47 protein-coding genes (1 of these 47 running past the window's edge) are annotated in these 57,671 nt (G+C 70.3%); 19 read left to right on the top strand and 28 right to left on the bottom strand.

From position 1 onward, the window contains the following. Window positions 1-740 precede the first annotated feature (740 nt). Entirely contained in the window at window positions 741-872 is a 132-nt protein-coding gene (locus ACZ68L_RS33370) for a hypothetical protein (protein ID WP_469584626.1), read from the bottom strand. A 32-nt stretch (window positions 873-904) separates the two neighbouring features. Between ACZ68L_RS33370 and ACZ68L_RS33375 the strand changes: the two genes are divergently transcribed. After that, the gene (locus ACZ68L_RS33375) at window positions 905-1,045 is read left to right on the top strand and encodes a hypothetical protein (RefSeq protein ID WP_469584632.1); all 141 of its coding nucleotides are present in this window, start codon (window positions 905-907) and stop codon (window positions 1,043-1,045) included. Then, complete coding sequence (locus ACZ68L_RS33380) at window positions 1,042-1,407, top strand: transcriptional regulator (protein ID WP_469584634.1); 366 nt, start codon at window positions 1,042-1,044, stop codon at window positions 1,405-1,407. Before ACZ68L_RS33375 ends, ACZ68L_RS33380 begins: the two co-directional genes overlap by 4 nt. 9 nt (window positions 1,408-1,416) lie before the next feature. On the opposite strand, the gene ACZ68L_RS33385 is transcribed toward ACZ68L_RS33380, so the two are convergent. From ACZ68L_RS33385 to ACZ68L_RS33405, 5 genes are read right to left on the bottom strand one after another with little or no spacing between them, the layout of a single operon-like run. Then, window positions 1,417-5,511: a hypothetical protein gene (locus ACZ68L_RS33385; RefSeq protein WP_469584637.1), complete on the bottom strand. Its 4,095-nt coding sequence runs from the start codon at window positions 5,509-5,511 to the stop codon at window positions 1,417-1,419. 9 nt (window positions 5,512-5,520) lie between these two features. After that, complete coding sequence (locus tag ACZ68L_RS33390) at window positions 5,521-6,396, bottom strand: carbohydrate ABC transporter permease (RefSeq protein ID WP_469584640.1); 876 nt, start codon at window positions 6,394-6,396, stop codon at window positions 5,521-5,523. After that, the gene (locus ACZ68L_RS33395) at window positions 6,393-7,343 is read right to left on the bottom strand and encodes a carbohydrate ABC transporter permease (protein WP_469584643.1); all 951 of its coding nucleotides are present in this window, start codon (window positions 7,341-7,343) and stop codon (window positions 6,393-6,395) included. Before ACZ68L_RS33395 ends, ACZ68L_RS33390 begins: the two co-directional genes overlap by 4 nt. Continuing rightward, complete coding sequence (locus ACZ68L_RS33400; protein ID WP_469584647.1) at window positions 7,340-8,647, bottom strand: ABC transporter substrate-binding protein; 1,308 nt, start codon at window positions 8,645-8,647, stop codon at window positions 7,340-7,342. Before ACZ68L_RS33400 ends, ACZ68L_RS33395 begins: the two co-directional genes overlap by 4 nt. Beyond that, window positions 8,644-11,541 carry an alpha-L-rhamnosidase gene (locus tag ACZ68L_RS33405; protein WP_469584652.1) on the bottom strand — a complete coding sequence of 966 codons (2,898 nt, stop codon included), beginning with the start codon at window positions 11,539-11,541 and terminating at the stop codon, window positions 8,644-8,646. The genes ACZ68L_RS33400 and ACZ68L_RS33405 overlap by 4 nt, the downstream gene beginning before the upstream one ends. Window positions 11,542-11,922: 381 nt before the next feature. On the opposite strand from ACZ68L_RS33405, the gene ACZ68L_RS33410 reads away from it, so the two are divergent. Beyond that, a complete protein-coding gene (locus tag ACZ68L_RS33410) occupies window positions 11,923-13,455 on the top strand; it encodes an alkaline phosphatase D family protein (RefSeq protein ID WP_469584654.1) in 1,533 nt (510 codons plus the stop codon). A gap of 116 nt (window positions 13,456-13,571) precedes the next feature. Here the strand turns inward: ACZ68L_RS33410 and ACZ68L_RS33415 are convergent, their stop codons facing one another. The 3 genes from ACZ68L_RS33415 to ACZ68L_RS33425 all read right to left on the bottom strand — a co-directional run bounded on the left by ACZ68L_RS33415 (window position 13,572) and on the right by ACZ68L_RS33425 (window position 17,473). Beyond that, window positions 13,572-15,683, bottom strand: a complete 2,112-nt coding sequence (locus ACZ68L_RS33415; RefSeq protein WP_469584656.1) for a glycoside hydrolase family 6 protein — start codon at window positions 15,681-15,683, stop codon at window positions 13,572-13,574. Between the two features lie 766 nt (window positions 15,684-16,449). Beyond that, window positions 16,450-16,875 carry a cupredoxin domain-containing protein gene (locus tag ACZ68L_RS33420; protein ID WP_469584659.1) on the bottom strand — a complete coding sequence of 142 codons (426 nt, stop codon included), beginning with the start codon at window positions 16,873-16,875 and terminating at the stop codon, window positions 16,450-16,452. A 4-nt stretch (window positions 16,876-16,879) separates the two neighbouring features. After that, window positions 16,880-17,473, bottom strand: a complete 594-nt coding sequence (locus tag ACZ68L_RS33425) for a COG4315 family predicted lipoprotein (protein WP_469584661.1) — start codon at window positions 17,471-17,473, stop codon at window positions 16,880-16,882. Window positions 17,474-17,814: 341 nt separating this feature from the next. Here ACZ68L_RS33425 and ACZ68L_RS33430 point away from each other — a divergent pair, with 341 nt between their 5' ends. Continuing rightward, a complete protein-coding gene (locus ACZ68L_RS33430) occupies window positions 17,815-18,210 on the top strand; it encodes an SSI family serine proteinase inhibitor (RefSeq protein ID WP_469584664.1) in 396 nt (131 codons plus the stop codon). 34 nt (window positions 18,211-18,244) lie between these two features. On the opposite strand, the gene ACZ68L_RS33435 is transcribed toward ACZ68L_RS33430, so the two are convergent. The 5 genes from ACZ68L_RS33435 to ACZ68L_RS33455 form a co-directional block, all read right to left on the bottom strand. Beyond that, window positions 18,245-18,403 (bottom strand): hypothetical protein, encoded by a 159-nt coding sequence (locus ACZ68L_RS33435; protein WP_469584668.1) that lies wholly within the window; start codon window positions 18,401-18,403, stop codon window positions 18,245-18,247. A gap of 66 nt (window positions 18,404-18,469) precedes the next feature. After that, complete coding sequence (locus ACZ68L_RS33440) at window positions 18,470-19,420, bottom strand: cytochrome c oxidase assembly protein (RefSeq protein ID WP_469584672.1); 951 nt, start codon at window positions 19,418-19,420, stop codon at window positions 18,470-18,472. A 112-nt stretch (window positions 19,421-19,532) separates the two neighbouring features. Next, the gene (locus tag ACZ68L_RS33445; RefSeq protein WP_469584674.1) at window positions 19,533-20,558 is read right to left on the bottom strand and encodes a 6-phosphofructokinase; all 1,026 of its coding nucleotides are present in this window, start codon (window positions 20,556-20,558) and stop codon (window positions 19,533-19,535) included. A 143-nt stretch (window positions 20,559-20,701) separates the two neighbouring features. Continuing rightward, window positions 20,702-21,430 carry a type 1 glutamine amidotransferase gene (locus ACZ68L_RS33450; protein ID WP_361454741.1) on the bottom strand — a complete coding sequence of 243 codons (729 nt, stop codon included), beginning with the start codon at window positions 21,428-21,430 and terminating at the stop codon, window positions 20,702-20,704. Window positions 21,431-21,464: 34 nt separating this feature from the next. Next, the gene (locus ACZ68L_RS33455; protein WP_351084807.1) at window positions 21,465-22,703 is read right to left on the bottom strand and encodes a Mur ligase family protein; all 1,239 of its coding nucleotides are present in this window, start codon (window positions 22,701-22,703) and stop codon (window positions 21,465-21,467) included. A 114-nt stretch (window positions 22,704-22,817) separates the two neighbouring features. Here ACZ68L_RS33455 and def point away from each other — a divergent pair, with 114 nt between their 5' ends. Next, on the top strand, window positions 22,818-23,363 hold the full coding sequence (gene def, locus ACZ68L_RS33460; protein ID WP_469584678.1) for a peptide deformylase: 546 nt from the start codon (window positions 22,818-22,820) through the stop codon (window positions 23,361-23,363). A gap of 12 nt (window positions 23,364-23,375) precedes the next feature. On the opposite strand, the gene ACZ68L_RS33465 is transcribed toward def, so the two are convergent. Continuing rightward, the gene (locus ACZ68L_RS33465) at window positions 23,376-24,026 is read right to left on the bottom strand and encodes a TetR/AcrR family transcriptional regulator (protein WP_469584681.1); all 651 of its coding nucleotides are present in this window, start codon (window positions 24,024-24,026) and stop codon (window positions 23,376-23,378) included. A 175-nt stretch (window positions 24,027-24,201) separates the two neighbouring features. On the opposite strand from ACZ68L_RS33465, the gene ACZ68L_RS33470 reads away from it, so the two are divergent. Beyond that, on the top strand, window positions 24,202-25,428 hold the full coding sequence (locus ACZ68L_RS33470; protein WP_361454731.1) for an acyl-CoA dehydrogenase family protein: 1,227 nt from the start codon (window positions 24,202-24,204) through the stop codon (window positions 25,426-25,428). A gap of 215 nt (window positions 25,429-25,643) precedes the next feature. On the opposite strand, the gene ACZ68L_RS33475 is transcribed toward ACZ68L_RS33470, so the two are convergent. After that, window positions 25,644-26,132: a glutathione peroxidase gene (locus tag ACZ68L_RS33475; protein ID WP_469584683.1), complete on the bottom strand. Its 489-nt coding sequence runs from the start codon at window positions 26,130-26,132 to the stop codon at window positions 25,644-25,646. A 37-nt stretch (window positions 26,133-26,169) separates the two neighbouring features. Further along, window positions 26,170-27,174, bottom strand: coding sequence for an Lrp/AsnC family transcriptional regulator (locus ACZ68L_RS33480; RefSeq protein WP_469584686.1), 1,005 nt, complete (start codon window positions 27,172-27,174; stop codon window positions 26,170-26,172). Window positions 27,175-27,326: 152 nt separating this feature from the next. Here ACZ68L_RS33480 and ACZ68L_RS33485 point away from each other — a divergent pair, with 152 nt between their 5' ends. The 3 genes from ACZ68L_RS33485 to ACZ68L_RS33495 all read left to right on the top strand — a co-directional run bounded on the left by ACZ68L_RS33485 (window position 27,327) and on the right by ACZ68L_RS33495 (window position 31,767). Next, the gene (locus tag ACZ68L_RS33485; protein ID WP_469584692.1) at window positions 27,327-28,889 is read left to right on the top strand and encodes an amidase; all 1,563 of its coding nucleotides are present in this window, start codon (window positions 27,327-27,329) and stop codon (window positions 28,887-28,889) included. Window positions 28,890-29,033: 144 nt separating this feature from the next. Beyond that, window positions 29,034-30,467: an MFS transporter gene (locus tag ACZ68L_RS33490; RefSeq protein WP_469584695.1), complete on the top strand. Its 1,434-nt coding sequence runs from the start codon at window positions 29,034-29,036 to the stop codon at window positions 30,465-30,467. A 52-nt stretch (window positions 30,468-30,519) separates the two neighbouring features. Beyond that, window positions 30,520-31,767 carry a metal-dependent hydrolase family protein gene (locus ACZ68L_RS33495; protein WP_469584698.1) on the top strand — a complete coding sequence of 416 codons (1,248 nt, stop codon included), beginning with the start codon at window positions 30,520-30,522 and terminating at the stop codon, window positions 31,765-31,767. Here the strand turns inward: ACZ68L_RS33495 and ACZ68L_RS33500 are convergent. Together ACZ68L_RS33500 and ACZ68L_RS33505 are read right to left on the bottom strand one after the other, a co-directional pair. Next, the gene (locus ACZ68L_RS33500) at window positions 31,737-32,303 is read right to left on the bottom strand and encodes a GNAT family N-acetyltransferase (protein WP_469584701.1); all 567 of its coding nucleotides are present in this window, start codon (window positions 32,301-32,303) and stop codon (window positions 31,737-31,739) included. The two genes, ACZ68L_RS33495 and ACZ68L_RS33500, sit on opposite strands and share 31 nt — an antisense overlap. Window positions 32,304-32,352: 49 nt before the next feature. Next, window positions 32,353-32,934 (bottom strand): helix-turn-helix domain-containing protein, encoded by a 582-nt coding sequence (locus tag ACZ68L_RS33505; protein ID WP_469584705.1) that lies wholly within the window; start codon window positions 32,932-32,934, stop codon window positions 32,353-32,355. 160 nt (window positions 32,935-33,094) lie between these two features. On the opposite strand from ACZ68L_RS33505, the gene ACZ68L_RS33510 reads away from it, so the two are divergent. Then, complete coding sequence (locus tag ACZ68L_RS33510; protein ID WP_469584710.1) at window positions 33,095-33,529, top strand: DUF7144 family membrane protein; 435 nt, start codon at window positions 33,095-33,097, stop codon at window positions 33,527-33,529. 292 nt (window positions 33,530-33,821) lie between these two features. Continuing rightward, on the top strand, window positions 33,822-35,651 hold the full coding sequence (locus ACZ68L_RS33515) for a glycoside hydrolase family 15 protein (protein ID WP_469584714.1): 1,830 nt from the start codon (window positions 33,822-33,824) through the stop codon (window positions 35,649-35,651). 28 nt (window positions 35,652-35,679) lie between these two features. On the opposite strand, the gene ACZ68L_RS33520 is transcribed toward ACZ68L_RS33515, so the two are convergent. Further along, window positions 35,680-37,449, bottom strand: a complete 1,770-nt coding sequence (locus tag ACZ68L_RS33520; RefSeq protein WP_469584718.1) for a cation:proton antiporter — start codon at window positions 37,447-37,449, stop codon at window positions 35,680-35,682. A 599-nt stretch (window positions 37,450-38,048) separates the two neighbouring features. Here ACZ68L_RS33520 and ACZ68L_RS33525 point away from each other — a divergent pair. Both ACZ68L_RS33525 and ACZ68L_RS33530 read left to right on the top strand, forming a co-directional pair. Further along, window positions 38,049-38,426 (top strand): DUF6325 family protein, encoded by a 378-nt coding sequence (locus tag ACZ68L_RS33525; protein WP_469584807.1) that lies wholly within the window; start codon window positions 38,049-38,051, stop codon window positions 38,424-38,426. Window positions 38,427-38,513: 87 nt separating this feature from the next. Next, a complete protein-coding gene (locus ACZ68L_RS33530) occupies window positions 38,514-38,810 on the top strand; it encodes an SHOCT domain-containing protein (RefSeq protein ID WP_469584721.1) in 297 nt (98 codons plus the stop codon). Window positions 38,811-38,844: 34 nt separating this feature from the next. Here the strand turns inward: ACZ68L_RS33530 and ACZ68L_RS33535 are convergent, their stop codons facing one another. Beyond that, entirely contained in the window at window positions 38,845-39,102 is a 258-nt protein-coding gene (locus ACZ68L_RS33535; protein ID WP_469584723.1) for a hypothetical protein, read from the bottom strand. A gap of 129 nt (window positions 39,103-39,231) precedes the next feature. Here ACZ68L_RS33535 and ACZ68L_RS33540 point away from each other — a divergent pair, with 129 nt between their 5' ends. Next, window positions 39,232-39,471 carry a DUF6011 domain-containing protein gene (locus ACZ68L_RS33540; RefSeq protein WP_469584726.1) on the top strand — a complete coding sequence of 80 codons (240 nt, stop codon included), beginning with the start codon at window positions 39,232-39,234 and terminating at the stop codon, window positions 39,469-39,471. Window positions 39,472-39,571: 100 nt separating this feature from the next. On the opposite strand, the gene ACZ68L_RS33545 is transcribed toward ACZ68L_RS33540, so the two are convergent. After that, window positions 39,572-40,444 (bottom strand): acyl-CoA thioesterase, encoded by an 873-nt coding sequence (locus ACZ68L_RS33545; protein WP_469584728.1) that lies wholly within the window; start codon window positions 40,442-40,444, stop codon window positions 39,572-39,574. 49 nt (window positions 40,445-40,493) lie between these two features. Next, window positions 40,494-43,007 (bottom strand): DEAD/DEAH box helicase, encoded by a 2,514-nt coding sequence (locus ACZ68L_RS33550; RefSeq protein ID WP_469584731.1) that lies wholly within the window; start codon window positions 43,005-43,007, stop codon window positions 40,494-40,496. Between the two features lie 138 nt (window positions 43,008-43,145). Here ACZ68L_RS33550 and ACZ68L_RS33555 point away from each other — a divergent pair, with 138 nt between their 5' ends. Then, window positions 43,146-43,937: a metal-dependent hydrolase gene (locus ACZ68L_RS33555; RefSeq protein WP_361457165.1), complete on the top strand. Its 792-nt coding sequence runs from the start codon at window positions 43,146-43,148 to the stop codon at window positions 43,935-43,937. Between the two features lie 25 nt (window positions 43,938-43,962). Here the strand turns inward: ACZ68L_RS33555 and ACZ68L_RS33560 are convergent, their stop codons facing one another. Further along, window positions 43,963-45,021, bottom strand: coding sequence for a LacI family DNA-binding transcriptional regulator (locus ACZ68L_RS33560; protein WP_469584735.1), 1,059 nt, complete (start codon window positions 45,019-45,021; stop codon window positions 43,963-43,965). A 115-nt stretch (window positions 45,022-45,136) separates the two neighbouring features. On the opposite strand from ACZ68L_RS33560, the gene ACZ68L_RS33565 reads away from it, so the two are divergent. Genes ACZ68L_RS33565 through ACZ68L_RS33580 form a run of 4 tightly spaced genes read left to right on the top strand, consistent with a single transcriptional unit; the run spans window position 45,137 to window position 49,151 of the window. Further along, window positions 45,137-46,432, top strand: coding sequence for an extracellular solute-binding protein (locus ACZ68L_RS33565; protein ID WP_469584737.1), 1,296 nt, complete (start codon window positions 45,137-45,139; stop codon window positions 46,430-46,432). Beyond that, a complete protein-coding gene (locus ACZ68L_RS33570) occupies window positions 46,429-47,340 on the top strand; it encodes a carbohydrate ABC transporter permease (protein ID WP_469584740.1) in 912 nt (303 codons plus the stop codon). Before ACZ68L_RS33565 ends, ACZ68L_RS33570 begins: the two co-directional genes overlap by 4 nt. Before the next feature lie 4 nt (window positions 47,341-47,344). Continuing rightward, the gene (locus tag ACZ68L_RS33575) at window positions 47,345-48,211 is read left to right on the top strand and encodes a carbohydrate ABC transporter permease (protein ID WP_469584742.1); all 867 of its coding nucleotides are present in this window, start codon (window positions 47,345-47,347) and stop codon (window positions 48,209-48,211) included. 55 nt (window positions 48,212-48,266) lie between these two features. Continuing rightward, window positions 48,267-49,151 (top strand): nucleoside hydrolase, encoded by an 885-nt coding sequence (locus tag ACZ68L_RS33580; RefSeq protein WP_469584745.1) that lies wholly within the window; start codon window positions 48,267-48,269, stop codon window positions 49,149-49,151. Between the two features lie 509 nt (window positions 49,152-49,660). Here ACZ68L_RS33580 and ACZ68L_RS33585 read toward each other — a convergent pair. The 4 genes from ACZ68L_RS33585 to ACZ68L_RS33600 form a co-directional block, all read right to left on the bottom strand. Beyond that, a complete protein-coding gene (locus tag ACZ68L_RS33585; RefSeq protein ID WP_469584748.1) occupies window positions 49,661-51,442 on the bottom strand; it encodes an ABC transporter ATP-binding protein in 1,782 nt (593 codons plus the stop codon). Then, complete coding sequence (locus ACZ68L_RS33590; protein WP_469584750.1) at window positions 51,439-53,334, bottom strand: ABC transporter transmembrane domain-containing protein; 1,896 nt, start codon at window positions 53,332-53,334, stop codon at window positions 51,439-51,441. The genes ACZ68L_RS33585 and ACZ68L_RS33590 overlap by 4 nt, the downstream gene beginning before the upstream one ends. A 182-nt stretch (window positions 53,335-53,516) precedes the next feature. Beyond that, window positions 53,517-54,971, bottom strand: a complete 1,455-nt coding sequence (locus tag ACZ68L_RS33595; RefSeq protein ID WP_469584753.1) for a Gfo/Idh/MocA family protein — start codon at window positions 54,969-54,971, stop codon at window positions 53,517-53,519. A 303-nt stretch (window positions 54,972-55,274) separates the two neighbouring features. Then, window positions 55,275-57,671, bottom strand: the 3' portion of a protein-coding gene (locus ACZ68L_RS33600) for an FAD-binding and (Fe-S)-binding domain-containing protein (protein ID WP_469584755.1). It continues 555 nt past the right edge of the window; the window shows 2,397 of its 2,952 coding nt (coding positions 556-2,952); its start codon lies beyond the right edge, outside the window — the gene reads right to left on this strand; it ends in the stop codon at window positions 55,275-55,277.

The raw sequence follows: 57,671 nt of genomic DNA on the forward strand, positions 1-57,671 counted from the left end.
GGAGCACTCCGCACGGCCGGAGTGAAGAACACCGCGGCCGGCCTCCACCACAACGCCCGCGACCCACTCCGCCCCCTGGCACTCCTCGGCCTCGGTTGATCACGAACCGGACGTCACACGACTACGCCGAAGCCCTGCCCCCGCAGGTGGTCCGGCAATCACACAGTTGCTGACGCTTCATCATGACTGAACACGGTGCCTATGAACAGGACGAACGTTGGTTCCCTGTCCCCCGTGCGGCCGTGGGCTGCGGAGCGGCGGCTGGGAGCCCCTCCCGTGCTGAGCATGCCGGGGTGGAACAGGTAGTCCGATCCGTGCCGGATCGCGGTACGTGCTCCGAAGAGGCGGCTCACTTGTGGTTCGCTACGCCTTCCGCGACGGGGTGAACAAGGTTTCACGGAGCTCGGCTCTCCGCCCCGGGTGTCTGCGGACAAGAGAGTCGGCCATGTACTTTCCCCGGAGAAAGTACATGGCGTGATGGCAGTAGTTGCCCGGCCGAGACGCCGACGGAGATGCCTGGAGCGCATGATGGAACAGCACACCACCACCGACGGATCACACGACGCCACGCTGTCGGCGGACGCCGCGACGAGTGCACTGCGGGACATCGGCGCCGCCCAGGCCCGCGCACGGCTCCAGGCCCGGATCGCGCCTCCCTGGTACGGGCCGGCCAGTGGTGCCGTCCTCGCGATCTACCTCGTTGTGGCACAGAGGCTCATGGAGGCGGACAGGTTCCTCGTTCAGCAATGGGTCGTGTGGCCGCCGGCAGGGCTGGTCGTCTTTGCGCTCAGGCGGGCCTCGAAGCGGAGCAGGGGCGTGATCCAGTCCAGGTCCGCACAGTCCAGGGCGGAGCGCAGGAAACGGATCCTCACGATCCTGGCCCCACCATCCCGCTGCCGGCCTGGTGGTGGGAGCGTGCTGGGCGGCCGGTGGCGGAGCCCACGTCACCGTCGTCGCCATGGCGGTCACGCTGTGGCTCGGCCACTGGGCCGGCTTTGCCCGCCACAACACCGTGATCAGGCACCGACTGCAGGAACTGGTGTGAACGCCGGCCCGTCCCAGCCGCAAGGGCCCGCCCTCGACGAGACGCTGCACACCCCTTTCCGGTTGGCCGTCGCCGCGTTTCTCTCCGCCTGCGCCGAAGCCGAGTTCGCGATGGTTCGTGACCACTGCCAGGTGTCCGACTCGGTCCTGAGCAAGGCCGCATCGGCCCTGGAGGCCGTCGGATACGTCGAGATCCGTAAGGGCTATGTCGGTAAGCGGCCGCGGACCTGGCTCTCCCTCATTCCCCCCGCAGGGCAACTCTCACTGGCCCGGCACGTCACCGCGCTGCAGAACATCGTCTCCGCGGCCCAGGACGCAGGCGCAGGCGCCCGGCCGGCCGGGCTGACGGGTGCCGTCCGCTGATCACGAAGCTCACACCCGTCCCTCGCCCTCCTCGCGGCCACCGGTCCGTAGCCGGACGGGACCCAGCAATCCGCTGACGCGCTGCCCCGGGAAGACGAAGTGGGTCGGGCTCGCCGCGTCCAGGTGGGGTGCCAGCGTCCCGAACACGGTGATGTCGAGGGTGTTGGCCCCGGGTCCGACCAGACCCGTCAGATCGAAGACGTACGGGGAACACACCCGCACCCCGGCCTCCGCGTCACCGACCCGCACCTCCGCCGTCCCCCGGACCCGGCCGAGATCCAGCGACACGGGTCCCTCCGCGGCCCCGGGGGGCACGTTGACCGATCGGCGGTACCGCACACCGCCGCTGTACTCGGCCAGGCCGCGCGTCTCCCAGTCGCCGAGGCGAATCCTCCCGGGGCCGACCTCGCAGCTCACCGGGCCGGCCAGGGCGGCGCCTCCCTCGCGACCGGGGCGCGTCCGGACGCGCAGGGCCGCGGTTCGAGGGCCGGAGGGGGCACCGACCGAGAGGTCGGCCCTGAGGGTCCGCACGCCCCGGGCGTCGGGGGCGGTGATGGCGGCGTCGCACGCGGAGCCGTCCACGAAGACCGTCGCCTCGCCGTACACGCGGACTGTCAGCCCGGTGGCTCCGGGCGGCAGTTCCCACCACAGCCACTCCACCGCTTCGCGGTGCCCCGGTACGGCGAACCGGACCGGCACCACCGTGCCGTCGTCCGCTGCCGGGTCCAGCCACGCGGCGCCCGGCAGCGGATGAGGGCGGCGGCGCAGATGCAGAGCGGCCGGGTCACCCACCGGCTCGCGACGCACCGCGACCGGTACACGTCCCCGCTCGCTCTCGGTCCACCACCGGGCGTCGCTGTGCAGGGTCGCGACCCGGTCGCCGTTCCCGTCGTCGAAGGCCGCGTCCACCTGGACCGCGCGGTCGCCGCCGCCCGACGGATCGACCGTGATGTCGTTGTCACCGACGCGCAGGGCCGCCGCCACGTCATGGCGTCGCACGCGGGGCACCGCGTGTTCGGCGTACGGATCGAACCCGCCCTGTCTGCCCACGACATGTCCGTTGACGCGCAGTACGCAGGGCACCCGCGCGGCGACCTGGACGACGGCCCGGACGGGGAGGGCCGTCAGACGCAGTGCCGTGCCCATCGCTGCGGCAGCGTGAATCCACTCCGGGCGCCGGTAGCGCTCCGGATCGCGTACGAGCGCCACATGTGCCCGCAGATCAAGGTCCTGATCGGGTGTCAGTTCGAGTTCGAGCAGGTGGCGGCCCGACTCCACCCGCAGCGGGCCCATCGCGAGGTGGCCCCTGTCGTCCAGGACTACGGGCGCACCGTCGATCCGGGCCCGCTTCGCCGCCGCGGCACCGACCGCGAGATGTCCGTCGAAGTCCTCGTCGAGGAACAACACCGTGCACAGCAGCGCCACCCGTCCGGCGGCCGTGGGGCCGATGTGCGCGAACTCCTCCGGCACATGCCCCTTGGGCCCCAGAACGGCACGGTGGACGGGGTCCTTGCGCACTCCCAGGGTGTCGGACCATGCGAGGGGCGACGCACCGTCTGGTCCGGCACCGTCGCGGAGCAGCAGCGCGTGCGGGCCGAAGGTCGCGTGGACCGTGTCCCTGGCCTGTTCATCGGCTCGGTCCGGCCTGGCCCAGCCGTCCCGTACGCCGTCCTCCCCGGCCGCTTCCACGCGGTGCCGGAAGGTCCGGCACTCGGTGACGGCCGGGCCGTCGGGCGGGCCGGTGGCGGGTCGGGCGAAGTCGCCCCAGGTGTTGTCGAGGGTCGGCACGAGTGTCATGTCCCAGTCCGCTTCCAAAGGGATCTCGACGGTGGTGACGGCCGCTGCGACGCCGGGCGGCGCGGGTGTCTCGGTCGGGGCCGTCTCCTGGGTACGGTCCGGAAACACCAGCAACGCCGCGGGTCCCCGGTCGAAGGGCACGTCGACTTCGGCGTATCCGGCGTCGTCGTCGACGGGACGCGCCGGCAACGTCCGGGGAGCGCCGCCGAAGGGATCGACCAGGAGGGCCGGGCCCACCGCGTCCGGCATCCGCACCCGCACCCGTGCACGGCGCGCGTAACGGTCGGGGTCGAAGTCGTACCGGGCATCCAGCCAGCCCAGTGCGGCGCCGCGCTCGTCGGGCGCCGCGACGGCCGCCCGGGTGGCCCGCGGGGATCCCGCGGTCAGGAACACCACCGTGGCGCCCTCCACACGACGCGCGAGTGCGGGGACCGGGGCCCGGACCACCGGGTGCGGTCCCGTGAGCGCGGCGGTGAGCGAACCGGCCGGAGCGTCCGTCCCGGCGACGAAGAGGGCCCTGCCGTCCGCGAAGCACGCGCGCAGCTCGGCCGGCACCGTGTCCGGGCCGGGGCCGACGACGTGTTCGGGGAGGGCGCCGACCGCGATCAGCTTTCCACCGGCGCGGACGAATTCGACGAGTCGCCGTGCCGTCTCCTGTTCCAGGACCGTGCACGCGGGCAGCACGACCGTGGTGTACGCCTCGTCCGCGACCCTCAGCCGCACGTCGCCGTCACATGTCGCGACCCGGGCGCGTGCCAGGGACGCGTCGTCGATGACATCGGCGTCGAGGCCGAGCCGGTCCATGAGGCCCGGACGAGTGCGGAACCAGGCCATGTCGCCGACGAGTTCCAGATACGTCGACTGGGCCCGCGACGCCGCTTCCGTGATTCCGTCCGGCGCGGTACCGGCCTGGGCCGTGGTGGTCGGCAGCAGGATCGCGGTGTCGCACAGATGGCGGCCGAGGCTCAGGATCGCGCACAGCCGGGTCACGGCATCGGCGAAGACACGATGGTGGCGCCAGTACGGCTGACGCCAGTCGGTCGCGGGCGGTGCCCACTCCCACCAGCCGCCCTTGGTCGTGTAGTAGACGGCATGCGGGTTGTAGAGGGTCGCTCCGGCGCGCAGCCACGGCAGCAGCCAGTCGAACGTCTCCTCCAGCGTGCCGCCCCAGCCGGTGGAGTGGAAGGCCTCGATCCAGGTGCGGGGGCGGCCGTGGAGATGAGCGAGCGAGGAGTGGATGCGGGCGTCCCCGTGGTGGTCGGAGCCGGGGGCCGAGAACCAGCGGTGGGTGCGGGCGTAGTCGGCGTACAACTCCACGCCGGCGACGGGGTGTCCGGCACGGGCCGGGTCCTGCTGGTCGCAGCCGACGAGCAGGTCGTGCCGGTCGTGCCAGGCAGCCAGCGGCCGGAAGAACGCCTCCTCGGCCAGTTCGGCGCGGGTCACCTGGTAGTCGCGCCGGATCCGGTGGGCGTCCGGATCCGTGCTGTCGTCGTACAGGGCGTCGAGCCGTGCGGTGATGTCGTAACCGCGCAGACGCAGAAAGGCATCGGTGAAGCCGGGGGACCAGGTGGGCAGGGACGGCAGCTCGTCCTGGAACGAGCCGACGACGACGGTACCGAGCCGGTCGCCCAGCCGGCGCTCGAACTCCCCGTGCACCCGGTCCAGCAGCGCCGCACACGCCCGGGTGCCGAGGTAGTCGAAGCCGAGCGGCACATGATGATGGAGCGTCAGACGCCAGCGCCCGGCCCCCGGCGCCCGCACCACCCCGTCGTCCACCGCGACCGGGACCGCCGGGCCGACGGTCCGGCCGGCGGCGTCGACCGGTTCGGCACGGCCCGCCAGCGGGCGTCCGTCCGGGGGACACCGCAACTCTCCGGTCCGCATCGCCGCGGAGTCGACGACGGCACACAGCCGGTCGAGTCGGCGGCCCGCGTGGGCGGGCTCTTCGTCGACCAGCCGCGCCTGGAGGTCGGCGCCGGAGAAGCCGAGCTGGTCGTAGAACCACAGGCTGACGCCGAGTTCGCCGGCGTCGTCGCACACGCCGTCGAGCAGATCCCACCACGCGTCGGACAGGAAAGGCGGGTCGTCTGCGTCGGAGCCGAACAGAGGGCCCGACGGCGCCAGATTGAGGAGCACGAGGTTGTGCACCCCGCCCTCCGCGAACCGTTCCAGCTGGGCCCGCAGCCGTGCGCGGTCGAGCCGTTCCCCGCTCCACCACCAGATGGCGGTGGGCGAGAAGGCGCGCGGGGGTGCCGCGAGGATCGCCGCGATGGTCGGGGGGAGTGCCGGGTGCGCCGGGTGTGTCATGAGATGTCCTCAGCCTTTGAGGCCGCCCGCGAAGCCCTTGATCACATAACGCTGGAGAAGCACGAACACCACCAGGATCGGCAGCGCCGCCAGCACCAGTCCGGCGAAGACGAGTCCGTGGTCGGAGACGTACTGACCGACGAACGCGAACACACCGACGGGCACGGTCTCCTTGCCGGAGCCGCCCAGGTACAGCAGTGGGGTGAAGAAGTCGTTCCAGACGAACACGGCGTTCAGGATGATCACGGTGCCGGTGATCGGGCGCAGCAGGGGAAAGACGATCCGGGTGAACGCCTGCCGGTGATTGCAGCCGTCGATGAGCGCGGCCTGGGCGTAGTCCTGCGGCAGGGCGCGGATGAATCCGGTGTAGAGGAAGACGGTGAAGGGAAGTTGGATGCCCGTGTAGAAGAACACCATGCCCTGGTAGGTGCCCAGCCAGCCCAGGTCGTCGACGAGTTCGTAGAGCGGGATCATGCCTAGCTGAAAGGGCAGCACGATGCCCAGCAGGAAGAGGATGTACACCCCGTAGCCGAGGCCGCGGGCACGGCGCGCGAGGCAGTAGGCCCCCGTGGAACCCAGGACGACGAGGAGCAGCAGGCTCACGACGGTGATGATCGTGCTGTTGAGCAGAGCGGGCCCCAATGACGCGGAGGACCAGGCATGGCCGAAGTTGGCGAGGGTGGGCGGGGAGGGGAGCGAGAGGGGGGAGTCCGAGATCTGCCGGGGGTCCTTCATCGCCAGGGTGATCAGGGCGTACACCGGGAACAGGAACACCACGGCGACCGCGATCATGACCAGTTCGAGGACGTATCGCCCGTACCGCGGTCGGCGACCCCTGCGCTCGGCTTTCCGACCCACGGGTCCTCGGGGCGGTGCGGTGCTCACGCGGTGACCTCCCTCGCGCGCAGATGGTGGAGCTGGACCAGGGAGACCGCGGCGACGAACAGCGCGAGGACGAGGGCGACGGCGGTGCTGTAGCCGAACTTCCCGTACACGAACGCTTCCTTGTACAGCACGGTCGACAGCGTCTCGCTGGAGGTGCCGGGTCCGCCGTTGGTGGCGGCGTAGACCTGGTCGAAGAGCTTCAGACCGCCGATGGTCGACAGCAGGAGGTTGATTGTCAGAGCAGGGGCCAGCAGCGGCCAGGTGACATAACGGAAGCGCTGCCAGGAACCGGCGCCGTCGATTCTCGCGGCCTCGTGGAGCTCGGCGGGGACGCCCTGGAGACCAGCGAGGAAGACCACCATCGAGTAGCCGGCGTACTGCCACACGACCATCGCCGCGACGGACCACAGGGCGAGCGAGGGATCGCCGAGCCAGTCCTGGCGCAGACCGCCGAGTCCGATCGCACCGAGCACGCCGTTGAGACCCGCGCCGTTCTCGGGGTTGTAGACGTACTTCCACAGGATCGCGACCATGACGGGGCTGACGACGGCGGGCGCGAAGAAGATCAGCCGCAGCACGGCCCTGGACCTGATGTTGGTGTGGACACCGAGCGCGAGCAGCAGTCCGACGCCGTTCTGGACGACGACCACGGCGATGGTGAGCAGCAGGGTGTTGCTGACGGACTCCAGGGCCCGGCTGTCGTCCAGCAGGGTGCGGAAGTTGTCCAGCCCGGTGAAGGAGAAGCCGCCGATGCCGGACCAGTCGGTGAAGGCGTACATCACGCCGGCAAGGCTGGGGTACAGGACGACGACGCCGTACACGACGAGTGCCGGAACCATGAAGATCCACGGCGGAGTGGTGTGATCGCGGTGCCGGACGCGGCCGACGGAAGGGGCGGCTGCCTTGCCGGCCGTGCCGGGGGCGGACCTCTCGGAGGTCCTCGTCACGACTTCTTCCCGTAGGCCTCGTCCATCTGTCCCAGCGCGCCGTCGACATCCGTCCTGCCGGCGAGCAGATTCTGTACGGCGGCGAAATGGGCCGGCTGCACCTCGGCGTTGGGCCAGCTCTGGTCCATGAACGGGACGGCCCGGTTGTCGTCGATGACGGGCAGGAAGCCGTCGAGGACGGGGTCGATCCTGGTGGACGCGTCATGCTTGAACGGGATCGCGGCCACCGACTGCGCCCAGCGGTCGACGTTCTTCTGCTTCCCCAGGAATTCGATGAAGGCCTTCGCCCCGGCCGCCTTCTTGGACCGCGCGGAGACACCGAGACCGACGACGATGCCGGCCGGGATCCACAGACGAGCCGCGTCGTCACCGCCGGGGAACGGGAACATGCCGAGATCGTCCGGTGTCCCGGTGGCCTGCCGGAAGTTGGCGAGGACGGCGGAGACCTGGACGGCCATGGCCGCCTTGCCGCTCGCTACCATGGAGGTCTGCTGCTCGTACGTCGTCCCGTTGGGGTTGTCGTTGAAGAAGCCCCGGCGCTGCAACTCCTTGTACTTGCTCATTGCGTCGGCCCACCCGGAGCCGCGGAAATGCGCTTTGCCCGCGGCCATCTCGGCGTCGAAGCCGGGATTCTTCGCGTAGACCGCATTGGGGACCAGCGCGTAGGTGATCAGCTGGGTGACCCACGGAGTCTGTGCGCCGAGCGCGATCGGGATCACGCCCTTGGCCTTCAACCTGGCGCAGACGTCCAGGAGTTCGCCCCAGGTCCCGGGCGGCTGCACCCCCGCCTTGGCGAATGCCTTCTTGTTGTAGATGGCGCCGATGACGCTGCTGCCCGCCGCATACAGATACGTCCTGCCCTGGTACCGGTACGCCGGGTGGAAGTTCGCCGGGACCTCCTTGGTCCACGGCTGGTCGCTGAGGTCGGCGAGGAGCCCGGCCTTGGCCAGCTCGACCATGGACATGGCACTGCCGCTGCCCGGATAGAGCACATGCACATCGGGGGCGTTGCCCCCGGCGAGCTGGGTGCGCACCACCGTCTGTACCTGGTCGGTGGGTGCGAAGGAGGTGGAGAATCCGTCGCCGGGACGGGACTTGCGGTACAACCCGACGAGCTCCTCGATCGGCTTCTGCTGGTCGGCGACGCCGACGATGCGCAGCTTGCCGGAGGCTCCGCTCGAATCGGAGCAGGCCGTCAGCACGGGGGGAAGGGCGGCGAGCGCCACGACCCCGCCGCCGATCCGGAGGAATCCCCGGCGCCCGACCGAGCTCCGGTCCGGTTGGCTGTGAGAACCCGTCGTCATGGTGTGTCCTCCTCGTGCGAACGGCCGAACGATGGTTTCGCCGCCGGTCCTGTTGTGCGTGGGCTCGGGGTGGGCGACGGCCGAAGACGATCCGCGTGAGGTGTCCCGGCCTGGTCGTCAGCCGGCGGACAGACCGCGGTGAAGCGGTATTCGCCCGAGGACACGCGGTAGAGAACGTGGTCGGGGCGGGTCGCGATCAATGTGACGTGCGGGTCGTCGGCTCTCGGGACCGCCCCCGATTCGTGGACCGAGCGGGGGTCCGTGGTCGGCACGTGCACATCGGCGACGGCGCCGGGTGGCACCCGTACGCGCAGGAAGAGCCGGCCGCCGTTCCTCTCCCAGGCCACCTCGACGGCGCCGCGGACCGATGCGTGGCGGGCGCTCGCGTATCGCAGGGCGCCGGGGCGGGGCCGTATCAGCAGATGACGGTATCCGGTGGAGTCCGGTACCTGGTTGAGGCCGGCGACACCGCGGTAGAGCCATTCGCCGATCGAGCCGAGCGCGTAGTGGTTGAAGGAGTTCATCGACGGGGCGCGGAACCCCGCCTCGGGTGTCCACCCGTCCCAGCGTTCCCAGATCGTGGTGGCGCCGTGCCGCAGCGGGAACCGCCACGAGGGGACTTCGTCGCGGCGCAGGAGCGCATGGGCGAGATCGGCCCGGCCGTGCGCGTCAAGGACGGGCGCGGCGAGCGCGACCCCGAGAAAGCCGGTCAGCAGTGCGGGCCCGGCCGACTCGATGAGTTCGGAGAGTCGGCGCGCGGCGGCGCCGACCAGCTCCGCGGGCAGCAACTCGAAGCCCAGCGCGACGAGACAGCCGGTCTGGGTGTCCCCTGCGATACGCACGGCGGGAGGCCCGTCGGCGCCCTGGTCGACGGTGACGAAATGCTCGGTGAACGCGCGGCGGATGTCGTCGGCCAGCCGGTGGTAGCGCTCCCTGGCCTTGTTCCGCCCCAGGACATCGGCCGCCCGCGCCGTGAGGCGGGCACTGTGCGCGAAGTAGGCCGTGGCGACGACGTCGCGCGGAGTGGGGGTGCCGGGGGCGAGCCAGTCGGAGAAGTGCGGACCCACCCGCCTGCGCCAGACCAGATCCGGGTTGTGGCGGTGGATCAGATCGACCCAGGCGCACATGCCGGCCAGCGCCCGTTCGAGGAACCGCGGGTCGTCGTAGATGCGGTAGAGGTGCCACGGGATGATCACACCCGCGTCGCCCCAGCCGGGCGCTCCTTCGTCGGCGACCCCCACGAGGCGCGGGGCGACATTGGTGAAGCCGCCGTCGGGTGTGCGGGCGTCATCGACATCGCGCAGCCACTTCGTGAAGAACGCGGCGACGTCGGCGTTGAGCGCGGCCGTGGGCAGGAACACCTGCGCGTCGGCCAGCCAGCCGAGCCGCTCGTCGCGTTGCGGACAGTCCGTGGGCACACTGACGAAGTTCGAGCGCTGCCCCCACGCCGCACAGTCGTGGAGCCGTCGGAGCTCGGTGTCCGAGCAGTCGAACTCCCCCGCCCACGGGGTGTCGCTGTGCAGTGCCACGGCGACGACATCGGACTCGGTCAGCGCGGGAACCCCACTGATCTCGACATAGCGGAAGCCGTGATACGTGAAGCGCGGTTCGAACACGATGTCGCGGCGTCCGTCCCCGACGAGCACATCGGTCGCGGCGGCGGTGCGCAGATTGGCCGTGTACAGACTGTGCGAGGCGTCCAGCACCTCGGCGTGCCGGATCACCACCCGGGCCCCGGCGGCGAGTTCATCGATCCGCAGCCGCACCCGTCCGGCGAGGTTCTGACCGAAGTCGACGACATGGGTGTCCGGTGACGTACGGGTGACCGAGCACGGGCGCAACTCGGCCATCGCCCGCACGGGTTCGTCCACGGACGCCACGAGCAACCGGTGATCGGCGTCCGTGACCAGGGCCGGGGACCAGCCGGAGTCGTCGAAGCCGGGCAGCTCCCAGCCGTCGGCCGCGTGCCGCAGGTCATGGCACTCGCCCATCAGCAGATCCGCGTGACGGATGACCCCCGTGCCGGTGCGCCAGCTGTCGTCGGTGACGATCGCGGTAGCGCGGCCGTCCGGACCGGTGAGGTGGAGCTCGGCCAGGAGCTGCGGCTTCGAACCGTAGTGGGCCCCGGCCCGGCGCGGTTCGAAGCCCACGAATCCGCTCCACCAGCCGTCGGCGAGGGTCGCGGCGAGAACGTTCTCCCCCTCACGCAGCAACTCGCCCACGTCATACGTCTGGTACTGGACGCGCTGACGGTAGTCGGTCCAGCCGGGCGCGAGTTCGGCGTCACCGACCCGGACCCCGTTGAGCCGGATCTCGTACAGGCCGCGCGCACTGACATGGAGCCGGGCGTGCGTGCCCGGCGAGCCGGTGAAGGCGCGCCGCAGAACGGGGCACGGGGAGAGCCCGTGGTCGTCGAGGGCGAACTCGCCCTCGGTGGGGGCGTCCATGACGTCGACCGGACGCGGGTCGTGAGTGATCCACGACGCCCGCCATGCCCCCGCGTCGGTGCAGGCCGTCTCGAACCAGGACGTCGCCTCGGCGGGCGCGGAGGTTCCGCCCGGCCAGACGGAGACCCGCCAGTGATAGCGCGTGCGGCCCCGGAGCGCGGGTCCGGCGTACTGGACGGCGATCGCGCCGGGATCGGTCACCCGTCCCGTGTCCCAGAGGAGTTGACCGCCCTCGTCCAGTTCCTCGGGGCGTTCGGCGACACGGACCCGATGGGCCACGGGGTCGTCCCCGCGGCGCTCGGAGGCCAGCCGCCAGGAGAGCCGGGGCGCGGGTTCGTCGATCCCGAGCGGGGTGGTCCGGTGCTCGCACCGCAGGCCGAACGGCCGCAGCGCCCGGTCTCCGGCGGGGCCGGGGGCGGACACGTCCGCTGCGGAGGAACCGGACACGAGCACGTCCTTCCGTCGCACCGATTTTCCTCATGTGAAATCTAACGTTAATTCTGTGGCGTGGAGACTATGAGCCCCCCTGAGGGGTGTCAAGGGTGTTGCCGATCCCTCCCTCGGCCGCTTCGGACAAGGGGCGATGTATCCCCAACTAACCAGCTGTGAAAGGCATTGTGACCACCCGCGTGTGGTCTTGTGGCGCGTGATTCCCTGTGATATCCAGCCTGTGATTACCACAAGTGCGGACGTGAAATCGCGCGTCGATCCCACCTCGTGCCGGACGGGATCCCGCCCGGCGAAGGGACGAGTCTCATGTCGATGAACAGTGGGGCAGGCGGCGCCGGAGGGTTCGGAAGACGGGCGATGCTCGGTGGAACGGTCGGGATGGCACTCGCCGCGGCCGGCCTGTCGGCAGGCAGCGCCTGGGGCGACGCGGCGTTCCACGAGGACCCGTTCACCCTGGGAGTCGCCTCCGGCGATCCCTGGCCCGACGGATTCGTGCTGTGGACCCGCCTCGCGCCCCAGCCCCTGGCCCCCGACGGCGCCGGAGGCATGCCGCCGTACTCCGTCGACGTCCAGTGGGAGGTCGCCCGCGACGAACGCTTCCGGTCCGTGGTACGCCGGGGCCGCACCCGCGCGGTGCCCGAGCTCGCCCACTCCGTCCACGTCGAGGTCTCCGGACTCCAGCCGGGCCGGCACTACTACTACCGCTTCCGCGCCGGCGGCGTGCACAGCCCCGTCGGCCGCACTCGCACCGCACCCCCGCCGCACAGCCGTCCCAAGGAGCTCGACTTCGCCTTCGTCTCCTGCCAGGCGTGGTTCGAAGGCTTCTACACGGCCTACCGGCACCTCGCCGAGGAGGACGTCGACCTGGTCCTGCACCTGGGCGACTACATCTACGAGAACGCCATCGACGCCATGGGCGGTGTACGCAACGTCCCCGTCGCCGCCGAGCTGCGCCTCGAACCGATGGACCTCGTCCAGTACCGCAACCGTCACGCCCTGCACCGCTTCGACCCCGACCTCATCGCCGCCCACCGGGTCCACCCGTTCGCCGTCGTCTGGGACGACCACGAGGTCGAGGACAACTGGGCACGCGACAAGTCCAAGGCCGACAACGAACCCGACCAGGACCCGGCGGTCTTCCGGCAACGCGCCGCGGCGGCCTTCCAGGCGTACTACGAACACCTGCCGCTGCGACTGCCGAACAAACCGAACGGCTTCGAGGCCCGGATGTACCGCCGTCTGCGCTACGGCCGCATGGCCACGTTCCACATCCTCGACACGAGGCTGTTCCGCGACGACCAGCCCTGCGGCGACGGAACGAAGAGCGGCTGCGACGAACGGCTCGAACCCGGCCGCACCATCCTCGGCCCCGAGCAGGAGCGGTGGCTCTACAACGGCCTCGGACGTTCCGACACCACATGGAACATGATCTCCCAGCAGATTCCGGTGGCCCAGGTCGATACCGACCCCGGCCCCGGCCAGGCCTTCGTGATGGACTTCTGGGACGGCTACGTGGACGCGCGCCGACGGCTGTTCAAGGAGATCACCGACCGCGGCGTGAGCAATCCCGTCGTACTCACCGGTGACATGCACCGCCACCTCGCCGCCGATCTCAAACAGGACTTCGACGACCCCGGATCGCCCACGCTCGGCGTCGAGTTCGTCGGCTCCTCCATCTCCACCACGAAGGACGGGATGGACCTGGACCCCTCCGGCGCCAGGCTGCTCGCGGCCAATGAGCACATCAAGTTCACCAACTTCCAGCGCGGCTACGTGCGCTGCTCGCTGACCCGGGAGCGCTGCCGTGCCGACTTCCGGGTGCTTCCGTACGTCACCACCCCCGGAGCCCCCGTCTCGACCCGTACCTCGCTCGTGACCGAGGCGGGCCGGCCCGGGATCCAGCCCGCCTGAGGCACACCGGTCGCCCCCTGCCGGGGGAGCGGCAGAGGGCGGACCGTGCCGGGCCCGTCCCCGGCCCGGCACCCGGGCTCCGTCGCCGTCCGTCCGGACGGCGACGGAGGATCCGGTCAGGGGGCGGTGCCCCAGGTGAGGGTGCCGGCCGTGTAGACGGCGACCTTCGAGGCGTCGGCGTAGCTGGTGTTGGTGCCGTGGCTGTAGTCGTCGGTCTCGTCGAAGTTCGACCAGTCGCTCTTGTTGAGCCGCAGCTGGATCTCCCCGGTCGAGGCGCCCGCGGCCAGACTGCCGCTGCTGAAGCCGACCTCCAGGTAATGGCTGGCCCCCGGGGCCGCGCTGCCCGAGGAGGACACGCCGTGGGTCACATTGCCGCAGCCGAGTACCGCGTAGTCGCACGCGGTGCCGAAGGTGCTCGCACCGGCCTCGGGCGTGAACCAGTACCGCACCTTCACCGTCGACAGATCCACCGCGTTCGTTCCGGTGTTGACCAGCTGCAGACCCATCCGGATCTGGTTGTCGGTGGCTGAGGAGTCGTTGTTCTTGTACTGGACCTTGAGCGTGCCGCCGCCGGTGCCGCCGCCCTGGTCGGTCGTGGCCGAGACCGCCGCGGAGGCCGCCGAGACATTACCGGCCGCGTCCCGGGCCCTGACCGTGTAGCTGTACGCGGTCGAGGCCGTCAGACCCGTGTCCGTGTAGGAGGTCGACGCGGAGGAGCCCACCCGGACTCCCGCGCGGTACACGTCGTACGCGGTCACACCGACGTTGTCGGTCGACGCCGTCCAGGACAGCGAGACACTGCCACTCGTCCTGCCCGTCACCTTCAGCCCCGTGGGCGCGGTCGGCGCCTGGGTGTCGCCACCGCCGCCGCCGTTCAGCGGCGGGTAGGCGTTGCGCACCAGCTCCTGGAACTGCGTGGAGAACCAGTGCCCCGCGAGCGGGGAGTTCGGCAGGGCACCGGACAGGTTGTTGCCGTTGCGGCCGTTGCCGGTGTACGTGGGGTCGCACATCCGGTCGAAGCCCTTGCCCTCGTCGTTGTCGATGGGCCGGCTGTTGCCGTCCGACTCGCCAGGCGGCTTCGCCCAGACGTAGGCGTCGATACCGGGTTCGGGGGCGCTGGTCGGCCGCTCGCCGACGCCGGCGCCGCTCTGGTTGCACCAGTTGCCCGCGTGGATGCGCCGGTCGACGCGGCCTCCGTTGACATAGTCGTCCACGCTGGTCAGCGGACCCGCACCGGTGGGCCGGGCGGAACCGCCCCAGCCGTTGCGGGCGGTGTCGATCAGCATGCCGATGTCGGAGGCGAATCCCTGGCTCACCAGCTCCGTGCGCAGCGCCTGCGCGAAGGAGAGCTCATCGGTGTAGTAGTTCCAGTCCACCCATGTGGACTGGCGCACCGTGGTGCCGTTCACCGTGTCGGTGACCTTGAAGTATGGCTCCTTCAGGGCCGAGTAGTTGGCCGTGTTCACGATGAAGCCCTGGACATCGGCGACCGTGGCGCCCTCCGATGTCGCGGCCTTCTTGAACTCCTGGGCCGCCGGGACGAAATTGGAGTCCCAGCCCAGCCAGCCGTGGTGGGCGGCGTCGATGTAGTTGTAGACGTTCGGAATGGCGCCGAGGGTGTGCAGGGCGTAGCCGACGCCCTTCTCGTAGTTGCCGTTCGCCTTCATCGTCGCGCACGCGTCGGTCGACCCGGCCGTGCCGCCCGCGTTGGTGACCAGGTTGGGCAGCGAGTCCGGCTCGATGACGGTGACGATGCGCAGACTCGCGTAGGCCGGGTCGGCGAGGATGGCGGCGATGGGGTCGATGTACTCGGTCTTGTACCGGCCGAGCTCGGTGGGGCCGAGCTCACCGTTGGACGCCAGCGCGGCGCAGTCCCGCCCCGGCAGGTCGTAGATGACCACCTGGAAGAGGTTCGCGCCCTGGTCCAGGGCCGTGTCGAGGTGCTCGCGCAGGCTCATCGCGTCGCCCGCGCCCTCGATGGCCGCGATGCGGTCCATCCAGACGAAGGAGGGCTTATCGGCGATCACACTGCCGCCCGGTTCGGCCGCCGCTTTGGCGGACCAGTCGGGGTTCACGTACGCGGTGGCGCCCACGTACGGGTTGTCGACGCGGGCTGCGGCCGACGCCGGCGAGGGTATGGCCACCGCCAGCGCCGCGCCCATCGCCAGGGCGGAGAGCGCGGCCAGTTTTCGGCGTACTCCGTGCAGGGTGGTGCCTCTGTTTCTCATTGCGGCTCCGTGCTCCTCTCGTACGCCCGCGGAGGTGCCCCGCAGACGGGTTCGTGGGGGTGTTGTCCGGGGTGGCGGTCCTGTGAGGGCGTGATGCCCGCCGCCAGGTCCACGGCGACGTGGACGGTGAGCCCCGGTGCGCCGGCCCGGGGCCGGCCGCTCATGGCTCGACGCCCCGGGGGAGGGCGCCACCGAGGTACGCCACGACCTTCGATGCGTCGGCGTCGGCGGTGTTGGTGAAGTGGCTGTAGTCGTCGGTCTCGTAAGCCGGACCAGTCGGTCTTGTTCAGGCGCAGCTGGAACTCGCCCGTCGAGGCACCCCGCTGTCGCGCCGCGGGCCGCGGGAGCGGCCGGCGCGGCGACGGCGGCGCCAGGGGACAGGCCCATGGCGAGCAGACCACCTCCCAGGGCGCTGCTGAACGTTCTACGGGATATCGGCACAAATCCTCCAGTGGCGGGTGTCGTGGGGGGAGGGGTGGGGCGGAGGAGGGTGCGGCGCGGTGATGCGGAGCGGAGTCGGGCGGCGAGCGGGGCCCGATGCCGCGGAAGGTTTCACCGTCGAGGTGTGCGACGGCCGTTGCGTGCAAGTCTTGATTGTGGGAGCGCTCCCAAGGTGACGTGGTGATGCGAACCTGTCAAGAGTTGCATCGCAACTGCTTCACGGGTTCGTCGACGTGAAGACCCGGCGCGGGACCGGCCCCAGGCGCACAACCGCAGGTGGGGAAGGTACACCGGGGCCCGGTCGCCGCGTTGCGCCCGGCGCGCGTCACCGGACGACGAGTGAACCCTTCATATACGGGTGAATGGTGCAGATGTACGGGTACGTGCCGGCCTTGGCCGGGGCGGTGAAGGTGACCGTCCTCCCCGGCGCGACATCGCCGGTGTCGAACGCGGCGCTGCCGGTGGCGGTCACGGTGTGGGTCGCGGCGTCCTCGTTGACCACGGTGATCAGCGTCCCCGGGGCGACCGTCAGCCGGGCCGGCTCGAAGGCGAAGTCCTTGATCGTGATCAGCACCTTGCCGACCGGGGACGCCGAGCCGGACGGAACGGCCGAGGGGGCGGCGGACGGTGCGGCACTGGCGGGCGACGAGCTGCCGCCACCACTGTTCGAACACCCGGTGAGGGCGGTCGCGCAGAGGATCGCGGCGGCCACGGCGACACGGGCCCGGCCGGGCGTGAGTGGAGTGTGCACGGTGTCAGTACCCGCCGCCGGTGGGCCGGGCGGAGCCGGGCTTGGAGGAACCGGACTCGGCCCCGCCCGTGATCCTGTTGCCGGACGGGTCGAGCACGTACCACTTTGCGCCGGAGTCGTTGACCCCCTGGCCCTTGGTGTCACCGGCCACTCTGTCATCCGCGAAGTAGTACAAAGGATGCCCGTTGTACGTGACTTGCCTGCTGCCGTCGTCACGTTTCGTCGTTCCCAGCAGACCCGCCTTCAGGCCCTTGCCGGCGACCGGCTCGCCGCTGACGATCAGGGGCGGCCACTCCTTGGCGCAGCCGCCCGAGCAGTTCGACCGGGACGTGGTGTCGGCCGCCCACAGGTAGAGGGTCCGGCCCTTTCCGTCGACCAGGATGGTCCCGAGCGGGGTGGACGCGGTGGCCACGGTTCCCGAGGCGGAGACCGATTTCGACGGGGAGGCGGAGGGGCTTCCCGTTGCCGCCGGGGTGCTCGCGGCGGCGGTTTCCGACGCCGACGGCTTCGTACCGCTGCTGTTCGAACAACCGCCGACGACGGCGGCGAACAGGCCCATCACGATCACGGCGACGGCCGGCCTGACATGGTTCCCCAACACAAGAGCTCCTCGGATCCGGCCGCCGTTCCGGCGGCATCTCGGCCGAACGTTAGGGGCCGCGCGGCAGGAGAAACGGCAGGCGCTCGGGGGGACCCGCCGGTCGAATCCGTCCGGGTGCAGCTCTCCTTCCCGGCGGTACTCCAGCCGGACCCGCCGACGGCCCCGGACCGTGGGACCGGCGGCGCGGCTCCTTGCCCGGCGTGGACTTCCGGGATCACCTTGCGGGGTTCCCGAAGGCGGGTTCTTTGGGGCGGCTGACACGCAACCGGCCCGAGTCCGGACCACCCGGACCCCCGAGCCGGGACGTCCCGGACCCCCCGAGCCACAGGAGTTCTCCGATGCGCCTGCGCGCGAGCCTCGCCGCCGCTGCCCTGCTCACCCTCACCACCGCGGTGCCCGCCACGGCTGCCAGGTCCGAGGAACCCGTGCCGGACCGCGGCCTCTTCCTCACGGTCTCGGGCGGCGAGAACACCTGGATCCGTGGTGTCCCGCTGGCCTGCCCGCCCGCCCCGGACGCGCGCCATCCGCAGGCGGCAACCGCCTGCGCGGCGCTCGTAGCGGCGGCCGGTGACCTGGACCGTCTGCCCGGCGACCCGCACCTGTGCACCAAGGAGTACGACCCGGTGACGGTCACGGCCACCGGCACATGGGACGGGCGTCCGGTCACCTGGCGGAAGACGTTCCCCAATGCCTGTGAGGCGGACACGCTCACCGGGCCGGTCTTCCGCTTCTGACTCCGGTCGTCCCGAGCCGGGTGGGAGCCCCGGCTCAGGAATCGCGCGTCGCGGCCATTCCGACGGTGATCAGACCGAGCATCACCCAGCCGAACCAGAGCCAGCCGCTGCTGCCCAGCGCCACCGTGTAACAGGTGACCGCGATCAGGGCCACCACGGTGATCATTCCCATGGTCTTCGTGGATCCGGACATGCCCGCACCCTCCTCATCGGCCACGCGGCCGTGGAGGCCATCGTCACCCAGGAGGCATGCCCGCCGCTACTGCCCGCGCGCCTGCAGCGAGGCGAGATAGGCGTTGTACGCCTGCAGCTCCTGGTCCCCGTCCCGGTCGGCAGCCCGGTCGGAGCGCTTGGCCACGCGCTGCTCGGAGCGGTACCACTGGAAGACCAGCGCGATCAGTACCAGCACCGACGGGATCTCGCTGAAGGCCCAGGCGATGCCGCCCGCCCAGTTCTGATCGCTCAGCGCGTCCACGCCGAGCGAGGCCGGCGGATGCTTGTACGTCTCCACCATCGGGGTCGACGCCATCATCAGCGCGATGCCGAAGAAGGCGTGGAACGGCATCCCGGCGAACAGCTCCAGCATCCGCATGACATAGCCGGGCCGGTGCGGCCCCGGGTCGACGCCCATGATCGGCCAGAAGAACACCAGGCCGACCGCGAGGAAGTGCACCATCATCGCGATGTGCCCGGTCTTCGAACCCATCAGGAAGTCGAAGAGCGGGGTGAAGTACAGCGCGTACAGGCTGGCGATGAACATCGGGATCGTGAAGACCGGATGCGTGATGATCTTCATGTAGCGGCTGTGCAGCAGCATGAGCAGTAGCTCGCGCGGGCCGGTCCGGCCACGCCCCGCGACCGGGAGCGCGCGCAGCGCCAGCGTCACCGGAGCGCCCAGCAGCAGCAGGATCGGTGACAGCATGCTGATCACCATGTGCTGCACCATGTGCACGCTGAACATGACCATGCCGTAGTCATTGAGCTTGGTGCACATCACCAGGGCGATGCTCAGCACCCCGACGACGAAGAAGACGGTCCGGCCGACCGGCCAGCTGTCCCCGCGCCCGCGCAGTCGCAGCACGGCGTAGCCGTACAGGCCGATGGCGAGGACGCAGCCGATGAGGAAGAACGGGTCCGCGGAGAACTGGAGCCCACGTCCCAGCGTGAACGGCGGCAGATCCATGTTCATGCCGTGCCCGCTGTGATCCATCTGTTCACTCCCGCTGGGGACATCCCCGTTTCGTGCCGGTTGTCCCGACCAGACTAGAACCGCCCCCGGCCGCAGCTGCGACCGGGGGCGGTTCGTCGGACAGGGGTGTCGCTCAGAGCACGCACTCCGCCTCGGCGTACCGCTCGGCCGGAACGGTCTTCAGGGTCTCCACGGCCTCGCCCAGCGGCACCATCACGATGTCCGTCCCGCGCAGCGCCGTCATCATGCCGAACTCGCCGCGGTGCGCGGCCTCCACCGCGTGCCAGCCGAAGCGGGTGGCGAGCACGCGGTCGTACGCGGTCGGGGTGCCGCCGCGCTGCACATGGCCGAGAATCACCGGGCGGGCCTCCTTGCCGAGGCGCTGCTCCAGTTCGGTGGAGAGCTGCGTCGCCACGCCGGCGAACCGCTCGTGGCCGTAGATGTCCTTGGTGCCCTGCTCGAACTGCATGGAGCCCTCGCGCGGCTTCGCGCCCTCGGCGACGACGACGATCGCGAACTTCTTGCCGGCCGAGAAGCGCCTGCCGACCACCTCGGTCAGTTCGTCGATGTCGAAGGGGCGTTCCGGTACGACGATGGCGTGCGCACCGGCGGCCATGCCGGAGTGCAGAGCGATCCAGCCGGTGTGGCGGCCCATGACCTCGACGATCAGCACCCGCTGGTGAGATTCGGCGGTCGTCTTGAGCCGGTCGAGTGCCTCGGTGGCGACACCGACAGCGGTGTCGAAGCCGAAGGTCACATCGGTGGAGGCGATGTCGTTGTCGATCGTCTTCGGTACCCCGACGATCGGCAGGCCCGCTTCGGAGAGCAGATTGGCCGCCTTCAGCGTGCCCTCGCCGCCGATCGGGATGATCACGTCGAGCCCGAGGTCGGCGACATGGCCCCTGGCCTGCTCGACGCCGCCCCGCAGATGGGCGGGCTGGACCCGGGAGGAGCCGAGGATCGTACCGCCGCGGGCGAGGATGCCGCCGACCGCGTCGAGGTCGAGCTTGCGGTAGTCGCAGTCGAGGAGCCCCTTCCACCCGTCGTGGAAGCCGATGACCTCGTCGCCGTGGTCGACCACCGCGCGATGCACGACGGAGCGGATGACGGCGTTGAGGCCGGGGCAGTCGCCGCCGGAGGTGAGCACACCAATTCGCATTGCCCGGGAAACCTTTGCAACGTGGGCCGACGACCGGACCACGTCGTCCGGTTGGTTCCCCGCCACCCTACCGGCGCAGGGTGGCGGGACCGAACCGGCCGTCCGCCTGCTGGACGCTGCTCAGCTGAGCGAAATACGCCTCATCAGGCGGGCTGGGTCGCCGAGGCGATGCGCTCGGCGCGCAGTGCCTCGTACCAGCGGTCGTCCGTCGGGGGCAGTGCGTTGACATCGAGCGCCAGCTTCAGCAGCAGGTCGGCGATCAGCGGGTTGCGCGCCATCACGGGCCCGTGCATGTACGTGCCGAAGACGGTGTCGTTGTACGCGCCCTCGGTACCGTCGCCGGTGCCGTTGCCCCGGCCGAACTGCACCCGGGCGAACGGCCGTGCCGTCGGGCCGAGATGGGTGATGCCCTGGTGGTTCTCGAAACCGGTCAGCGGCGGCAGGCCGAGGTTCGGGTCGATGTCGGCCAGTACGTCACCGACGCACCGGGCCCCGTCGCCGCGGGTGGAGACCACGTCGAGCAGCCCGAGACCGGGCTCGCGCTCACCGAGGTCGTTGATGAACTCATGGCCGAGGATCTGGTACCCGGCACAGACCGAGAAGATGATCGCGCCGTTGGACGCGGCCCGGCTGAGCCCGCCGTCACGGCGCAGCCGCTCCGCGGCGAGGCGCTGCGGCCGGTCCTCACCGCCGCCGATCAGATAGATGTCGCCGGACGTCGGTACCGGCTGGTCGCTGCGGACGTCGACGCGCTGCACGTCGAGACCGCGCTGCCGGGCCCGGCGCTCCACCACGAGCGCGTTGCCCTGGTCGCCATAGGTGCTGAGCAGGTCGGGGTAGACCCAGACCAGACGCAGACCGTTGTTGCTCATGCTTCGTCCTCTCCGGAGGTGGCCGGGGCCGGGTTCAGTTGCCGACACGACGGCGCAGATCCTGGAAGGCGGTGTAGTTGGCGATGACCTCGATACGGCCGGGCGGCGCCTGCTGAACGGCCTCGTCGAGGTTCTCGCAGACCCGGAAGTCGAGACCGGCCACCTCAAGACGGACCGCGAGATCCAGCTTGCGGTCACCGAGCACGAAGATCGGGTGGCCGGCCAGCTGGGTGTAGTCCACGTCCCACAGCCAGGACGTGTCCGTTCCGTCGGCGCCACGGGCGTTGACGGAGAGGATCACCGGGGTGGGCGGCGGGTCGATCAGGGAGAACGTTTCCAGCCAGCCCGCCGGGTTCTTCGCCAGCAGCAGCCGCAGCTCACGGCCGAGGAATCCGACCACGTCGTAGCGGCCCGCGACGGCCTGCACCTGATACATGCGCTCCAGCGCCACCTGCGGCGGCACGCCGAAGACGGCGGCCACAGCGGCGGAGCTGGTGGCGTTGGCCTTGTTGGCGCGGCCGGGCAGCTGGAGATGGATCGGCCACGCCGAGCCGTGCGGGTCCAGCACGTAGTCGCCGTGCAGCACCCAGCTGGGGGCGGGGCGGCGGAATCCGCACTCGCCGCAGAACCAGTCGTCGCCGGGGCGCTGCATCACCCCGCCGCAGGACGGGCAGGACCAGGCGTCGTCCTTCCACGCCTGGCCGGCCGCAACCCACACCACATTGGGGGAGGAGGACGCCGCCCAGACGATCAGCGGATCGTCGGCGTTCGCGACGATCACGGCCTTCGAGCCGGACAGCCCCTCACGCCATTTCTCCGCGAGCATCCGGGTCTCCGCGGCGCGGTCCAGCTGGTCGCGGGAGAGATTGAGCAGTGCGATCACCTTGGGCGTCGTGTCGCGTGCGACCCCGGCGAGATACTTCTCGTCGACCTCTATGACGCCGTACTTCGCGTCCGAGCCGCCCGCCAGTGCCGAGGTGATGCCCGCCGGCATGTTCGCGCCGAGGGCGTTCGACACGACCGGGCCCGCGGCCCGCAGCGCCTCGGCGATCAGCCGCGTCGTCGTCGTCTTGCCGTTCGTCGCCGACACGAGGATCACGTCCAGGTGCTGCGCCAGCCGCCCCAGCAGGTCGGGGTCGAGCTTGAGTGCCACCCGGCCGCCGATCACCGATCCGCTGCCGCGCCCCGCGGCTCGTGACACCGCCGCCGCGGCCTTACCCGCCGTCACGGCCAGCTTGGCCCGTGGCGACAACGGCTCCGTGTTGCCTGCCATCGTCCTAGATCCTCCTTGCATCGGTCCACGCCCAGCCTATCGATGTCCGGCGCGGCAACCGCACGGCGGCACCGCCGGGAAGGTGGAGGTCGCGTGGAACGTACGATTGCCGCCATGCGAAACCGCCCGATCCCCGGCAGTTCCGGACTGATTCGTGCCATGAGTCTGCTCGGTGATCCGGTGCTGCACGGTGCCTGCGAACCCGTCACGGACTTCGGTCCCTCGCTCGCCCGCCTCGTCGAGGACATGTACGCCACCATGTACGCGGCCCAGGGGGTCGGGCTCGCGGCGAATCAGGTCGGCGTTCCGCTGCGGGTGTTCGTCTACGACTGTCCGGACGACGACGACGTCCGGCACCTCGGACATCTCGTCAACCCGAAGCTGGTCGAGGCGGACGGCATCACCGTGCGCGGCCCGGAGGGCTGTCTGTCGCTGCCCGGCATCGAGGCCGGTACCCCGCGCTTCGACCGCGCCGTCGTCGAGGGCGTGAACGTGGCGGGCGAGCCGGTGCGGGTCACCGGAACCGGGTTCTTCGCCCGATGCCTGCAGCACGAGTGCGACCACCTCGAAGGCACGGTCTACACGGACCGGCTGACCGGGCTGCGCCGGGCGAGAGCTCTGCGCACGGCCCGCCGGGCGCCCTGGGCTCCCGGCCGCTGACCGCACGCCGTCTCAGAACCCGGGACCGCCGGGCCGGTCGCCCGCGGCGGCCAGCCTGCCCCACAGCAGATCCGCCAGGCTGCGCACCAACTGCTCGCGTGAACAGGGGCGTTCACCCAGCCACCAGTCACCCGCGGCATGCATCATGCCGACGATGCCATGGCCCCAGATACGGGCCATCGCCTCGCTGTCGGGGCCCAGGTCCACCCGCTCGGCGATCACCATGGCGAGCTCCTCGCCGAGCCGCCGCAGCAGCGGCGCGGAGTGCCGGCCGACATCGAAGCCCTGCTCGGTCGAGGGGGCCGAGTCGTCGGACGGGTGCATGAGGAAGCGGTAGACCTGGGGTCGGGCCTCGATCGCCGCGAGATAGGTGTCGAGCGTGGACTCCACGCGTCTGCGGCGCTCGGCGGGTGCGTCGAGCGCGGCCCGCAGGGCGATCAGGAGGGCGTCGGTGTGGCGCTTGGCCAGAGCGCGGTAGAGGCCGCCCTTGTCGCCGAAGTGCCGGTAGAGGATGGGCTTGGTGATTCCGGCCTCCGCCGCGATGGCGTTCATCGAGGCCCCCGGGCCGTCCCTGAGCACCACGCGGTCGGCGGCCTCCAGCAGCTCGCGGCGGCGGCTCTCGGCCGCTGTCCGCTGCCGCTCGGCCTGTCGTGTGGTCTCCATGTCGCCCTCTCCCCGCCCCTGGCCGTGCAATTGCGTCCTGCCTGCGCAACGTAACACCCTGCCCTGCGGTGTGCGGATCGTTACCTGGGCGGTTGACATGGGCTACTTGTCGGTAACAGACTGCGGTTACCGCAAGTAACGAGTGGTTCTTTCAGGGCAGTACGTGGAGGGGAACATGGCCGAGTTCACGCTCGAACTCAACGACGACCAGAAGCAGGTCCGTGACTGGCTTCACGGCTTCGCCGCGGATGTGATCCGTCCGGCGGCCTCGGAGTGGGACGAGCGTGAGGAGACCCCCTGGCCCGTCATTCAGGAGGCGGCCAAGGTCGGCATCTACTCCCTCGACTTCTACGCCCAGCAGTTCTTCGACCCGACGGGTCTCGGCATCCCGATGGCGATGGAGGAGCTCTTCTGGGGCGACGCGGGCATCGCCCTGTCGATCGTCGGTACGGGCCTGGCGGCCGTGGGCGTCCTCGCCAACGGCACCGAGGAGCAGATCGGCACCTGGATCCCGCAGATGTACGGCGACGCGGACGACGTCAAGGTCGCGGCCTTCTGTTCCTCCGAGCCGGACGCGGGCTCCGACGTCGCCTCGATGCGCACCCGTGCGGTGTACGACCAGGCGAAGGACGAATGGGTGCTGAACGGCACAAAGACCTGGGCGACCAATGGCGGCATCGCCAACGTTCATGTCGTCGTCGCCGTGGTCGACCCGGAGCTCGGCTCCAAGGGGCACGCCTCGTTCATCGTGCCGCCGAACACCCCCGGTCTCTCCCAGGGGCAGAAGTTCAAGAAGCACGGCATCCGCGCCTCGCACACCGCCGAGGTGGTCCTGGAGGACGTCCGGGTTCCCGGTCACTGCCTGCTCGGCGGCAAGGAGAAGCTCGACCAGCGCCTGGCGCGGGCCCGTGAGCGTGCCGCGTCCGGTGGCGAGCGGGTGAAGAACGCGGCGATGGCCACCTTCGAGGCCTCGCGCCCCGCGGTCGGCGCCATGGCGGTCGGCACCGCCCGTGCGGCGTACGAGGTCGCGCTGGACTATGCGAAGACCCGCACCCAGTTCGGCCGGCCGATCATCGACAACCAGGGCGTCGCCTTCCAGCTCGCCGACATGCGCACCCGGATCGACGCGGCCCGGCTGCTGGTCTGGCGTGCTTCCTGGATGGCCACCACCGGCAAGCCGTTCACCTCGGCCGAGGGCTCCATGTCCAAGCTGTACGCGAGCGAGACGGCGAAGAAGGTCACCGCACAGGCCGTCCAGATCCTCGGCGGCAACGGCTTCACCCGTGAGTACCCGGTGGAGCGGATGCACCGCGACGCGGCGATCTACACGATCTTCGAGGGCACGAGCGAGATTCAGCGCCTGGTCATCGCCCGCACCCTCTCGGGCATGCCGATTCGCTAGGGTTTTTCGTCCGGATCGGGCGAGTCCGGCAGGACCCGGACGAAAGACTCCAGGGCCTCTCGTTCGGAACCTGTCGAGCTGATCCGAACGAAAGACCCCGGGCGCACCGGCCCGCGGGGTCGGTGCGCGCGCCCGATCGCCCAAGGGGCGGGACGTCGGCCCGTTCCGGCGATGGAGCACCGGGCCGAGGTCCGGCGGCCGACGCGGCGAATTGGTCAGGAGGGCAGCTGCGACTCGATGGCGGCGATGAGCTCCGGGTCCTCCGGCTCCGTGCGCGGGCGCAGTCGCGCGACCGGCTCACCCGCCGGCGAGATGAGGAACTTCTCGAAGTTCCACTGGACGTCACCGGCCTCGCCGTCCGCGTCCGCGAGGCCGGTCAGCTCGGTGTACAACGGGTGGCGCCCCTCCCCGTTGACGTCGGTCTTCTCCAGCAGCGGGAAGCTGACACCGTACGTCGTCGAGCAGAACGTCCGGATCTCCTCCGGGGTCCCCGGCTCCTGACCCGCGAACTGGTTGCAGGGCACGCCGAGAACGGTGAAGCCGCGGTCCGCGTACGCGTTCTGGAGTTGTTCCAGGCCCGCGTACTGCGGGGTGAGTCCGCACTTCGACGCGACGTTCACCAACAGAACCGCCTTGCCGCGGTAGTCGGCCAGAGAGGTGGGCTCGCCGGTGAGCGTGCGCAGGGGGATGTCGTACAGCGTCATGAGGCTCTCCTTGTAAGAGTGGCTTCCATGACCATTGTCACGCCCACAGGTTGATCGGCACGAATCCGACTGCCCGGCCGTCCGGATCCAACAGTCGGCCCATCAGCTTCACGGCGCGCAGGGCGACCACCCGGTCGGCGATCCGCAGATGGGGGAGGGTTGCGGCGAGACGCACCTCCAGAGCCTGGGCGTCGACGAGGGAGGAGACCCATACCGTCGCGATCAGGTTCCGCGGGCCGGCCAGCGCCAGGCACTGCCGGATCTCCGGCAGCTTCGCCAACTCCCGTGCGGTGGAGTCGAGATGCTCGGCCGCCACGGTGCCGAAGAAGGTGACGGCGACCGGTGAACCGGACAGCGAGCGGGCCAGGTCGCAGCGCAGCACCAGCCGGCCCGATTCCAGCAGCCGGTTCAGTCGGCGGCTCGCGGTGTTCACCGAGATGTCCAGCACCTCGGCGAGTTCACTGAGCGACATGCGCCCGTTCTCGCCGATCGCCGTGACCAGCTCGGCGTGCGCAGGCAGTTGTTGCGGGCCGCCCGCCGCCGCCCGGCGGGAAACGGCCAGTGCCTCCTGCTGCGAGCGGCTCAGACTCATCAGCCGCCAGACGCTGCCCTCGGTGTAGCTACGGGTGATCAGATGTGCCCTGGTCGCCGTGATGCCGGAGATCGAGCCGAGCCGGTCCACGATGTAGCGCGAGAGCGCGCCGAAAGTGGTGGCCATCGCCGTGATCAGCAGATCGCGGCCGCCCGCCGCATGCTCCACCGTCACCGCGTGCGGATCCGTGGACAGGGTGTCAGCCACCGCTCCGGCCTGCCCGGGTGCGCAGTCGATCTCGATCAGTGCGCCGCCGCCCGCGTCCCTGTACGGATAGGCCGTCACCCAGGCGTGTCCGGCCGCGCGCAGCCGCTCCCAGCGCCTGGCCACAGTCGCGGCATCGACATCCAGAGCCTTCGCCAGCTCCGACCAAGGCGCTCGCGGACTGATCTGGAGGGCGTTGACCAGGGCCAGATCGAGCTCACTGAGGGGGGACAAGATTTCGGTCATCAGGCGTCCGCTTCTCAAGTCGCTGTGGGAAAAATCTGCATTGGATGTTGATTCATGACAGGAAAAAGCAATTCCATGCCACCTTTTGATCGGAGACTAGCATCGCCGTACCCCAACAAATCCAGCCACTTTCTTGACTCCGGAGATGCGACGTGCAGCAGCCTTTCGCCACTCTTGCCGAGGCGGCCTCGGCCCTGCGTGCGGGCACCATCGGCAGTCGGGAGCTGGTCGACGCCGCGCTCGCCGACGCAGCGGAACTCGACCCGCTGCTCGGTGTGTATGTGACCCGCTTCCCGGAACAGGCGCGTGCCGCCGCGCGGGCAGCCGATGCCCGGTCCGCCGCTGAACGCGGCCCGCTGCACGGACTGCCGCTCGCCGTGAAGGACAACCTCGCCACCGTCGAAGGTCCGGTCACCGCACAGAGCCCGGTCCACGATCCCGACTGGTGGCGCGGCCTCGACGCACCGGCCGTCGCCCGGCTGCGGACGGCCGGGGCCGTAGTCCTGGGGAAGACCACCATGGCCGAATACGCCATGGGCCGCCCCGACCCGGCGCACTCCTTCCCTGTGCCGCGCAATCCCTGGGACCCCGAACGCTGGACCGGCGGATCGAGTACCGGGAACGGCGCGGGCATCGCCGCCGGACTCTTCCTCGGGGCCCTCGGCACCGACACATCCGGCAGCGTCCGGCTGCCCGCCGCGCTCTGTGGCACCACCGGTCTGAAGACCACCTACGGACTGCTGCCGGCCAAAGGCTGCGTACCGCTCAGCCCCTCGCAGGACGTCCTCGGGCCGATGGCCGTGAGCGCCCGCGACTGCGCACTCCTCCTCGCTGCGCTGACCGGACACCCGCAACGGCCCGCCGCGCCGGAGGAAGTACGCGGGCTGCGTATAGGTGTCCCGTACGCGCTCACCGACGGTCCTGGAATCACCGAGGAGTGCCGTACCGCCTTCCGTGCCTCCCTGCGACAGCTGAGTGAACTCGGTGCGGAAATACGGGAGTTCGAATTTCCCGAGTTCGGTTCACTGCTCGCCGTGAACGCCGTCACGATGCTGGCCGAGGCCTTTGCCGTGCACGGCCGGCGGCTCGCCGCCGACTGGGACGGCCACGGCCGCGGCTTTCGCCGGCTCACCGCCGCAGGAGCCGTACTGCCCGCACACCTCTATCTCCGTACCCAGTACAGCCGCGAACGTCTCACCGCACGCCTGCTGGAGCGAATGGACGGCCCTGCCGGAGTGGACCTGATCGCCACCCCGACCTGGCCCGCACCCGCCCGCCCGTACGCGCGGGAAGCGGCGCCCGGCGACGAACTGAACCTCACCGCCGTCTGGAACCCCACCGGCTTCCCGGCCCTCGCGCTGCCCATGGGCGCCGACCCCGCCGGACTACCGCTCTCCCTCCAACTGGTCGGCCGCCCCCACGCGGAGAACACCCTGCTCGGTGTGGGCGAAGCCTTCCAGAGAGCAACCACCTGGCATCTGCGCCGGGCCGCGCCCGATCCCCGGCACCGGCCCACGCCGCTGCGGGACCCGGACAGCGCGGGGGCGATTGAAGATCCCCCCATGCCGTCCGCGACTCCCACCGTGGACAGCCGAAGCAGCCATGTCGCGGACACGCTGGCAGCCGTCGGCATCACCCCCGGGCCAGCTGATCTGGCCGCCGTGCAGGCCGTGGCCCACGCACTCCTCAAGGCCGGAGAACAGCCGGCCGCCTGACTCCGTCTCCGGTCGCAGTCGAACCTGCCTCCGGACGCGCGAACACCCTGCCACGCGCGCCCCGACACACCTGGTGACACCCCGAAAGCCCTCCTGACCCACCCGCCGCGCCCGTGCGCGCGGCCGTGCCCAAGTGGAGAACCCATGTCGCGTATCCAGCCCACCACGGGCGTAGGCGCGCCGGGCCTCGGCGGCGCCCGCGTCGCCGCAGTCGTCGGTTTCCTGGTCTTCGTCGAGCTGACCAGCGGCATCATTCAAGGGATGATGCCGAGCCTCCTGCCGGAGCTCGGCTCCTTGCTGAACGTCGGTGTAGGTGACCTCAATTGGGTCAATGCCGCACAACTCCTCGCCGCCGCCGTCTCCGTCCCGCTCTTCGGCCGTCTCGGCGACATGTACGGCCATCGGCGACTGCTCCGTATCGCCGTCCTCTGTCTCGTCGCCGGTTCCGTTCTGGTCGCCTGGTCGCCCTCGTTCGGGCTGCTGCTCCTCGGCCGGGTCCTGCAGGGCCCGCTCGCGGCCCTCCTTCCACTGGAGATCGGTCTGGTCCGTGACCGTCTCGACGCTGCGGGAGCCCGCGCTGCCATCGCCCTGCTTGTCGGCGCGCTCACCTTCGGCGCAAGTGCCGGAACGGTCATCTCGGGACTGCTCCGTGAGGTCATCCCCTCCGCGCACGGCGTGCTGTGGATACCGGCCACCGCCACCGTCCTCTGCGCGGGAGTCGTCTTCTTCCTGGTGCCCGAGTCGATGGCCCGTGCGCGGGGCAAGGTCGACTGGACCGGTGCCGGACTGCTCAGCGTCGGACTCGCCACTCTGCTGCTAGGAATATCCCAGGGCCCCAAGTGGGGCTGGACCGACACCTACACGCTCACACTGCTCGTGGTTGCCGTCATCACGCTCGTCTCCTGGGTCGTCGTCGAGCTCCGGGTCCCCGAGCCGATCGTCGACATCCGCCTCACCGTGCGGCGCACCCTGCTTCCGGTGTACGCGGCGAGCTTCCTGCTCGGCACCGCCCTGTTCGGTGCTCAGACCGCCTCGGTGGTCTTCCTCTCCTCGCCGCCGGACAAGCTCGGTTACGGGTTCGGCTACGACGCCCTCGGCATCGCCTGGCTGATGCTGCCCTCCGGAGCGATGGCGTTCCTGGCGTCACTCGTTGCGTCCCGGCTCTTCAAGCTCATCGGCGGACGTGGTGCTCTCGCGCTCAGCGGCGCACTGATGGTGATCGGCTATGTGTTCCTGATCGTCGCCCATGACGAGCCCTGGCAGTTCGTCGTCGTCAACGCCGTCGTCGGCTCGGGAATCGGTCTGGCCCTCAGCGCCATGCCCGTCCTGATCGTCGAATCCAGCCCCCACGAGCGCACGGCCATCGCCACCGGCATCTACAACACCGCCAAGACGGTGGGGGGTTCCGTTGCAGGTGCTGTGTTCGCGGCGATCCTTACCGCCATCACGTTCAAGGGCACCGAGATCCCCACGGTCGATGCCTATACCACCGTGTGGTGGTGCTGCGCCGGGGTCTCGGCCCTGATCGCCGTCGCGGCAGCCGTCGTGGCCCGCCCCCGCACCGCTGAAAACCGCTGATCAACCCACCGTCCTGTCACCATCGCACCATCATCAGGGAAGGAAACGAGCCATGCCCGCCCCCACCACCCCCGTATTCCTGCACAACGGTCTGCTCATCGACGGCACAGGGGGTGAGCCGGTCCGCGACGGTGCGGTACTCATCCAGGACGGGCTGGTCCGCTGGGTGGGCCGTACCCCGGACCGCCCCGAACTCTCCGAAGACACCCGGCACATCGATGTCCGTGGCGATGCGATCCTGCCCGGCTTCATCGACTGCCATGTCCATATGTCGGCCCCCGGCGGCGCCCTCAATCACGCCGAAATCGCGGCGATGCCCGGCTCGTTGCGTACGTTTCTCGCCGCACCCAGGATGAAGCAGACGTTGGAGGCCGGCGTCACCACCGCCCGCGATCTCGGCGGCGCCGACGCGGGGCACAAGAGGGCCGTCGAGTCCGGACTGCTGGTCGGGCCGCGCCTGCTGGTCGCGGTCGCGATGCTGAGCCCGACCGGTGGCCACGGGGACTTCCGGATGGCCACGGACAACGGGGAGAACGACCCCGGGATGAGCCGCCTCGCCGACGGGCCCGCCGAATGCCGCAAGGCCGTGCGCGGCGTGCTGCGCCAGGGCGCCGACTGCATCAAGGTCGCGGCGACCGGTGGTGTGTGGAGCCCCACCGACCAGCCCGACGACGACGGTTTTCTGGAGGACGAGATCCGCACGATCACCGAGATCGCCGCCGGGCACCGTGGCAAGAAGGTCGCCGCCCACGCCCAGGGCCGCGGCGGCATCCTCAACGCGGTGCGGGGCGGCGTCGCCAGCGTCGAGCACGGCTACGAGATAGATGACGAGGCCATCGACCTGATGCTGGAGCGCGGTACCTTCCTCGTGCCGACCCTCACCACGGCCAACACCGACCCGGACCCCAAGAAGGCGGCGCCCTGGGCGTACGCGAAGAAGAAGCACTGGCAGGAGGTCGCCCGCCGGCACATCCCGCACGCCATCGAGCGTGGCGTGCGCGTCGCGATGGGCACCGACTGCGGCATAGCGGCGCACGGAACCAACCTGCGGGAGCTGGGTCACCTCGTCGACTGCGGCATGACTCCGATGGGCGCCCTGCGCGCGGGTACGAGCGAGGCCGCCGAACTCCTGGGCCTCGCCCACGAGATCGGCACGCTCGAACCCGGGAAGCGCGCCGATGTCGTCGTCGCCCGGGGGAACCCGCTCACCGACATCCACGCCCTCGGCAGGCCGGAGAACATCCTGCTGGTGATGAAGGACGGTGTTGCCTACAAGGACGTGGACGGGCTCGCTGCCTGATCCGACGACTCCTGTACGAAGCCGACCGCCTTGTAGTAGAGGGTCGTCGGCTTCAGGGCCCCCGCCGGATCGGCGGCGTAGTCCGGAATCGATCCGCACTCCGTCCAGCCCGCCGAACGGTAGAGCCGTTCGGCGGGGCTGCCGCTCTCGGTGTCCAGTACCAGCAGCGTGATCCCCGACTCCGCGGCCGACCGTTCGACGGCGGCGAGCAGTGACCGGCCCAGCCCCTGGCCGCGCGCCGACGGGCGGACCATCAGCTTGGCCACCTCGGCGCGGTGACGGGCGTTCGGCAGCGGAGCCCGGACCAGGCCGATGGTCCCGGTCACCCGTTCCGCGTCCCGGGCGATCCAGACCTGGAAGTGTCCGGCGTCGACGGCCCCGGCCCTCTTTCGCCACCAGGCGGCGGCCGTGTCACGCTCCAGCGGAGCGAGGAAGCCCACCGACGATCCGCCGTTCACGGTCTCCACCAGCAGGGCAGCCAACTCGTCGGCGTAGGTGACCAGTTCGGGTCCGGAGGCCGGGGCGATCTCGATCACGAGGCGGGTCCTCTCTCGGTGTTCACAGCAGTCACGGTTCTTACGGTTCTCATGGCAGGACGATCACCAGTGCGTAGCGGACCTGCTCCGGTCCCGGGCAGTGGAAGTGCGAAGGGCCGCGCAGTCGGAAGCGCAGACAGTCACCGCTGCGCACGGTGTGCATGATGCCGTCGACGGTGATCTCGACCGTCCCCTCCAGCGCCCAGACATGCTGCTCCGCCCCGGACACGGGTGCGTTCTCGTATGCGATGGCGGCCCCCGCGTCGAGGGTGCCCTCGATGATCTCCGCGCGCAGGCCGGTGTGCGGTGGCGAGACCGAGCGGCGCACGAAGCCCGACGCGTCGTCCCGCCACACCGGTTGCCGCGCGGCGGGAACGAGCTGCGGTGGTTCTGCCTCCACTTCCATCAGCAGCCGGGACATGGTCCGCTCGTAGACCGTGCACAACGTGCCCAGCAGAGCGGCGGTCGGGCTCAACTCGCCGCGCTCCAGCCGGGACAGCGTGGAGCGGCTCACCCCGCTGTGCCGGGACAGCTCGTCCAGCGACCAGCCGCGTTGGGTACGCAGTTCGCCCAGCCGCGCGGCGAGCCGGGCGTCGACGGAGCCGGGCTCCGCCCCACCAAATTCTCTCATGTTGGAGAGGATATCTCTGATGGGAGAATCACTGTCGGGGGGAGGCGGCCGGACGTGGTCGTTCTGCTGACTCGGTGCGGACGTGCCACGCTGGTGCGGGGAGGCTCGGGCGGGCCCACTCGGGTCCGCCGGATCGCTCTGCTAACCGAGGAGGCCGAGTATGGCCAGTACCAGCAGCGGGCCGAGTGTGGCGCGTGACACCATCCCGAGTCCGCATCCCTTCCGGTACGGCTGGACCGCTTTCGCCGGAATCCTGATGATCTTCGGTGGGGCGATGGCGATCTTCGAAGGCATCGCCGCCATCGGCAGGGACAACGTGTTCCTCGCCACGCACAACTATGTCTTCCGGTTCAGCCTCACCGGCTGGGGCTGGATCCACCTCATTCTGGGCATCGTCATCCTCCTCGCCGGTTGTGCGCTGTTCACCGGAGCCCCGTGGGCACGCGTCGTGGGCATCGTGCTGGCGGGCCTGGGCGCACTCGCCAACTTCGTATGGCTGCCCTTCTACCCGTTGTGGTCGATCGTGCTCATCGCGATCAATGTCTTCATCCTCTGGGCGCTGTGCGCGAGCCCGCAGGAGCAGAAGGCGGTCTGAGGCCGCGCTCGGCCTGTCGTCCTTGGTCCTTTCGCGCGCCGGCAACCGACCGCGCGCCGGGTGCCGGCGGATGCCTCAGTCCTTCCCGGAGGCATTCCCGGGCCGGGCAGCATCCGGTCGTGCCGGAACCGGCCCCGCGCCGGACCGCTCGCGGTCCGGCGTCTGAGCACGGCCGTGCCCAGGCCCGTGGCACAGGGCGCCCCTGCACCACGTCGGCGGGGGCGGGCCGGGCGATCACAGCCCGCCGGGCGGATAGTGGAGTGCACAGGGGTCCGCCTGGGATGGGACGCTCATGGACCGATACCCCCCTATCGCCGAACACGGGCTGGTGGGCGATCTGCAGACCGCCGCACTGGTTTCCTCGCAGGGCGTGGTCGACTGGTTCACCGCCCCGAGGTTCGATTCCCCCAGCATCTTCGCCGCACTGCTCGACCACGACCGCGGCGGCCGCTTCCGGCTGTCTTCCGCCGCCCCCGGGAACTCCTGTCGACAGCTCTATTACCCGGACACCGCGGTCCTGGTCACCCGCTTCATGTCGCCGGACGGGGTCGGTGAGGTGCTCGACTGGATGCCATCGGAACGCTCCGGGATCCCTACCGAACGGCACACCCTGGTGCGGGCCGTGCGCACGGTGCGTGGGACCGTTCGCTTCACGATGGAATGCCGGCCCCGGTTCGACTACGGTCGCGCTTCCCACGCGCTCGAACTGCGCCCCGGGGGAGCCGTGTTCCGGGCGCCGGGGATCGCCGCGCACCTGTTGACCAGCTTCCCCGTGGCACGCGACGGACAGGATGCCCTGGGCGAAGTGGTGCTGAACGTCGGGGAGTCGGCGGTGGCGGTCTTCACCGTCTGTGCCGCGGACGGGCCCGCGCCACCGGTGCCGACCGTCGACGGAACCATCGAACAGCTTTGGGAGACCGTCGACTTCTGGCAGCGCTGGGTGGGCGTCTCGCACTACCGGGGCCGCTGGTCCGACATGGTCAACCGCTCCGCCATCACCCTCAAGCTCCTCACCTACGCACCCTCCGGCGCGCCCGTCGCCGCGGCGACGATGGGCCTGCCCGAACAGGTCGGCGGCGAACGCAACTGGGACTACCGCTACACCTGGGTCAGGGACGGCTCGCTGTCTGTCCGGGCCCTGCTCGACCTGGGGTTCGTCGACGAGGCGACCGCCTTCACGCACTGGCTCGGCGACCGGCTCCGGGACGGCGGGGAACCCGGGGCCGAAGCCCTGCGGATCATGTACCGCGTCGACGGGGAGCCCCTGCTGAGGGAGGAGACCCTGGAGCACTTCGAGGGCTACCGCGGCTCGTACCCGGTACGGCTCGGCAACGCCGCCGCCGATCAGTTGCAGCTCGACATCTATGGCGAGGTCCTCTACGCCCTGTCCGAAGCGCACGAGGTGGGTGTCCAGGCGGGATACCGGGGCTGGAAGGCCGTGGCCCGGACGCTGGACTGGCTCGTGGACGTCTGGGACCGGCCCGACGAGGGCATCTGGGAGACCCGCGGGGGGCGCCAGGACTTCACCTACAGCCGGGTGATGTGCTGGGCCGCCTTTGACCGCGGCCTGCGCCTGGCGGCCGAGTTCAGCAGACCGGCCGCCACTGCCCGGTGGACCGGGGTCAGGGACACGATTCTCGAACAGGTGATGGAGCGCGGATGGAGCGAATCGGAGCAGGCGTTCGTCCAGCACTACGGCGGTGGGGTGCTCGACGCCTCACTGCTGCTGATGCCCAGGGTGGGGTTCCTCGCCCCCAAGGATCACGGCTGGCTGGCCACGCTCGACGCCATGGACCGTACCCTGGTGTCCGACAGCCTTGTCCACCGTTACGACCCCGCCGCCTCCCCGGACGGACTGCGGGGCTCCGAGGGCACGTTCAGTTTCTGCACCTTCCTGTACGTCGATGCCCTGGCCCGCGCCGGCCGGCTGCGCAAGGCGCGCTACACCTTCGAGAAGATGCTCACGTACGCCAACCATGTCGGCCTCTTCGCGGAGGAGATCGGCCCCAGTGGCGAGCAACTGGGCAATTTCCCCCAGGCGTTCACCCATCTCTCGCTCATCATGGCCGCCCGCACCCTCGACGAGGCACTGGACCGGGCACGTGACCGGGAGCGCCACTGACGGCTGCGACGACCGTCCCGCGGGCGGATCAGGCCGACAGCCGTCGGGGCGGGGGACTCAGCAGGACGGCCGTGTCGCCCGGCCGCGCGGTCGGGGTGCGGGTGTGCGTGACCGGTGCGAGCCGTCCGTCCGGGCGGACGACGAACAGCACGTCGTGCCCGGCCGGAAGGTCCCCGTCGACCCGATGGGTCACCACCCGGGCCCCGGCCTCGTACCGACGGGCCAGCTCCGGCCCCGTCAGTCCCGTACCGAAGAGCGCTTCGCCTCCGGTGTACGGCGCCACCACGCCCTGGCCGCCGGTGGGCGGCCCGAGACGGTGGACGGGGCCTTCGACGCTCTCCCGCAGCGTCATGGCGGCGAGCGCGTTGAAGTCGTCCTCCTCGGTGAGCAGCAGAACGCCGGTGATTCCCTCCAGCTCCGCCCCGGCCCCGGTGGCCGCCGCCAGCAGCTCACCCGGTGCCAAGGAGAGCCCGGCCGCTTCGATCCGCGCCCGCTGGCCGTCGGCACCCGCCCACATCAGCACGTCCAGTCCGGCCGAACTCAGCGCACGCCCCAGGTCGACCGCCCAGGGCGCCCCGCCGACCAGCAGCGGCCGGGACCGCGCCGGGCGCAGCACTCCGAGCCGCCGGGCGAAGGGAAACGCCGTGAGGCCGTACACCATGACGGTGGCCACGATCACGACGAACGTGGCGGGCAGGATCCTTTCGGCGCCGTCGACGCCCTGCGCCACCAGAGTGGCCGAGAACGTGGAGGCGGTCGCCGCCGCGACGATGCCACGCGGAGCCATCCACCCGACGAACCACCGTTCCCCGTCGCGGACATCGGTGCCGGCGGTCGACACGAGTGCCACGAGCGGTCTGATCACCAGAATCAGGAAGGCGACCAGGGCGAGCGCCGGCAGCACCACATGCCGCAGCGAGGCAGGAGTGACCGTGGCCGAGATGGAGATGAACAGCAGTCCGATGATCAGCGAGACCAGGGTGTCGAAGAACGGTCGGCGCGCCGGAATGTCCAGACCGGGCAGGTTCGCCACGGCCATCCCCATCACCACCGCGGAGATGAGCCCCGTGTCGTCACGGAGCGCGTCACAGACGCCCGCGACACCGATCACGGCGGCGAACTGTACCGAGGCCGCCAACTCCTCGCTCAGCCGTACATGACGAAGCAGCAGCCACAGCAGACACGCGCCGGCCGCACCGCCCACCGCGCCCACCGCGGCGCCGGCCGAGAACTGTGCCAGCTGGCTCCCGAAGCCCCGGCGCTCACCCGCGACGACACCGTGGAAGACGAGCGCCCCCAGGATGCCGCCGACGGGGTCGATGAGGGCGCCCTCCCACATGAGGATGCGTTGCAGCCGTTCGGTGGGCCGTACGAAGTTGAGCAGCGGACCGACGACCGTCGGCCCGGACACGACCAGGATCGCTCCCAGCATCACGGCCGCGCCCTTGGACATGGTCAGCACCGGTACGGCGAACAGCGCGGCGGACACCCAGGTCAGAAGCGCCCCGAACCAGAGCAGCCGGACCACGATGCGGCGCGTACAGCCCCGGAGCCTCTTGACGTCCAGGCCGAGTCCGGCGTCGTAGAGGATCACCGCCACCGCCAGGGAGACCAGCGGGGAGAAGGCGACACCCAGCAGTTTCTCGGGATTGACGTCGCCCGTCAGCGCCCCGGCGGTGAAGCCGACCGGCAGCAGGATCAGCAGCGCGGGGACGCGCAGCCGGCTCGCCAGCAGTTGCGAGCCGACCGCGAGCACCACGATGAGGCCCACGCCCACCAGCACGCGATCGGCCGTCATGTCCGGGCCTCCCGAGCCGCCGCGCCCCGACAGGTCGATGGATACGCCCGCGCACGGTTCCCGCGACGCCGTCGTCCTTCACCCACCCGGCGGTGCGGGACCGGCGGGACGCGTTCCCGGGCCGGGGGCCGTGTCAGCATGAGGAGGAGGCCCCGGCCGTCGGACTCCTCGGCCGCCTCCGGGGCGCGCGGGCGCCGACCGGTGGGTTTCACGACCAGCGCCTCGCGCCACCGTTCCAGCCCCATCTCCGTCTCCCCTCATCGGCGCGCGGCGACGCCGGAACCCCGCAGGAATCCGGGCCCGCCCGGCAGACCGTCCGCGCGCGACAACCATCCGCGGCGGCGGGGGACAGAAGGGTCGGGGCTCGCACCACTGGGCCATGGGGGTGACCCGCTGTCCGTCCAATGGCGTAACCGGGCCCGCGCACAGCCGCGTCCATGCCCGAGATGCGTTCCGGCCCACCCGCTGCTGCAATGGCGGAGGCCGTGGTCTCCGGCGGACCGGGGCAGTCGAGATGCTGAGGAGCTGGCGTGAGCGGCGAGAGCGACGAGACGGGACCGATCGACTACCTGGTGGTCGAGTTCCCGGCGGGCAGGCGGATGACGGGAGAAGGACTGCCTCTGCTGGTCGACCTGGTCGACCGGGGCATCATCCGCATCCTGGATCTGACCTTCGTCAGGAAGAACCAGGACGGCACGGTCGACGGAGTGGAGCTCGCCGAACTGACCGGAGACGGCGGCGACGAACTCACCGTGTTCGAAGGGGTGTCCTCGGGCCTGCTCGGCCAGGAGGACATCGACGAGGCGAGCGCGATTCTCGAACCCGGCAGTGCGGCCGGAATCCTCATCTACGAGAACGTGTGGGCGGGACCGTTCGCGGCCGCCCTGCGCCGCTCCGGAGGCCGAGTGGTCGCCGACGGCCGTATCCCGATCCATGAGCTCCTGGCCTCGCTCGACGCGGCCGAGGCCAGGGCCTGAGCCGCTCCCGGTCCCGTCGGACCGACCGTCCCCGCGCGGCTCGGCCGGGCCGACCGTTCCCGTGGAGCCAGTCAAAGGAGATGCACCATGCCAGGCCTTCTTCGCGGTGTCGCCCGTACAGCGGTGATCGCCGGAACCGCCACCTCGGTCTCCAACCGGGTCTCCCGGCGACAGGCGGGCCGCTGGGCGCAACAGGATGCCGTGCGGGCGCAGGCCCAGTCCGCCCCCGCAGCGCCTCCGTCTCCCGCGCCCACGTCTCTCGCGCCGGAGGACGAGATGAGCAACAAGATCGCTCAGCTCCAGGTGCTGGGTGACCTCAAGAGCCAAGGAGTGCTGAGCGACAGCGAGTTCGAGGCCCAGAAGGCCAGAGTCCTCGCCCTCTGACCGGATGGGCCGCAGGACCGGGGCCGCGTCCGGCTCACTTCCGCTTGTTGTCCCACGGAGTGCCCATCCACCTGTCGAAGGTGCGGATCAGCGCCGTCAGCGTGGCGGCGAGCCGCCGGTCGACCCACGGCGCGTGGACGTGGATCTCGTCGTCGTCCGACCAGAACTCCAGCGGGATCTCCTGGCCGGCCCGCCCGATGATGTGCCGCGGCCCGCGTGCCATGTCGCCGCCGCCGCTCAGGACACCGCCCACGCCGATGGCCACCTGGACGGGGAACAGCGGCCACCACACGTACCGCCGGAAGATCCGTCCCTTGAGGCCGACGCACGCTGCTCACCCGTGAACTCCTCCGTCGTGTGCTGTTCGGAAGTCGCAGATCGGAAGTCGCAGAGCAGCCGGGCGTCCTGCGAAGATCGATCCGTGGACTCCGCCGAACCCCTCCCCGTATCCGGGATCGTCTCCCTGCCCGACGACGGCCCGGCCGACCGCACCACCCGCCGACGGGTGGTGCGCTGCCGCATGTGCGGCCGCCCGCTCACCGGCACGGATTCACGCCGCACCGGCCTCGGCCCCGCCTGCGACGCCAAACTGCACCCGGCGGCGCCGGACATCCGCACCCGCCGCCACGAGGTCGAGCAGGACCCGCTCCCCGGAATCTGAGCCCCTGCTCGGCCAGGGTCTTTCGCTCGGATCAGGCCGGATCGGCGGGCGGGGCCCCGTGCCGGGGCACGCGGGCCCGGCATGATCCGAACGAGAGGCCCTACGCGTCCAGGCGGCGGAACAGCCCCTCCTGAACCACGGAAACCAGCAGATTGCCCCCGCGGTCATAGATCCGGCCGCGCGCCAGCCCCCGTCCGCCCGTGGCGACCGGCGACTCCTGGTCGTACAGGAACCATTCGTCGGCCCGGAACGGCCGGTGGAACCACATCGCGTGATCCAGCGACGCCATGTCGAAGCCGCGCGGACCCCAGAGCGGCTCCACCGGGATACGGACCGCGTCGAGCAGCGTCATGTCGCTGGCGTAGGTCAGGGCGCAGGTGTGCACGAGCGGGTCGTCGCCCAGCGGGCCGACCGCGCGCATCCAGACGGCGCTGCGCGGGTCCGCGCCCTCGACCTCCTCCTGAGTCCAGCGCAGCGGGTCGGCGTACCGGATGTCGAAGGGCTGCCGACGAGCCATCGTCTCCAGCGCCTCCGGCAGCGCCCCGAGGTGCTCGCGCACCTCCTCGGCCACGGTCGGCAGCTCCTCGGGGTCGGGGACCTCACGGGCGGGCGGCAGCTGGTGCTCGAAGCCCGCCTCCTCCGGGCGGTGGAAGGACGCCGTCAGATTGAAGATCGTCCGGCCCTGCTGGACGGCCGTGACCCGGCGGGTGGTGAACGACCGGCCGTCCCTGATGCGCTCGACCTCGTAGACGATCGGCACACCCGGACGACCCGGACGCAGGAAGTAGGCGTGCAGCGAATGCACCGGCCGCTCCCCGTCGGTGGTACGGCCGGCCGCCACCAGGGCCTGTCCGGCGACCTGCCCGCCGAAGACCCGCTGCAGGGACTCCTGCGGGCTGCGCCCACGGAATATGTTGACCTCGATCCGCTCCAGGTCGAGCAGATCGACCAAGCGCTCGGCGGGGTTCGTCATGTGGCTCGTCTCCACTCTCGCAGCGGCGCCGCCCCCACGGCGTACGCCCTCACAGCTGACCGACGGAGGTGACGCGGACCACGGCCCGGCCGTCCTCGTCGGACGCGGCCAGATCGATCTCCGCGCTGATGCCCCAGTCGTGGTCGCCGTTCGGGTCGGCGAAGGTCTGCCGGACCCGCCACAGACCGTGCGCGGCGTCCTCGTCGATCTTCAGCAGCTTCGGCCCGCGGGCATCCGGGCCCGTGCCCAGATCGTCGTACTCGTCCCAGTAGGCGTCCATCGCATCGCCCCAGGCGTCCTCGTCCCAGCCCGCGTCGCCGTCCAGCTCGCCGAGTTCGCCGACCTTGTCCAGCGCGGCCAGCTCCACCCGGCGGAACATCGCGTTGCGGACCAGCACCCGGAAGGCGCGGGCGTTGGCCGTGACCGGCTTGACCTCGTCGGCCCGCTCCTGCGCCTCCTCCGCGGTCTCGACCTCCGGGTTGGCGAGCTGCTCCCACTCGTCGAGCAGGCTGGAGTCCACCTGGCGGACCATCTCGCCGAGCCAGGCGATCAGGTCCTGAAGGTCCTCGGACTTGATGTCGTCCGGGATGGTGTGTTCCAGAGCCTTGTACGCGCTCGCGAGATAGCGCAGCACGATGCCCTCGGTGCGGGCCAGTTCGTAGTGGGAGGTGAACTCGGTGAACGTCATGGCGCGTTCGTACATGTCACGGATCACGGACTTGGGCGACACCGGGTGGTCGCCCACCCACGGGTGGCTCCTGCGGTACACGTCGTAGGCGTGCCACAGCAGCTCGCTCAGCGGCTTCGGGTACGTGACGTCCTGGAGCAGCTCCATGCGCTCCTCGTACTCGACGCCGTCGGCCTTCATCTGCCCGACCGCTTCGCCGCGCGCCTTGTTCTGCTGGGCGGCGAGGATCTGCCGCGGGTCGTCGAGCGTCGACTCGACGACGGAGACCATGTCCAGCGCGTACGAGGGGGAGTCGGGGTCCAGCAGGTCGAACGCGGCCAACGCGAAGGTGGACAGCGGCTGGTTGAGCGCGAAGTCCTGCTGGAGATCGACGGTGAGCCGGACGAGCCGGCCCTCCGCGTCCGGCTCGTCGAGCTGCTCCACGACGCCGCCGTCCAGCAGCGAGCGGTAGATCGCGATGGTCCGGCGGATGTGACGCAGCTGCGCCCTGCGCGGTTCGTGGTTGTCCTCCAGCAGGCGCCGCATCGCCTCGAAGGCGTTGCCGGGACGCGCGATCACGGACAACAGCATCGTGTGCGTGACGCGGAAGCGGGAGGTCAGCGGCTCCGGATCGGACTGGATCAGCTTGTCGAAGGTGGTCTCCGACCAGGCGACGAAGCCCTCGGGAGCCTTCTTGCGGACCACCTTGCGCTTCTTCTTGGGGTCGTCGCCCGCCTTCTTGACGGCCTTCTCGTTCTCGATGACGTGCTCGGGCGCCTGCGCCACGACGAAGCCCGCCGTGTCGAACCCGGCCCTGCCCGCGCGGCCCGCGATCTGGTGGAACTCCCGGGCCCGCAGCGTACGGACGCGGTTGCCGTCGTACTTGGTGAGCGCCGTGAACAGCACGGTGCGGATGGGTACGTTGACACCGACGCCGAGGGTGTCCGTACCGCAGATCACCTTCAGCAGGCCTGCCTGGGCGAGCTTCTCCACCAGGCGCCGGTACTTCGGCAGCATGCCCGCGTGGTGCACCCCGATGCCGTGGCGCACATAGCGGGAGAGGTTCTGGCCGAACTTGGTGGTGAAGCGGAAGTTGCCGATCACATCGGCGATCTTCTCCTTCTCCTCCTTGGTGCACATGTTGATGCTCATCAGGGACTGTGCCCGCTCGACGGCAGCGGCCTGGGTGAAGTGCACGATGTACACCGGCGACTGCCTGGTCTCCAGGAGCTCGGTGAGGGTCTCGGTGATCGGGGTCAGCCGGTACTCGTAACTGAGCGGCACCGGCCGGGTCGCGGAGCGCACCACGGATGTGGGGCGGCCGGTGCGGCGGGTCAGGTCCTCCTCGAACATCCTGACGTCGCCGAGCGTCGCCGACATCAGGACGAACTGGGCCTGCGGCAGCTCCAGGAGCGGGATCTGCCAGGCCCAGCCGCGGTCCGGCTCGGCGTAGAAATGGAACTCGTCCATCACGACCTGGCCGATGTCGGCGTACTTCCCGTCACGCAGCGCGATGGAGGCCAGCACTTCTGCCGTGCAGCAGATCACCGGGGCATCGGCGTTGACCGAGGCGTCGCCGGTGAGCATGCCGACGTTCTCCGTGCCGAACAGTTTGCACAGGTCGAAGAACTTCTCCGAGACCAGTGCCTTGATCGGCGCGGTGTAGAAGGTGACCTTGTCCTGAGCCAGCGCCGTGAAGTGCGCAGCAGCCGCGACCAGGCTCTTTCCGGATCCGGTCGGGGTGGAAAGGATCACATTCGCGCCGGAGACCACCTCGATCAGCGCCTCCTCCTGAGCGGGATAGAGGGTGATGCCCCGCGTCTTCGTCCATGACGAGAATGCCTCGAAGAGGGCGTCGGGGTCGTCGGTCGGGGGCAGCTGATCGATAAGGGTCACGCCCCCATCTTGCCTGCCTTCCGCCCGGATGAGGGAACCGGACGACCGTATGAAGATCACGGACGATACGCTGCCCACTCAACTCGGCCGTGCCTGGGCGGCAATGGCGGCAGGACGACTTTGGGGGCGGGAAGAACCATGATGGGACCGGCACATTCTCTGTCAGGGGCGGCGGCCTGGCTGGGGGTGGGCGCGGCGGCGGCGGCCGCCGGCCACGCGATGCCGTGGCCCGTCCTGGTCGTCGGGGCGCTGATCACCGCCGGAGCCGCGCTGGCCCCGGACCTGGACCACAAGTCCGCGACCATCTCGCGCGCCTTCGGGCCGGTGTCCCGGGGACTCTGCGAGATCGTCGACAAGCTCTCGCACGCCGTCTACAAGGCGACCAAGATGCGTGGCGACTCGCACCGCAACGGCGGTCACCGGACCCTGACGCACACCTGGCTGTGGGCGGTCCTGATCGGTGCCGGGGCCTCCGCCGCGGCGATCACCGGCGGGCGGTGGGCGGTTCTGGCGATCCTCTTCGTCCACCTGGTGCTCGCCGTCGAAGGACTGCTGTGGCGGGCCGCCCGGATGTCCAGCGACGTCCTGGTGTGGCTGCTCGGCGCGACCAGCGCCTGGATACTGGCGGGCGTCCTGGACAAGCCGGGCAATGGCTCGGACTGGCTGTTCAGCGCCCCCGGCCAGGAGTATCTGTGGCTCGGGCTGCCGATCGTGCTCGGGGCGCTCGTCCATGACATCGGTGACGCGCTGACCGTCTCCGGCTGCCCGATCCTGTGGCCCATCCCGCTGGGCCGCAAGCGGTGGTACCCGATCGGGCCGCCGAAGGGCATGCGGTTCCGGGCCGGCAGCTGGGTGGAGCTGAAGGTGCTGATGCCGGTCTTCATGGTGCTCGGGGGACTGGGCGGCGCGGCGGCGCTGAATTTCATCTGACCGCCGCACCCGGCACCCGGTGCGCTCAGTCGGACTCGCGCGGTACCAGCCGGTGGGCCAGGACGATCTCCCTGGCCGTTCCCGCGCAGTCCCCGTCGAGGCGGTCGACCAGCAGCTGTGCGGCCGAACGCCCGATCTCGCGGGCCGGGTTGAGCACGGTGGTGAGCGCGGGGGAGACCAGTGAGGCGGCCTCGATGTCGTCGTACCCGGTGATCGCCACGTCGTGCGGTACGCGCAGTCCGGCGGCCCGTGCCGTGTCCAGTGCGCCGATCGCGATCAGGTCGTTGGCGCAGACCACGGCGTCCGGGCGCTGTGCCGCGTTCAGTACGGCCGCCGCACCGGCCCGCCCGCCCTCGCGGGTGAAGCCGGTCCAGACGACCAGCTCGCCCGGGACCGGCAGCCCCGCCGACTCCAGGGCCTTGCGGTAGCCCGCGAACCGCTCCTCGCCCGGCTCCACCCCCGGCGCGCCGCCGATGAACGCGATGCGCCGGTAGCCGCGGCCCACCAGATGGCTGACCAGATCGTGCATTCCCTCGGTCTCGGCGGCCCTGACCACGTCGCCGAGCTCCGGCTCCAGGCGCCCGCCGAGCCGCACCAGCTTCGAACCCGAGGCCACGATCCGTTCCAGGTCGCGTCGGGCGGCGCCGTACCGGCCGATCACGATGCCGTCGATACGGCGCGCCACCAGCTGCCGGATCACCGCGGGCAGGTGCGGGCCGTCCATGGGGGCCTCGCAGACCACCGTCAGGTACTCATGGGCCAGGGCGATCTCCTGCATGCCCGCGGCGATCGAGGTGTTGAACGGGTTGGTGATGTCCGGGACGACCAGCCCCAGGGTGCGGGTGCGCTGGGTACGCAGGCCGCGCGCCGACGGGTCGGCCTGGTAGCCGAGGCGCTGTATGACGTCCTCGACCCGGGCGCGGGTGGTGGCCGACACGGGGCGGCGACCGCTCAGCACATGGGAGACCGTGGTGACGCTGACGCCCGCCTCGGACGCCACATCCACGATCTTGACCCGGCTCCCGCCCTGCACCATCGGCCTCCCGCTGTCGTCCAGGAATGTTGTCCTGGTGTTCGAGGTCACTCTATCCATTGTGCAAAACGTTTTGTATGGTGCTTGCGATCGCGCCGCACATGCGCCGAATCAAGGATGCAAAACGATTTGGAGACTTGATGTCCATCGCAGGCCGGAGAGCCGTATGACGAGCTCTCCAAGCCGCAGAACCGTGCTCGGTGCCGCACTCGGCGTGGCGTCGGCCGCGGCCCTGGCGGGTTGCTCGGGCGGCCGTCTCGCGGACGGCAGAACAGCCGTCCGGTTCCTCGGCCCGGAGACCCCCGAGACGTTCCGGGCGGTCATCCGAGGCTTCGAGCGGGCCAATCCCGACCTGCGGATCGACTACACCCCCGTACCGCCGGACCAGCTCGGTGACGTCCTCCAGCTGCGGCTCTCCGCGAAGGACGACGCGATCGACGTGTACGCGGTCGACCAGCCCCGTGTACCGGCGCTCACCGCGCGCGGCTTCCTCACCGACCTCACCCCGATCGCCGGCCGGGCCAGGGCCGCCGTCACCCCCGAGCAGTACGGCGTCAGCTCCTGGCAGGGCAGGCTCCGCTCGCTGCCGATCTGGACGTCCACCCAGTACCTCTTCTACAACGCGGACCTGCTGGCCAGGGCCGGCGCACCCCTGCCCGGAGCGGCCCCCGCCGACCGCTGGAGCTGGGAGAGGACCAAGAGCGTCGGCCGCCGCACCATGGAACGGGCCGGTGCCGACCACGCCCTGCTGCTGGAACAGACCGACCTGTACTACGGGCTCCAGCCGCTCGTCGAGTCCCTGCACGGCGGCTCCGGCATCACCGGCAAGGACATGCTCACTCCCGCCGTCACCACCCGGGGCTGGATCGACGCCCTCGACTGGTACCGGACGCTCTTCGCCGACGGCTCCTCGCCGCGCGGCATCCCCTCGTACCAGCTCTCCTCGCTCTTCACCTCCGGCCGGGTGCCGTTCTTCGTCGGCGGCCCCTGGAACCTCGGTGCCTTCGCCGGACTGAAGGACTTCACCTGGGGCACCGCGCCGCAGCCGAAGTTCGCCCACGGACGCGCCGTCACCCCCACCGACTCCTGGTCCTGGGGAGTGAACCCGTACGCCCAACACCCCGACGCGGCACTGCGGTTCATGGAATACGCCGCGCTCACCACGGGCGGAAGCCTGCAAACCGTCGAGGCGTCCCCGCTCATCCCGTCCAACCGCGCGGCCTTCGAGCGCTACGCGGCGAACCTGGAGCACAAGGCCACCAGGAGCACCACAGGCGTGGCCACGATCATGCGGTACGAACTCGCGCACACCGCCGTCAGCCGGCCGCGCAGCATCGGCTACACCCAGTTCGAGACCGTCATGGCCTCCGCCTTCTCCGACATCCGCAACGGCTCGGCCGTGGAACCCCGGCTGGTCAAGGCATCCGGAGAACTGATGCGTACCTGGGAGCGACTGCGATGACCACCACGGCGCCCCGATCCCCGCGGCGCTTCCCGCGCCGCCGCCCCGCCTCGCAGGGCAGGACCGCCCTGTACTTCCTGGCACCCGCGCTGCTCGCCCTCGTCGTCCTGCGACTGCTGCCCGCCGCGATGGCGGTCATCAGCAGCCTGCGCCACCACAGCCTCGTCGACGGCGTCACCACCTTCGTCGGCCTCGACAACTACGCTGACCTCTTCGCCGACAGCCAGTTCTGGCAGAGCGTCCGCGTCACGCTGCTGTTCAGCCTGGTCATCAACCCGCTCCAGGTGCTCATCGCACTCGGTCTCGCCGTCCTGCTGAACCGCCGCTTCGCGGGCGTCCGCTTCTGGCGGTCGCTGGTCTTCGCACCCATCGCCGTACCGCCGGCCGTCTCCGCGGTCATCTGGGGCATCCTCTACCGCCCCGAAGGGCCCCTCAACGCCGTCCTCGGCACGATGGGCATTCCGCCGCAGCCCTTCCTCACCAGCTCGCAACAGGCGCTCTTCGCCGTCATCGTGCTGATGTCCTGGGTCGGCGTCGGCTACTGGATGATGTTCCTGATCGCCGGGCTCCAGGACATCCCGCAGGAGTGCTACGACGCGGCCGCCGTCGACGGCGCCTCCGCCTGGCAGCGGTTCGTCCATGTCACGCTGCCGCTGCTGCGCCGCCCGCTCGCCTTCGTACTGGTCGCCGACACCGTCTCCAACTTCCTGGTGTTCGCCCCCGTGCAACTGCTGACCCGCGGCGGTCCCGACGGCTCGACCAATCTCATGATGTACGACGTGTTCCGCCGCGCCTACAGCGTCGGCGACATCAACTTCGCCCAGGCCGAAGTGGTGGTGCTCGTCGCGATCACCCTCGCGGTCGTCGCCGTCCAGTTCCGGATGATGCAGGGCAAGGGCGAGGAGTGAACCGATGAAGACAACGACCGCCCCCCAGCAGCCGACGGGACGCCGCCCCTCCGCGCTGAGGCACATGCCGCTCGCCACCGCCGTCGTCATCGGCGTGCTCTTCGCCCTTCCGCTCCTGTGGGTGCTCACCGGATCGCTCCGCCCCGGCGACAAGGTCCTGGCCGGACTCGACCGGCTCTCCTGGAGCAGCCTGATCCCGACCGATGCCACGCTGCACAACTATGTGACGCTCTTCCAGGGCGACTTCGGCCGCGCCGTGCTCAACTCCATCGGCGTGGCCGCCGCCACCGTCCTGCTCGGGCTGCTGCTCTCGGCGATGGCCGCGTTCGCGCTCTCGGTGTTCACCTTCCGAGGCCGCGGGCTCGTCTTCGCCGTGATCCTGCTCAGCTTCATGATCCCGTTCGACGCCATAGCGATCCCGCTCTCGGACGTCTTCCGCGACTGGGGTCTGCAGAACACCTATGCCGGACTCGTCCTGCCCGGCATCGGCAACGGCCTGGCGATCTTCCTGCTGCGCCAGTTCTTCCTGGCCATCCCGCGCGAACTCGTCGAGGCCGCCCGCATGGACGGGCTCGGCTGGTGGGGCATCTTCCTGCGGATCTACGTGCCCCTGTCGCGGCCCGCGCTGATCGGCGCCGGACTGACCCTGTTCACCTTCCAGTGGCAGTCCTACATGTGGCCGCTGCTCGTCGGCACCGAACCGGACAAGCAACTCGGCCCGATCGCACTCGGCACCCTCCAGGGCCAGATGGTCGTCGACTACGGCCAGGTGTTCGCCGCCGCCGTCGTCCTGACCGTCATCCCGCTCGTCGTCCTGCTGCGCCTGCAGCGGTATTTCACCCAGTCGATCGCGGGCAGCGGTCTGAAGTGACCGCCGGCCGCACCGGCCGTCCGACGAAGCCCATCCCCACGAACCGAGGAACACCGTGACCCATCCCCCCGCCGACATCCTCCTGGACACCGACATCGGCAGCGACGTCGACGACGCGCTCGCCCTCGGCGTACTGCTCGGCTCGCCCGAGGCCCGCCTCACCGGGATCACCACCGTCTACGGCGACACCCTGCTCCGGGCCCGCCTCGCACACCGGCTCGGCGCCCTCGCCGGCCACGATCTCACCGTCGTCCCCGGAGCCATCGACACCCTCTCCGGCAAGGAGGTCTGGTGGGCCGGACACGAAGGCAGGGCTTTCACCGACCTGGAGACCGAACCGGTACGCGACACCGTCGCCGCCGACCGCTTCCTCGTCGACTCCGTCCTGGCCCGGCCCGGCGCGACCGCCCTCATCGCCATCGCCCCGCTGGCCAACATCGCCCGCGCGATCCGCCTCGACGACCGCTTCGCCGCGGGCGTACGCACCCTGTACATGATGGGCGGCAGCTTCGGGCCGGGGGCCAAGGCCGAGCACAACATCGTCAGCGACATCACGGCCGCCCGCGTCGTCTTCGGTTCCGGCATCCGCATTGTCGTCACCGGCCTGGACATCACCACAAGGCTGCGCATCGAACGGCCCGGCATCGAGGCGATCCGGGAAGCCGGCGCCTACGGTGCCGCACTCGCCCGCGAGATCGACGCCTGGACCGGCTTCACCGGTGAACCGTGGAGCGTCCCGCACGACCCGATCACGGCGCTCTCCCTGCTGCGCCCCGACCTCTACACCACCGAGCGCGGCACGGTCGAGGTCACCGACGAGGGACTGACCGTCTTCACGGCCGACCAGGACGGCAACGTCGACCTTGTCGTGGACGCCGACGTGGCGGCCATCGCGGAGGAGATCGTCGCCCGGATCGTCCGGGCCTCCCGGCGCGACTGAACACCTGCCGCCGGGCGCGGCGGTACCGGCAGCGGTGCCGTCGTGGCCGGTTCGGTCGGGGTGATTCCGGTGGTACGCACCGATGCCCCGGCCCCCGGCCGACCCCACCGCACCGGGCCGACCCGGCCGGTGCGCGTACTCCGCCGAGGGTCACCTCGTGGCGCTCCGGCCCGACGGTCCCGGCGCGGTGCGGGCGGCCCGGTCGGAGCCCCTTGCCCGCGTGAGTCGAGATGTCCCGGCCGACCGGTCCGACACACACCGCGCGTCGGACCGGTCAGCACCTAGATCTCCGGGCCGAAACCCACCACCGGACAGGCTCCCGGCGCCACGGCCACCGCGTCCACCTCCACCGCCGCCGACCGGGCGGCCGGACTCGGCGCCCGAGAGCGCGGCCTCGTGACCTCTTGCGCCGGCGCGGTCACCAGGAACGTGGGATCGGCCAACCGGTCAGCCGCCGGGGACGGTCCGGCGGACCGGGCGCCGTACGGCACCTCGGAGGTGATCGCTGCTCAGCCGTGCCAGGACCGCCACAGCGCCGCATAGGCACCGTCCGCCGCCACCAGCTCGTCATGGCTGCCCAGTTCACTGATCCGGCCGCCCTCCACCACCGCGATCACATCCGCGTCGTGCGCGGTGTGCAGCCGGTGGGCGATCGCCACGACCGTCCGGCCGTCCAGCACTCGGGCCAGCGACCGCTCCAGGTGCCGGGCGGCCCGCGGGTCCAGCAGCGACGTCGCCTCGTCCAGCACCAATGTGTGCGGATCGGCGAGGACCAGCCGGGCCAGTGCGATCTGCTGGGCCTGAGCCGGTGTCAGCGCCAGACCGCCGGAGCCGACCTCGGAGTCCAGCCCCTCCTCCAGCGCCCGCGCCCAGCCGTCCGCGTCGACCGCGGCCAGCGACGCCCACAGCTCGGCGTCCCCGGCACCGGCTCGGGCCAGCAGGAGGTTGTCCCGCAGTGAACCCACGAACACATGGTGCTCCTGGTTGACCAGCGCCACATGCGTGCGTACGTCCTCGGCCTTCATCCGCGACAACTCCGCGCCGCCGAGCTTCACTTCACCCGTACGCGGCGCGTAGATACCGGCCAGCAGCCGGCCCAGCGTGGACTTGCCGGCCCCGGACGGGCCGACCAGCGCGAGGCGTGTGCCCGGCGCCACGTCCAGCGAGACGCGGTGCAGAACGTCGACCCCGGCGCGGTAGCCGAAGCGCACCTCGTCGGCCCGAACGTCCCGACCGTCCGGGACCACCTCGGCGTTGCCCGCGTCCGGTTCGATGTCCCGCACGCCGACCAGCCGCGCCAGCGACACCTGAGCGACCTGCAACTCGTCGTACCAGCGCAGGATCAGGCCGATCGGATCGACCATCATCTGCGCCAGCAGCGCACCCGTCGTCAACTGCCCCACGGTCAGCCAGCCCTCGATGACGAACCAGCCGCCGAGCATCAGCACCGCACCGAGAATCGTCACATAGGTGGTGTTGATGACGGGGAAGAGGACGGAGCGCAGGAACAGCGTGTACCGCTCCCAAGCAGTCCATTCCTTGATCCGCCGGTCCGACAGCATCACCCTGCGCGCACCCAGACGGTGTGCCTCCACGGTCCCCCCGGCGTCCACGGTCTCCGCGAGCATCGCCGCGACCGCCGCGTACCCCGCGGCCTCCGAACGGTACGCGGACGGGGCCCGTTTGAAGTACCAGCGACAGCCGATGATCAGGACGGGCAGGGCGATCAGCACCGAGAGCGCCAGCGGCGGAGCCGTCGCCGTCAGCGCGGCCAGCAGCAGCGCCGCCCACACCACACCGATCGCCAGTTGCGGCACGGCCTCACGCATCGCGTTGGCCAGCCGGTCGATGTCCGTGGTGATCCTGGAGAGCAGATCACCCGTCCCGGCCCGCTCCAGTACGCCCGGTGGCAGACCCACCGAGCGTACGAGGAAGTCCTCGCGCAGATCGGCCAGCATCTCCTCGCCGAGCATCGCGCTGCGCAGACGCATCATCCGGGTGCACACGGTCTGCACGATCAGCGCGAGCGCGAACACTCCGGCGGTGCGTTCCAGATGGAGGTCGGTGACGCCGTCGGAGAGATCCTCGACCAGCCCGCCCAGCAGATACGGGCCGACGATCGAGGCGATGACCGCGATGGCGTTGAACGACACCAGTACGGCGAACGGCCTGCGATGGCGCCCCAGCAGCTCCCGTACATACCTTCGTACGGTCGTGGGGGTGCCGACCGGCAGGGTCGTCGCCGACTCCGGCGCGGCCGGGTCGTACGCCGGTTCTGCGACGCCGATCATGCCCGTTCCTCGATTTCCTCGATCGTCCTGAGCGTGCCCTGAGAGGCCAGGGCCGCGATCTCGTCGTCCGTCTCGCGCGTCACGACCGCCCGGTAACGGACGTCCGAGTGCAGCAGTTCACGATGTGTGCCGACCGCGGCGACCACGCCCCCGTGCACCAGTACCACCCGGTCCGCCAGGTCGAGCAGCAGCGGCGACGAGGCGAAGGCCACGGTGGTGCGCCCCTGGCGCAGCGCCTTGATTCCGGCGGCGACCCGGGCCTCCGTGTGCGAGTCGACGGCGGAGGTCGGCTCGTCGAGAACCAGCGCCTCCGGGTCGGTCACCAACGAGCGGGCCAGGGCGAGCCGCTGGCGCTGACCACCCGAGAGCGAACGCCCGCGCTCGGTGATGCGTGTCGTCATCGGGCCGTCGTCCGTGGTCGCGGACGTCTGCGCCAACGAGTCCAGCACATCACCGCACTGGGCGGCGGACAGTGCGTCCTCGGCGCTCACCCGGCCCGACGACGGAACATCGAGCAGTTCGCGCAGTGTGCCGGAGAGCAGGACCGGGTCCTTGTCCTGGACCAGCACCGCCGTCCGGGCGGAATCCAGCGGGAGTTCGTCCAGCGGCACGCCACCGAGGAGGACGGACGGGAGGGTCTGCTCCGCCACCATGCCGTCCTTGGCGTCATCCGTTCCGGCAGCCGGTCCGCTGTGCGTTCCCTTCACCGTCGTGTCCACGTCCGTGCCCCGGTCCGCTCCCGCGTGGGCGTGTCCGCCCAGCCGTTCGGCCAGCCGTCCCGCCTCGTCCGGATCGCCACAGACCACCGCGGTGAACAGACCGGCCGGGGCCATCAGGCCGGTGACCGGGTCGTACAGATCGCCGGCCGGGGTGGCGTCGACGGTCGAGAGCCGGTCCGTACGGTGCAGCGAGAGCACCCGCACCGCGCGCTTGGCTGAGGGCCGCGAGAAGGAGTACGCCATCGCGATCTCCTCGAAGTGACGCAGCGGGAACAGCAACAGCGTCGCCGCGCTGTAGACCGTGACCAGCTGGCCGACGTCGATCCTGCCGTCGCGGGCCAGCGTCGCCCCGTACACGACCAGCGAGATGAGCAGCATGCCGGGCAGGAGCACCTGGATCGCGGAGATCAGCGACCACATCCGCGCACTGCGCACCGCGGCCTTGCGGACCTCCTGGGAAGCACGCCGGTAGCGGCCGAGGAACAGCTCCTCGCCGCCGATCCCGCGGAGCACCCGCAGCCCGGCGACGGTGTCCGAGGCCAGCTCGGTCGCCTTGCCTGCCTTCTCCCGCTGGAGGTCGGCGCGCCGGGTGGCCCGGGGGAGGAGCGGCAGCACCGCCAGGGCCAGCAACGGCATGGCGAGTGTCACCAGGATGCCCAGCGACGGCAGATAGAGGACGAGCCCCGCACAGATCAGCACCAGGGCGGCCGCGGCCGCGGCGAAGCGGGAGAGCGCCTCGACGAACCAGCCGATCTTCTCGACGTCACCGGTGGAGACCGCGACGACCTCGCCCGCGGCGACCCGGCGGGTCAGCGCCGAGCCGAGCTCCGCGGTCTTACGGGCCAGCAGCTGCTGAACGCGCGCGGCGGCGGTGATCCAGTTGGTGATGGCGGTCCGGTGGAGCATGGTGTCGCCCAGTGAGATCAGCACACCCAGGACCGCGATCAGGCCGCCCGCCCACGCGAGACGGCTGCCCGACCGGTCGACGACGGCCTGCACGGCGAAGCCGACGGCAGGTGGCAGCCCGGCCAGCGAACACTGGTGCAACAGGCCCCAGGACATGGCCTTGAGCTGGCCACGGAGCTGATTGCGCCCGAGCCAGAGCAGGAAGCGTGGCCCTGACCGGACATCGGGATCGCCAGGATCCGAGTACGGAAGATCGCGAATCTGCATGACGTCCCATGTGTCGGTTTGTTCGTTGAATGACTCAAACCGTGCAAGGTTCTCTCCGGGACGTCCGTCGGAGCAATTGATTTTCTCCATGAACGGCATGAATCGCGCCATGGTCGAGAGACCGACGGGGTGTGGGCCCGGCCCCGGTCGAGCCGGGCCGTACAGCCCGTGGTGCCGGCCGGTCAGCCCTTCTCCGGATTCTCCGAATCCATACCGGAGCGGGCCTTCTTCCACTCACCGCGCGTGAAGTCCGGGATCTGCTGAGGGGCGCCCTTCGCCTTGATGGACAGATGGCTGAGCGGCACGGGCGACGTCCACGTCGCCGCGTCGTACACGTCGAAATCGGGCACGAGGCCGAGCCGCATGCACTGCATCAGCCGGAACACCAGCATGTAGTCCATGCCGCCGTGTCCGCCGGGCGGGTTGGCGTGCTCCTTCCACAGCCAGTGGTCCCACTGGGCGTACGTGGAGAAGTCGCCCCAGTTGTCGTTCGTGTGGTCGGGCTCGATGTAGATGCGGGCCGGGTAGTCCTCGAAGACCCCCTTCGTACCGCCGAGGCTGTTGATCCGCGAGTACGGATGCGGGGTGGACACATCGTGCTCCAGACGGATGACCCGTCCCTTGGCGGTCTGGACGAGACTGATCGTCCGGTCGCTCTCGATATAGGTCTCCTTCCAGCTCGGATCACCGGCCGGCATGTTCTTCTCGCGGTACTCGGCGAGCCCCAGGGACGGCGAACCGACGCTGGTGATGCTCACCGCACGGTCGCCGCGATTGAGGTCCATGTAGTTGGCGACCGGACCGAAGCCGTGGTTGGGGTAGAGATCGCCCCGCAACCTGGTGTGCCACAGCCTGCGCCAGGGACCTTCGTAGTAGTTCGGGTCGAACATCAGGCCACGCAGATCGTGGTTGTACGCGCCCGCGCCGTGCAGCAGATCACCGAAGAGCCCGGCATGCGCCATGCGCAGCACCCGCATCTCGTTCTGCCCGTAACAGCAGTTCTCCAGCTGCATGCAGTGGCGTCTGGTGTGCTCGGAGAGATCGACCAACTCCCAGAGCTGGTCGAGCCGGAGGGCGATCGGACACTCCACGCCGACATGCTTGCCGTTGAGCATGGCGGTCTTCGCCATCTCGAAGTGGAAGTCCCAGGGAGTCGCCACATAGACGAAGTCGATGTCCCCGCGCTTGCAGAGATTCTCGTAGTCGTCCTCGCCGCTGGTGTAGACGGCGGGTGCCGGCTGACCGGCGGCGGTCACCTTCGCCGCCGCCCTTTCGGCCTTGGCCCTGACCGGGTCGCAGACGGCGACGACCTGTACGCCGCTGACGGCCAGAAAGAGGTCGATCATGCTGCCGCCGCGGTTGCCGAGGCCGACCATGCCGACCCGGACGGTGGACCGCCGCTCGAACGGCACTCCCACCATGGTGCGCCCCCGCCGTTTCGGAGCGGCCGGCTGTTCCGTGACAGCGGCTTCCGGGCCCCGGCCGGGCGTGGTGGCGGCTGCGGTGCCGCTGCCGAGACCGCCGAGTCCGAGCCCGGCGCCGGCCACTCCGGCGGTCGTCCAGAGGACCGAGCGGCGGCTCATCGAGCCTTCGTCGCCGTCCTGTGTACCGTCGTTCTGCTGTGCTGCGTCGTTCATCGATCCTCCAGAAGGGGGGTCTGTCGTGCGCGGCTGGTGCATGAACCTCGCCAAGGACCTTGGTAGTTGAGGCTGCTGATGCGCAAGGGGAGTGATTGGACTCCTGCTCCGAAACCATGGACTTTCGTGCACACGCAATCGCCGGGTCGGCTCGGAATCCGAGCCCACCCGGCGATTGCGGACCAGGGTCTTTCGTTTGGATCACGCCGGGGCACGCGAGCCCGGCAGGATCCGAACGAAAGACCCTGGGTCAGGACCGGCGGCCGACCGTGGACGAGCCGGTCGACCGGACAGCCCCGGTGATCACCGCACGACGGCCCCCGGCCGCGTGGCCCGCTCCAACTCCATCAGCACCGAGTAGTACGAGTGCCCGGTGGCCCGGTCCATACCGATCTCGCACATGCGGTTGGCCGACAGATACGCGTCGTACTTCCGCGTGTTGACCTCGGCCGCTTCCTTCGCCGTCGCGGAGGCCGTCAGTTCCTTGTGGAGCATGCCCCGGTCGCCCGCGAAGGCGCAGCACCCGGCGTCGTCAGGGATCACGACCTCCTCGGCGCAGGCCTCCGCGACCGTGCGCAGCTGCTCCACGTCGTCCAGGTGCTGCATGGAACACGTCGGGTGCAGGACCGCCGAATCGATTTTGCGGAGCACTGTCAGCTCGGGAAGCAGCTCGTCCGCCGCCCAGACGAGGGAGTCGACGATGGTCAGCTCCCGGTGCAACTCGCGGTTGTCGTCGGTGAGGTACGGCACCACCTCATGGGCGATGCCCAGTGTGCACGACGAGGCGTCGACGACCAGCGGCAGCTTTCCGCCCGCCGTCCAGCCCCAGGCCGCCTCCACGATGCGGTTGGCCATCACGGTGTTGCCCTCGTCGTACCCCTTGGAGTGCCAGATCGTCGCGCAGCAGGTCCCCGCGACGTCATCCGGGATCCATACCGGCTTTCCGGCACGGGAGGAGACGGCGACGACGGCCTGTGGCAGCGACGGGCCGCGATGGCCCTCGGGACCGCCGAAGATACGGTTGACACACGCCGGGTAATAGACGGCGATCGCCCCGACGCGTGAGGTGCGGGGCAGCTTCCGCGCGGCGGCGCCGGGGATCTCGGGCAGCCATTCGGGCACGAGGTCCGGGCGTACGGCCTTACGGGCCAGCCCGGTGATGGTCTCCAGCGGTCCGTCGCCGATCCGGTCCCCGATCCGGTCGGCCGCGGCGACGGCGAGCCGTGCCGCCGCCTCGACCGCCTTGAAGTTCTTCGCGGTGAGTGCCGCGATCCGTTCCTCGCGCGGGGAGTGCCGCTGGTGACGGAAGTCCTTCATCATCGCGCCGGTGTCGATGCCGACCGGACAGGCGAGCTTGCACGTCGAGTCGCCCGCACAGGTGTCGACCGCGTCGTAGCCGTACGCGTCCAGCAGTCGCTCCTCCACCGGTGAACCGCCGGGCTGTCGCATCATCTCCCGGCGCAGCACGATCCGCTGGCGCGGCGAGGTGGTCAGGTCATGGCTGGGGCAGGTGGGCTCGCAGAAGCCGCACTCGATGCAGGGGTCGGCGATCAGCTCGACCTCGGGGATGGTCTTCAGCCCCCGCAGATGGGCCTTCGGGTCGCGGTCGAGGACGATCCGGGGCGCCAGAACCCCGTCGGGGTCGATGATCTGCTTCGTGCGCCACATCAGTTCGGTCGCCTTCGGGCCCCACTCCAGCTCCAGGAAGGGGGCGATATTGCGGCCGGTGGCGTGCTCCGCCTTCAAGGATCCGTCGAAGCGTTCCACCGTCAGTCGGCAGAAGTCGTCCATGAACGCGGCGTAGCGGTCGACGTCGGACGGCTTCGCCGCGTCGAAGGCGAGCAGGAAGTGGAGATTGCCGTGCGCCGCGTGACCGGCTACGGCGGCGTCGAAGCCGTGCTCCGCCTGGAGTGCGAGCAGGGCCTCGCAGGCGTCGGCCAGCCGGGAGGGCGGCACCGCGAAGTCCTCCGTGATCAGCGTCGTGCCCGTGGGCCGGGAGCCGCCCACCGCGGTGACGAACGCCTTGCGGGCCTTCCAGTAGCCCGAGATGACCTTGGCGTCGCGGGTGAACCCATTGGTCACCGAGGCCACGGGGGCGACCAGGTCGAGCCCCTCGACCACGGCCGCCGCCGCCCGCTCGTACTCCTCCTGCCCCGCCTCGTCAGGAGCGCGGAACTCCACCAGCAGCGCCGCGGTCTCCTTGGGTAGCTCGGCCCAGTCCGCGGGCACGCCCTGGACGCTGACCGACGCGCGCAGCGTATTGCCGTCCATCAGTTCGACGGCGATCGCTCTCGCCTCGTTGAACCGGGGCACAGCGGCGGCCGCCGCGGTGAGGGAGGGGAAGAAGAGCAAGGCGGTGGAGACCCGGCGGTCCAGGGGCAGGGTGTCGAACACGACCTCGGAGATGAAGCCGAAGGTGCCCTCGGAGCCGACCATCAGACCGCGCAGGATCTGCACGGGCGTCGATCCGTCCAGGAAGGCGTCGAGCCGGTAGCCGTTGGTGTTCTTGATCTCGTACTTGGCGCGGATCCGGGCGGTGAGCCCGGCATCGGCCTCGATCTCCGCCTTCAGCGCCAGCAGCCCCTCGCACAGTCGCGGTTCGGCATGGGCCAGGTCCTCGTCCGCCGCGGGGTCGGCCGTGTCGACGACCGTGCCGCTCGGCAGTACGAAGGTGAGGGAGGAGACGGTTCGGTACGAATT

The sequence above is a fragment of the Streptomyces sp. NPDC104309 genome (assembly GCF_055584025.1).

Coding starts and splice junctions, on each gene's coding strand:
- ACZ68L_RS33410 (WP_469584654.1), top strand. CDS start 11,923: ATGGCACTCGCCGCGGCCGGCCTGTCGGCAGGCAGCGCCTGGGGCGAC.
- ACZ68L_RS33475 (WP_469584683.1), bottom strand. CDS start 26,132: ATGACGCTGTACGACATCCCCCTGCGCACGCTCACCGGCGAGCCCACC.
- ACZ68L_RS33415 (WP_469584656.1), bottom strand. CDS start 15,683: ATGAGAAACAGAGGCACCACCCTGCACGGAGTACGCCGAAAACTGGCC.
- ACZ68L_RS33440 (WP_469584672.1), bottom strand. CDS start 19,420: ATGGATCACAGCGGGCACGGCATGAACATGGATCTGCCGCCGTTCACG.
- ACZ68L_RS33565 (WP_469584737.1), top strand. CDS start 45,137: ATGACGAGCTCTCCAAGCCGCAGAACCGTGCTCGGTGCCGCACTCGGC.
- ACZ68L_RS33525 (WP_469584807.1), top strand. CDS start 38,049: ATGACGGGAGAAGGACTGCCTCTGCTGGTCGACCTGGTCGACCGGGGC.
- ACZ68L_RS33530 (WP_469584721.1), top strand. CDS start 38,514: ATGCCAGGCCTTCTTCGCGGTGTCGCCCGTACAGCGGTGATCGCCGGA.
- ACZ68L_RS33450 (WP_361454741.1), bottom strand. CDS start 21,430: ATGAGCAACAACGGTCTGCGTCTGGTCTGGGTCTACCCCGACCTGCTC.
- ACZ68L_RS33495 (WP_469584698.1), top strand. CDS start 30,520: ATGCCCGCCCCCACCACCCCCGTATTCCTGCACAACGGTCTGCTCATC.
- ACZ68L_RS33505 (WP_469584705.1), bottom strand. CDS start 32,934: ATGAGAGAATTTGGTGGGGCGGAGCCCGGCTCCGTCGACGCCCGGCTC.
- ACZ68L_RS33490 (WP_469584695.1), top strand. CDS start 29,034: ATGTCGCGTATCCAGCCCACCACGGGCGTAGGCGCGCCGGGCCTCGGC.
- ACZ68L_RS33570 (WP_469584740.1), top strand. CDS start 46,429: ATGACCACCACGGCGCCCCGATCCCCGCGGCGCTTCCCGCGCCGCCGC.
- ACZ68L_RS33455 (WP_351084807.1), bottom strand. CDS start 22,703: ATGGCAGGCAACACGGAGCCGTTGTCGCCACGGGCCAAGCTGGCCGTG.
- ACZ68L_RS33400 (WP_469584647.1), bottom strand. CDS start 8,647: ATGACGACGGGTTCTCACAGCCAACCGGACCGGAGCTCGGTCGGGCGC.
- ACZ68L_RS33465 (WP_469584681.1), bottom strand. CDS start 24,026: ATGGAGACCACACGACAGGCCGAGCGGCAGCGGACAGCGGCCGAGAGC.
- ACZ68L_RS33595 (WP_469584753.1), bottom strand. CDS start 54,971: ATGAACGACGCAGCACAGCAGAACGACGGTACACAGGACGGCGACGAA.
- ACZ68L_RS33515 (WP_469584714.1), top strand. CDS start 33,822: ATGGACCGATACCCCCCTATCGCCGAACACGGGCTGGTGGGCGATCTG.
- ACZ68L_RS33590 (WP_469584750.1), bottom strand. CDS start 53,334: ATGCAGATTCGCGATCTTCCGTACTCGGATCCTGGCGATCCCGATGTC.
- ACZ68L_RS33575 (WP_469584742.1), top strand. CDS start 47,345: ATGAAGACAACGACCGCCCCCCAGCAGCCGACGGGACGCCGCCCCTCC.
- ACZ68L_RS33585 (WP_469584748.1), bottom strand. CDS start 51,442: ATGATCGGCGTCGCAGAACCGGCGTACGACCCGGCCGCGCCGGAGTCG.
- ACZ68L_RS33430 (WP_469584664.1), top strand. CDS start 17,815: ATGCGCCTGCGCGCGAGCCTCGCCGCCGCTGCCCTGCTCACCCTCACC.
- ACZ68L_RS33545 (WP_469584728.1), bottom strand. CDS start 40,444: ATGACGAACCCCGCCGAGCGCTTGGTCGATCTGCTCGACCTGGAGCGG.
- ACZ68L_RS33520 (WP_469584718.1), bottom strand. CDS start 37,449: ATGACGGCCGATCGCGTGCTGGTGGGCGTGGGCCTCATCGTGGTGCTC.
- def (WP_469584678.1), top strand. CDS start 22,818: ATGCGAAACCGCCCGATCCCCGGCAGTTCCGGACTGATTCGTGCCATG.
- ACZ68L_RS33510 (WP_469584710.1), top strand. CDS start 33,095: ATGGCCAGTACCAGCAGCGGGCCGAGTGTGGCGCGTGACACCATCCCG.
- ACZ68L_RS33385 (WP_469584637.1), bottom strand. CDS start 5,511: ATGACACACCCGGCGCACCCGGCACTCCCCCCGACCATCGCGGCGATC.
- ACZ68L_RS33435 (WP_469584668.1), bottom strand. CDS start 18,403: ATGTCCGGATCCACGAAGACCATGGGAATGATCACCGTGGTGGCCCTG.
- ACZ68L_RS33445 (WP_469584674.1), bottom strand. CDS start 20,558: ATGCGAATTGGTGTGCTCACCTCCGGCGGCGACTGCCCCGGCCTCAAC.
- ACZ68L_RS33480 (WP_469584686.1), bottom strand. CDS start 27,174: ATGACCGAAATCTTGTCCCCCCTCAGTGAGCTCGATCTGGCCCTGGTC.
- ACZ68L_RS33555 (WP_361457165.1), top strand. CDS start 43,146: ATGATGGGACCGGCACATTCTCTGTCAGGGGCGGCGGCCTGGCTGGGG.
- ACZ68L_RS33470 (WP_361454731.1), top strand. CDS start 24,202: ATGGCCGAGTTCACGCTCGAACTCAACGACGACCAGAAGCAGGTCCGT.